Source organism: Streptomyces sp. JW3, from assembly GCF_052216785.1.
GTDB lineage: Bacteria > Actinomycetota > Actinomycetes > Streptomycetales > Streptomycetaceae > Streptomyces.
On the sequence record NZ_JBQOUX010000058.1, the window covers coordinates 1 to 48,842 of the forward strand.

General features: G+C 69.8%; 38 protein-coding genes and 3 pseudogenes. 11 read left to right on the forward strand and 30 right to left on the reverse strand.

The annotated features are described in order from the left end of the window. Positions 1-218: pseudogene (locus ACTT8P_RS22760) on the forward strand (hypothetical protein); the annotation flags it as partial. Positions 219-245: 27 nt separating this feature from the next. On the opposite strand, the gene ACTT8P_RS22765 reads toward ACTT8P_RS22760, so the two are convergent. The 6 genes from ACTT8P_RS22765 to glgA form a co-directional block, all read right to left on the reverse strand. Further along, positions 246-1,748 carry an SDR family NAD(P)-dependent oxidoreductase gene (locus ACTT8P_RS22765; protein ID WP_442833548.1) on the reverse strand — a complete coding sequence of 501 codons (1,503 nt, stop codon included), beginning with the start codon at positions 1,746-1,748 and terminating at the stop codon, positions 246-248. A gap of 214 nt (positions 1,749-1,962) precedes the next feature. Continuing rightward, positions 1,963-3,303: a wax ester/triacylglycerol synthase family O-acyltransferase gene (locus ACTT8P_RS22770; RefSeq protein WP_442833549.1), complete on the reverse strand. Its 1,341-nt coding sequence runs from the start codon at positions 3,301-3,303 to the stop codon at positions 1,963-1,965. Positions 3,304-3,498: 195 nt separating this feature from the next. Beyond that, the gene (locus tag ACTT8P_RS22775) at positions 3,499-5,817 is read right to left on the reverse strand and encodes a GH92 family glycosyl hydrolase (RefSeq protein WP_442833550.1); all 2,319 of its coding nucleotides are present in this window, start codon (positions 5,815-5,817) and stop codon (positions 3,499-3,501) included. Between the two features lie 148 nt (positions 5,818-5,965). After that, a complete protein-coding gene (locus ACTT8P_RS22780) occupies positions 5,966-8,572 on the reverse strand; it encodes a PA14 domain-containing protein (protein WP_442833551.1) in 2,607 nt (868 codons plus the stop codon). A gap of 193 nt (positions 8,573-8,765) precedes the next feature. Then, complete coding sequence (gene glgC / locus ACTT8P_RS22785) at positions 8,766-10,016, reverse strand: glucose-1-phosphate adenylyltransferase (RefSeq protein ID WP_442833552.1); 1,251 nt, start codon at positions 10,014-10,016, stop codon at positions 8,766-8,768. Between the two features lie 33 nt (positions 10,017-10,049). Then, on the reverse strand, positions 10,050-11,210 hold the full coding sequence (gene glgA / locus ACTT8P_RS22790) for a glycogen synthase (RefSeq protein ID WP_442833553.1): 1,161 nt from the start codon (positions 11,208-11,210) through the stop codon (positions 10,050-10,052). Positions 11,211-11,559: 349 nt separating this feature from the next. Between glgA and ACTT8P_RS22795 the strand changes: the two genes are divergently transcribed. Beyond that, on the forward strand, positions 11,560-12,825 hold the full coding sequence (locus ACTT8P_RS22795; protein ID WP_442833554.1) for a DMT family transporter: 1,266 nt from the start codon (positions 11,560-11,562) through the stop codon (positions 12,823-12,825). On the opposite strand, the pseudogene ACTT8P_RS22800 reads toward ACTT8P_RS22795, so the two are convergent. After that, positions 12,815-13,924, reverse strand: a pseudogene (locus tag ACTT8P_RS22800) (transglycosylase family protein); the annotation flags it as partial. The gene ACTT8P_RS22795 and the pseudogene ACTT8P_RS22800 sit on opposite strands and share 11 nt — an antisense overlap. A gap of 416 nt (positions 13,925-14,340) precedes the next feature. On the opposite strand from ACTT8P_RS22800, the gene gndA reads away from it, so the two are divergent. After that, positions 14,341-15,780 (forward strand): NADP-dependent phosphogluconate dehydrogenase, encoded by a 1,440-nt coding sequence (gndA, locus tag ACTT8P_RS22805; protein ID WP_442833555.1) that lies wholly within the window; start codon positions 14,341-14,343, stop codon positions 15,778-15,780. A gap of 479 nt (positions 15,781-16,259) precedes the next feature. On the opposite strand, the gene ACTT8P_RS22810 is transcribed toward gndA, so the two are convergent. Beyond that, entirely contained in the window at positions 16,260-16,604 is a 345-nt protein-coding gene (locus ACTT8P_RS22810) for a GNAT family N-acetyltransferase (protein ID WP_442833556.1), read from the reverse strand. A 43-nt stretch (positions 16,605-16,647) separates the two neighbouring features. Beyond that, on the reverse strand, positions 16,648-17,067 hold the full coding sequence (gene panD / locus ACTT8P_RS22815) for an aspartate 1-decarboxylase (RefSeq protein WP_442833557.1): 420 nt from the start codon (positions 17,065-17,067) through the stop codon (positions 16,648-16,650). A 511-nt stretch (positions 17,068-17,578) separates the two neighbouring features. Here panD and ACTT8P_RS22820 point away from each other — a divergent pair. Together ACTT8P_RS22820 and ACTT8P_RS22825 are read left to right on the forward strand one after the other, a co-directional pair. Continuing rightward, positions 17,579-17,782 carry a hypothetical protein gene (locus ACTT8P_RS22820; protein WP_442833558.1) on the forward strand — a complete coding sequence of 68 codons (204 nt, stop codon included), beginning with the start codon at positions 17,579-17,581 and terminating at the stop codon, positions 17,780-17,782. Next, positions 17,779-19,059, forward strand: a pseudogene (locus ACTT8P_RS22825) (DUF317 domain-containing protein). Before ACTT8P_RS22820 ends, ACTT8P_RS22825 begins: the two are co-directional and overlap by 4 nt. Positions 19,060-19,236: 177 nt before the next feature. Here the strand turns inward: ACTT8P_RS22825 and ACTT8P_RS22830 are convergent. The 8 genes from ACTT8P_RS22830 to mftA all read right to left on the reverse strand — a co-directional run bounded on the left by ACTT8P_RS22830 (position 19,237) and on the right by mftA (position 26,494). Then, positions 19,237-20,133, reverse strand: coding sequence for a DUF5655 domain-containing protein (locus tag ACTT8P_RS22830; RefSeq protein ID WP_442833559.1), 897 nt, complete (start codon positions 20,131-20,133; stop codon positions 19,237-19,239). Between the two features lie 248 nt (positions 20,134-20,381). Then, the gene (gene mftF / locus ACTT8P_RS22835; protein ID WP_442833560.1) at positions 20,382-21,887 is read right to left on the reverse strand and encodes a mycofactocin biosynthesis glycosyltransferase MftF; all 1,506 of its coding nucleotides are present in this window, start codon (positions 21,885-21,887) and stop codon (positions 20,382-20,384) included. Then, on the reverse strand, positions 21,884-22,693 hold the full coding sequence (locus tag ACTT8P_RS22840) for a mycofactocin-coupled SDR family oxidoreductase (protein WP_442833561.1): 810 nt from the start codon (positions 22,691-22,693) through the stop codon (positions 21,884-21,886). Before ACTT8P_RS22840 ends, mftF begins: the two co-directional genes overlap by 4 nt. Next, positions 22,690-23,367, reverse strand: a complete 678-nt coding sequence (gene mftE, locus ACTT8P_RS22845) for a mycofactocin biosynthesis peptidyl-dipeptidase MftE (RefSeq protein ID WP_442833562.1) — start codon at positions 23,365-23,367, stop codon at positions 22,690-22,692. Before mftE ends, ACTT8P_RS22840 begins: the two co-directional genes overlap by 4 nt. Positions 23,368-23,384: 17 nt before the next feature. Beyond that, complete coding sequence (mftD, locus tag ACTT8P_RS22850; RefSeq protein ID WP_442833563.1) at positions 23,385-24,611, reverse strand: pre-mycofactocin synthase MftD; 1,227 nt, start codon at positions 24,609-24,611, stop codon at positions 23,385-23,387. 55 nt (positions 24,612-24,666) lie between these two features. After that, on the reverse strand, positions 24,667-25,947 hold the full coding sequence (mftC, locus tag ACTT8P_RS22855) for a mycofactocin radical SAM maturase (protein WP_442833564.1): 1,281 nt from the start codon (positions 25,945-25,947) through the stop codon (positions 24,667-24,669). Positions 25,948-25,996: 49 nt separating this feature from the next. Next, positions 25,997-26,326 carry a mycofactocin biosynthesis chaperone MftB gene (gene mftB / locus ACTT8P_RS22860; RefSeq protein WP_442833565.1) on the reverse strand — a complete coding sequence of 110 codons (330 nt, stop codon included), beginning with the start codon at positions 26,324-26,326 and terminating at the stop codon, positions 25,997-25,999. A gap of 18 nt (positions 26,327-26,344) precedes the next feature. Then, positions 26,345-26,494 carry a mycofactocin precursor MftA gene (gene mftA / locus ACTT8P_RS22865; protein WP_442833566.1) on the reverse strand — a complete coding sequence of 50 codons (150 nt, stop codon included), beginning with the start codon at positions 26,492-26,494 and terminating at the stop codon, positions 26,345-26,347. A 129-nt stretch (positions 26,495-26,623) separates the two neighbouring features. Here mftA and ACTT8P_RS22870 point away from each other — a divergent pair, with 129 nt between their 5' ends. Continuing rightward, a complete protein-coding gene (locus tag ACTT8P_RS22870; protein ID WP_442833567.1) occupies positions 26,624-27,196 on the forward strand; it encodes an acyl-CoA-like ligand-binding transcription factor in 573 nt (190 codons plus the stop codon). Positions 27,197-27,340: 144 nt separating this feature from the next. Here the strand turns inward: ACTT8P_RS22870 and ACTT8P_RS22875 are convergent, their stop codons facing one another. The 3 genes from ACTT8P_RS22875 to ACTT8P_RS22885 all read right to left on the reverse strand — a co-directional run bounded on the left by ACTT8P_RS22875 (position 27,341) and on the right by ACTT8P_RS22885 (position 31,901). Then, positions 27,341-29,185: a flavin-containing monooxygenase gene (locus ACTT8P_RS22875; RefSeq protein ID WP_442833568.1), complete on the reverse strand. Its 1,845-nt coding sequence runs from the start codon at positions 29,183-29,185 to the stop codon at positions 27,341-27,343. A 96-nt stretch (positions 29,186-29,281) separates the two neighbouring features. Continuing rightward, positions 29,282-30,781, reverse strand: a complete 1,500-nt coding sequence (locus tag ACTT8P_RS22880) for an MFS transporter (RefSeq protein WP_442833569.1) — start codon at positions 30,779-30,781, stop codon at positions 29,282-29,284. 235 nt (positions 30,782-31,016) lie between these two features. Then, positions 31,017-31,901: a mycofactocin-coupled SDR family oxidoreductase gene (locus ACTT8P_RS22885; protein ID WP_442833570.1), complete on the reverse strand. Its 885-nt coding sequence runs from the start codon at positions 31,899-31,901 to the stop codon at positions 31,017-31,019. Between the two features lie 230 nt (positions 31,902-32,131). Between ACTT8P_RS22885 and ACTT8P_RS22890 the strand changes: the two genes are divergently transcribed. Together ACTT8P_RS22890 and ACTT8P_RS22895 are read left to right on the forward strand one after the other, a co-directional pair. After that, a complete protein-coding gene (locus tag ACTT8P_RS22890) occupies positions 32,132-32,977 on the forward strand; it encodes a mycofactocin-coupled SDR family oxidoreductase (protein ID WP_442833571.1) in 846 nt (281 codons plus the stop codon). A gap of 109 nt (positions 32,978-33,086) precedes the next feature. Next, positions 33,087-34,163: a zinc-dependent alcohol dehydrogenase gene (locus tag ACTT8P_RS22895; protein ID WP_442833572.1), complete on the forward strand. Its 1,077-nt coding sequence runs from the start codon at positions 33,087-33,089 to the stop codon at positions 34,161-34,163. A gap of 66 nt (positions 34,164-34,229) precedes the next feature. Here the strand turns inward: ACTT8P_RS22895 and ACTT8P_RS22900 are convergent, their stop codons facing one another. From ACTT8P_RS22900 to ACTT8P_RS22930, 7 genes are read right to left on the reverse strand one after another with little or no spacing between them, the layout of a single operon-like run. After that, positions 34,230-35,030: an SDR family NAD(P)-dependent oxidoreductase gene (locus tag ACTT8P_RS22900; protein ID WP_442833573.1), complete on the reverse strand. Its 801-nt coding sequence runs from the start codon at positions 35,028-35,030 to the stop codon at positions 34,230-34,232. A gap of 17 nt (positions 35,031-35,047) precedes the next feature. Next, entirely contained in the window at positions 35,048-35,851 is an 804-nt protein-coding gene (locus ACTT8P_RS22905) for an SDR family oxidoreductase (protein ID WP_442833574.1), read from the reverse strand. A 34-nt stretch (positions 35,852-35,885) separates the two neighbouring features. Beyond that, complete coding sequence (locus ACTT8P_RS22910) at positions 35,886-36,794, reverse strand: isocitrate lyase/PEP mutase family protein (RefSeq protein ID WP_442833575.1); 909 nt, start codon at positions 36,792-36,794, stop codon at positions 35,886-35,888. Continuing rightward, positions 36,794-37,210, reverse strand: a complete 417-nt coding sequence (locus ACTT8P_RS22915) for a hypothetical protein (RefSeq protein ID WP_442833576.1) — start codon at positions 37,208-37,210, stop codon at positions 36,794-36,796. Before ACTT8P_RS22915 ends, ACTT8P_RS22910 begins: the two co-directional genes overlap by 1 nt. Then, on the reverse strand, positions 37,210-37,992 hold the full coding sequence (locus ACTT8P_RS22920; protein ID WP_442833577.1) for an enoyl-CoA hydratase/isomerase family protein: 783 nt from the start codon (positions 37,990-37,992) through the stop codon (positions 37,210-37,212). The genes ACTT8P_RS22915 and ACTT8P_RS22920 overlap by 1 nt, the downstream gene beginning before the upstream one ends. A 57-nt stretch (positions 37,993-38,049) precedes the next feature. Then, positions 38,050-38,844 (reverse strand): HpcH/HpaI aldolase family protein, encoded by a 795-nt coding sequence (locus tag ACTT8P_RS22925; RefSeq protein ID WP_442833578.1) that lies wholly within the window; start codon positions 38,842-38,844, stop codon positions 38,050-38,052. A gap of 24 nt (positions 38,845-38,868) precedes the next feature. Further along, the gene (locus ACTT8P_RS22930) at positions 38,869-39,846 is read right to left on the reverse strand and encodes a zinc-dependent alcohol dehydrogenase (protein WP_442833579.1); all 978 of its coding nucleotides are present in this window, start codon (positions 39,844-39,846) and stop codon (positions 38,869-38,871) included. A gap of 100 nt (positions 39,847-39,946) precedes the next feature. Between ACTT8P_RS22930 and ACTT8P_RS22935 the strand changes: the two genes are divergently transcribed. Then, complete coding sequence (locus ACTT8P_RS22935; protein WP_442833580.1) at positions 39,947-40,669, forward strand: TetR/AcrR family transcriptional regulator; 723 nt, start codon at positions 39,947-39,949, stop codon at positions 40,667-40,669. A gap of 28 nt (positions 40,670-40,697) precedes the next feature. Here ACTT8P_RS22935 and ACTT8P_RS22940 read toward each other — a convergent pair whose 3' ends face one another. Together ACTT8P_RS22940 and ACTT8P_RS22945 are read right to left on the reverse strand one after the other, a co-directional pair. Next, on the reverse strand, positions 40,698-43,448 hold the full coding sequence (locus ACTT8P_RS22940) for an FAD-binding and (Fe-S)-binding domain-containing protein (protein ID WP_442833581.1): 2,751 nt from the start codon (positions 43,446-43,448) through the stop codon (positions 40,698-40,700). A 77-nt stretch (positions 43,449-43,525) separates the two neighbouring features. Beyond that, positions 43,526-44,356 (reverse strand): SDR family NAD(P)-dependent oxidoreductase, encoded by an 831-nt coding sequence (locus tag ACTT8P_RS22945; protein ID WP_442833582.1) that lies wholly within the window; start codon positions 44,354-44,356, stop codon positions 43,526-43,528. Between the two features lie 385 nt (positions 44,357-44,741). On the opposite strand from ACTT8P_RS22945, the gene ACTT8P_RS22950 reads away from it, so the two are divergent. Together ACTT8P_RS22950 and pntB are read left to right on the forward strand one after the other, a co-directional pair. Beyond that, positions 44,742-46,337 (forward strand): Re/Si-specific NAD(P)(+) transhydrogenase subunit alpha, encoded by a 1,596-nt coding sequence (locus ACTT8P_RS22950; RefSeq protein WP_442833583.1) that lies wholly within the window; start codon positions 44,742-44,744, stop codon positions 46,335-46,337. A gap of 4 nt (positions 46,338-46,341) precedes the next feature. Beyond that, positions 46,342-47,748 (forward strand): Re/Si-specific NAD(P)(+) transhydrogenase subunit beta, encoded by a 1,407-nt coding sequence (gene pntB / locus ACTT8P_RS22955; protein ID WP_442833584.1) that lies wholly within the window; start codon positions 46,342-46,344, stop codon positions 47,746-47,748. 230 nt (positions 47,749-47,978) lie between these two features. On the opposite strand, the gene ACTT8P_RS22960 is transcribed toward pntB, so the two are convergent. Beyond that, on the reverse strand, positions 47,979-48,239 hold the full coding sequence (locus ACTT8P_RS22960) for a sugar-binding domain-containing protein (RefSeq protein ID WP_442833585.1): 261 nt from the start codon (positions 48,237-48,239) through the stop codon (positions 47,979-47,981). Between the last annotated feature and the right edge of the window lie 603 nt (positions 48,240-48,842).

The following is a 48,842-nucleotide window of genomic DNA, read 5'->3' on the forward strand; positions in this document are numbered from 1 at the left end:
CCGCCGGCGCGGTGCGCGCCCTGCTCGGTGAGCGGGTCGCCCGGCTCGTCGCCCGCCGGGCGGGCCCGGACGCCGCCGCCGACGACGATCTGCGCCGGCTGCGCGAGGCGGAGGAGGAGGGCCGTACCGCCGTCTTCGACGCCGGGGTGCTGGAGGACTGGCGTACCGTCCTCGAGCTGGTGGCGGCGCGCAACTCCCGTCTGGGCGCGGGCGGCTGACCGCTCACCAGCGGTCGGGCGGCCGGTTCACCACTTGCCGGGCGCGTAGTCCTTCAGGAAGACGCCGTACAGGTCCTCGCCCGCCTCGCCGCGGACCACCGGGTCGTATACCCGGGCCGCGCCGTCGACCAGGTCGAGCGGGGCGTGGAAGCCCTCCTCGGCGAGGCGCAGCTTGTCGTAGTGCGGGCGTTCGTCGGTGATCCAGCCGGTGTCGACCGAGGTCATCAGGATGCCGTCGGTCTCGAACATCTCCTGCGCGCTGGTCCGCGTCACCATGTTCATCGCGGCCTTGGCGGCGTTGGTGTTCGGGTGGCCCGCGCCCTTGTAGCCGCGGGCGAACACGCCCTCCATCGCCGAGACGTTGACCACGTAGGCGCGCTTGGAGGGCGCCTTGCGGGCGGCGTCGGCCATCGCCGGGCGCAACTTGCTGATCAGGATGAACGGCGCCGTGTAGTTGCACAGCTGGGTCTCCAGCAGCTCCACCGGGGAGATCTGCTCGATGCTCTGCACCCAGGTGTTGCTGTCGACGACGTCGGGGACCAGGCCGCCGGCGTCGATGGCGGTGCCGTCGAGGTGCCGGGCGACGCTGGCGTTGCCCGCGACCAGGGCGAGGTCGGCGACCTGCTGGGCGTCGAGTCCGCCGACCCCGGCGGGCAGCGCGGTCAGCCCGTCGACGGCGCCGGAGCCGAAGGCGCCGATGACGTGCCGGGCGGGCAGCTCGCCGGCGGGCAGCGGGGCGCTCTCGCCCTCGACCAGGGCGGCGTACGCGGAGGGCAGCCGGCGTACGGTCTGGGTGGCGTTGTTGATCAGGATGTCGAGCGGTCCCTGGTCCGCCACCCGGTCGGCCAGCGCGACGGCCTGGGCGGGGTCGCGCAGGTCGATGCCGACGACCTCCAGGCGGTGGATCCAGTCCCCGGAGTCGTCCATCGCCTTGAAGCGGCGCACGGCGTCCTTGGGGAAGCGGGTGGTGATGGTGGTGTGCGCGCCGTCGCGCAGCAGCCTGAGCGCGATGTACATACCGATCTTGGCGCGGCCGCCGGTGAGCAGCGCCCGCTTGCCGGTGAGGTCGGCGCGGGCCTCGCGGCGCATCCGGTTCTCGGCGGCGCACGGCGGGCAGAGCTGGTGGTAGAAGTAGTCGACCTCGACGTACCGCTGCTTGCAGGTGTAGCAGGAGCGGGGCCGCTGGAGTATCCCCGCGATGGTGCCCTGCTCCGTGCGGGAGGAGGGCAGGATGCCCTCGGTCTCGTCGTCGATGCGCTCGGCCGAGCCGGTGGCGGTGGCCTCGGTGACCGCCTTGTCGTGGGCGGTCTTGGCGGCCCGGCGCTCCTGGCGGCGGCGCTGCTTGACCGTGCGGTAGATGTGCGAGGTGGCCCGGCGGACCGCGATCGCGTCGGGGTGGTCGACCTCGATGTCGTCGAGTTCCGCCAGCACGCCGAGGCAGACGGCGAGCCGCTCGGGGTCGATGCCGGGGCCGTACCCGGACGCGTCCACCTCGTCCGTGGCCGTCGAACCGTCCTGTGTCACCGTCATCGCCGCTGCCGTTCCCTGGTCACCCGCGCGGCGCTCCGTTACGCGTCCGCTGTCGAACGCCGGATTTTACGCGAGCGCGGGGCCCGGCGGCCAAACGTCTCGGGCGGGGGTGCTCCGAGGGGCCGGCGGTCCGGCCGGTCGCCCCCGGCCGCCGCGCCGAAGGGGCGGCGCCCCCGGTCCGGACGGCGACCGGACCGGCCACCGCCGCCCCGGGTCAGGGCCCGCAGGCCCGCAGCAGGGCCGCCAGTTCCTCCGTCACCGCGTGGGCGAGCCGGTCGAGGTCCGGGACCGCCTCGGCGTCCGCGACCAGCCCGTAGTGCACCCGTCCCCGGTACGTCGAGACCGCGACGGCCAGCGAGTGGCCCCGGGCCAGCGGTGCGAACGGGCAGATCTCGGTGAGCGGGTGCCCGCCGAGCCGCAGCCCCAGGCTGGGCAGCGGCACGCTGGTGACCAGGATGTCGAACCAGAGCCGGGCCGCCTGGCCGACCAGCGGGCCGCCGAGCCGGTGGCCGAGGGCCGGCACGTGGTCGGCGAGCAGCGCCACCGCACCCGCGCCCCGGGCGGGTCCGGCGTCCTTGTTGCGGTCCATCGCGGCGCGGACCGTGCCCAGCCGGGAGAGCGGGTCGGGGTCGCCGACCGGGAGCCGTATCAGGTAGCCGGAGAGCCGGTTGCCCTGCGGGTGGGCGGTGCGCGGGCGGCGCTGGGAGACCGGGATCAGCGCGCGCGGCGCCACCCCCTCGCTGCCGTCGCCGCGCTCGTCCAGCCAGCGGCGCAGCGCCCCCGCGACGACCGCGATGAGCACGTCGTTGACGGTGCCGCCCTCGGCCTTGCGGACCCGGTGCACGTCGTCCAGGTCCAGGCTGACGCCGGTGGTGCGGCGGGTGCCGGAGGACGCGGCGGTGAGCGCGGCGGACGAGCGCACGTCGAGGGTGGACAGGGCGACGGAGGCACCGATGTCCAGGGCCCGCCCGGCGTCGCAGAGCGCGCCGCGCACCAGGCCCGGCAGCCTGCGCACGTCGGGCAGCAGGCCGCGCTGCGGCGGGGCGGGGCGGGGCCGCGGCGCGGGCAGGTCCAGCGGGTCGAGGACGGCCGCGGCCAGCCCGAGCGCCCGCAGCCCGTCGGCCAGCGCGTGGTGGAACTTGAACAGCACGGCGAAGGAGACCCCGTCCTGCCCCGGCAGCACATGCGCCTCCCACGGCGGCCGGTCCCGCACCAGCGGGCGCTGCATGAGGCGGCCCGCCACCGTGTGGAAGTCGTCGGCCGGGGCGTGCAGCCGGACGTGGTCGAGCGGGTCGAAGTCCGGGGCCGGCTCCCGGGCGGCGCCACCGAACGAGAACGGCTGCCGCAGGGCGAGCGGCGGCTGCCACACGTCCCGGATGCGCATCCGCAGTCCGGGCACGCCCGCCGCGCGCGCGGCCAGCAGGTCCGCCGCGTGGGCTCCCGCGGTGGGTGAGTGGGCCGCGAAGACGCCGAGCGCCCCCAGGTGCATGGGGTGCTCGGCGGACTCGATGTTCCAGAACGCCAGATCGAGGGGAGCGAGCAGGTCGGAAGTCAAGGGCTTGCCTCGCGATGTCGCGGACGGATGGTTCGCGGACGGACGGTTTCGCGGACGGACGGTTCGCGGACGGATGGAGACAAGCAGTCAATCGCCCCTCGCCGATTACGGTCAAGTACGATCAAGCTACGCACAGTTAACAACGGATTACGTCCCGCCCCTCCGAGAGGGGCGGGACTCATGGGGCGTCTGCGGTCAGTTCAGCGCGGGCGGCGCCGCCTGGGCTGACGTTCCCCACCCGGACGGCTGCGGGCCGACCGTGAACCCGAGCGACCGGACCGAGCGCAGCGCGTCGGTGGTCAGATAGGTCCGCTGGTACGCCTTCCCGTCGGTGCGGGCGGTCTGGACGTACCGGTCGGTGTCCGAGGTGCCGGGGGCGGTGATGGTCAGGGCGCCTCGCGGGTAGTAGCGGCGGTCCAGGGTCAGGTCGACGCGGTCGAAAACGGGCGTGGACAGCCCCCAGGTGTCGTAACCGGGCTGGATCGGGAAGATCCCGATCGAGGACAGTACGTTCCAGGCGGACATGGTGCCCAGGTCGTCGTTGCCGGTCATGCCGGTCGGGGTGTCGGTGAACAGGGTCAGCGCGGCGTGCACCACGTCGGTGGTCTTCCAGGGCTGGCCGGTGGACAGGTAGGTGTAGGGGGCGATCAGGTCGGGCTCGTTCTGCGGGTTGTACTTGTCGGCGTTGTAGTAGTCGTACGGCCCGTTGACCCACACGTCCCGGGCGGTGCCCGCCGGGTCGGCGAGCAGCTGGTCGTAGGCGAAGAAGGAGTCGAGGCGCTCGTTCGCCGCGGCCGTGCCGCCGATGAGGTCGATCATGCCGGGCAGGTCCTGCGGCACGAGCCACTGGTACTGCCAGGAGGTGCCCTCGTGGAAGCCCTCGCTCTGCGCCGGGTCGGCCGGGCCGGTGAAGGCGCCGGCCGCGTCCCGGGCACGGAAGAAGCCGGTCGAGGCGTCGAAGACGGTGCGGTAGTTCTGGGCGCGCTCGGCGTACCGGGCGGCGTCCGCGTCATGGCCGAGGTCGCCGGCCATCTCCGCGAGCATCGCGTCGGACAGGGCGTACTCCAGGGTGGCGGAGCCGCCGTGGTCGTAGTCGGAGTCACCGGGCTTGGCGTGCGGGCGGCCCTTGATGTAGGGCGCGTAGCCGTCGGCGAGGTACTCCTGGTTGGCCTCCCGGCCCACCGCCGGGGAGTCGGCGGGCGGCACCCCGTCGGCGTTCTTCTTCAGCGCCCGGTACGCCTGCTCCTCGTAACCCTTGAGCAGGCCCTGCTGGTAGGCGTTGGTGAGGAAGGGGGTGACCGGGTCGCCGGTCATGATGTTGGTCTCGACGGTGCCGTAGCCCCACTTGGGCAGCCAGCCGCTCTGCTCGTCGATCTTGAGGACCGAGATCGCCATGTCCCGGGCCTGCCGCGGTGCGAGCAGGGAGAGCAGCTGGGACTGGGTGCGGTAGGTGTCCCACAGCGACCAGTTCTGGTAGTACGTGAAGCCCTTCGCCCGGTGTTTCTCCTGGTCCCAGCCGGTGTAACGGCCGTCCACGTCGCTGCCGACGTTGGGTGCGAGGAAGGACCGGTACAGGGACGAGTAGAAGGTGCGGCGCAGGGTGTCGTCGCCGCCCTGGACGCGGATGTCGTCGAGCCGGTCCTCCCAGGTGCGGTCGGCCGCCTCGCGCACGGCGTCGAAGGAACGCCCGCCCTCGGCGCGGAGGTTGAGGGCGGCGCCGTGCGCGTCGACGTAGGACAGGGCGGTGGTCGCCTCGACCGTGCGGTCCTTCGTCGTGTCGAAGCGCAGGTAGGCGCCGTCCGCGCCGGTCTTCGCGCCGGCGGTGACGGTGGAGCCGTCCCAGGTGCCGTACGCGGTGAAGGGCCGGTCGAAGCGGGTGACCGTGTAGACGGTGTACGGCTCGGTGTCCTGGCAGAAGCCGCTGCCGGTGATCGCGGTGCGCACGGTACGGCGGTCCAGGATCTCCACCGAGGTGGCGACGTCGCGATGCAGCGACTGGCCCGCGTTGAGCAGCACGTTGGCCTGGTCGGTGGCCGGGAAGGTGTAGCGCTGCACACCGGTGCGCTCGGTCGCGGTCAGCTCGGCCTCGATGCCGGAGTCCAGACCGACCCGGTAGTAGCCGGGGCGCGCCGTCTCGTCGTCGTGGCTGAAGCCGGCGGCGTACTTGGTGTAGTCCGTCTCGGTGACGTCGCCGGTGGTGGGCAGCACGGGCAGGTCGCCGCCGAGTCCGCAGCCGACGCCGGAGAGGTGGACGAGGGAGAAGCCCCGGATGTGGTCGTTCGAGTAGTCGTAGCCGACGTTGTGGCCGGTGTCCGGGGAGAACTGCACCATGCCGAAGGGCATGGCGGCGCCCGGGTAGGTGTTGCCTTCGTTCTCGGTGCCGATGAAGGGGTTGACCAGGCCGGTCAGCGGGCCGTCGGTGACTGCCTGGGCGGCGGGAACGGCGAGCGCGCCGCCGAGCAACGCGGCCACCGCGACGGTCACGACGCCGCGCAGCCGGTGGGTCAGTCTCATGGAAAGGTGCCTCCAATGCTTGGACAACGTTGTCGCACTGGGTCGGTGCCGGGTGAGCGACGCCCTGGGGCGCGGGGCTGTGCCCTGGTGCGGCTCCGCCGCACGGGCCCGCCCGCCCCCACCGGAGGCGAACGGGCCCACGAAAGGATCAGACACAGCCCGCAGGCGTCGCCCGCGACACGTCCGCGATCAGTTGCTCATGCGCCGCCTTCAGGCGCGCCACGTCGGGCTTGACGACCTTGCGGTCGTACGTCAGCAGCCCGTTCAGCTCACCCTCGACATCGGTGATCTGGGTGTACACCGCCCCGTTGCCGCCCTTGCAGGCCAGCGCGTGCACCTCGGCCAGCTTGGTGAGGTAGTCGTCGGTGTACGTCGCCGGGTCCACGTCGACGTAGGACTGCTGCACCGACCAGGCGTGTCCCGGTACCGCCAGCCCCAGACCGCCGTACTCGCCGCTGACCAGGGCCCGTTCGCCGTCCGGTGACGGTGGCAGGGCCGGGGACGGGTAGCCGTGCTCGTCCATGATGTCGCCGGCGCCGCCGTCGGCCCCGAGGTTCAGCCCGGACTGGTTGTTGACCAGCCGGGTCGGGTCCCAGGACTTGGCCTGCTCGGCGATCCGGCCGATGTCGTACTGGCCCCAGCCCTCGTTGAAGGTGACCCACATGATCACCGAAGGGCTGCTGATGTGCTCGTCGATGATCTCCTTCATCTCGCGCTCGTACTCGGCGCGGGCGGCGGTGGACGGGTTGACGCCCGCCGTCATGGCCGGCATGTCCTGCCAGACCATGAGGCCCAGCTTGTCCGCCCAGTAGAACCAGCGGTCCGGCTCCACCTTGATGTGCTTGCGGACCGAGTTGAAGCCCATCTCCTTGTGCGCCTTCAGGTCGTAGGCCAGCGCCTCGTCGGTCGGCGCGGTGTGCAGGCCGTCGGGCCAGAAACCCTGGTCGAGGGTGGCCATCATGAAGACCGGTTCGCCGTTCAGGAGAGTGCGCGGGGTGCCGTTCACCTTCTCCACGGAGACCGAGCGCATACCGAAGTAGCTGCCGACCCGGTCCTTGCCGACGGTGACCTTCAGGTCGTAGAGGAACGGGTCGTCCGGCGACCACAGCCGCGGGTTATTGATCTTGAGGGTGAGCGGCGAACCGGTGCGGCCGGTCGCCGTGGCGACCCTGCGCTTGCCCTGGTAAGCGGTGGCGGTGACCTTCACACCGGCCCGGACGCCCTGCGGCTCGACGGTGAGCGTGGACGCGTCCACGTCGGGGGTGAGCTTGAGCGAGTCCGCGTGGTCGGCGGCGACCGGCTCCATCCACACGGTCTGCCAGATGCCGGAGGACGGCGTGTACCAGATGCCGCTCGGGTCCAGCCGCTGCTTGCCCAGCGGCGGGTTCTCGCCGTCCGCGGCGTCGGTCGGGTCGTAGACGCCGACGATCAGCTCCTGGGTGCGGCCGGGCTTCAGCGCGTCGGTGATGTCGGCGCTGAACTTGTCGTAGCCGCCCTTGTGGTCGGCGACCTCGACGCCGTTGACGTAGACCTCGGCCTGCCAGTCCACCGCGCCGAAGTTGAGGTTCAGGCGCTGCTGGGAGCCGACCTTCCAGTCCTTGGGGACGGTGAAGGTGCGGCGGTACCACATTCGGTCCTCGTGCCGCTCGATGCCGGAGAGCTGGGACTCCACCGGGTACGGGACGAGGATGCGCTCCTTCAGCCGCTTGCCGACCGGCGGCTGCTCGCCGGCCTCGGCGGCGGCGAACTGCCAGCTGCCGTTCAGGTTCTGCCAGTCGTCCCGGGTCAGCTGCGGGCGCGGGTACTCGGGGAGCGCGTTGTCCGGCCCGACCTCGTCGGCCCAGTCGGTGCGCAGCTCGTAGGTGGAGCGGTTGGAGCCGCTGGTCCAGAACGCGCTGACAACGTTGCCTTCGGCTGTCGTCAGGCCGCCCTGGCCGTCGTAGCGGATGTCGGCGGTGCCGGGCGCGGTGCCGGTCTTGTTGCCGACGACGGGCTCGTCGAGGGCGACCAGGAGGGCGTTCGGGTCGTCCGGGTCGGCCTTCGTCTCGCCCAGCGGCCAGGTGGCGCCGCCGATGACCGCCGTGAGGTGGTCGGTGAAACCGGCCGGGGGCGCGGCGACGGGGTGGGCGAAGCCGAGCTTGAGGGTGCGGCCGGTGGCCAGCACGGTGGCCGAGGTGGCGCCGTCGTAGTCGTAGCCCTCGGGCAGCCGGAACGCCGACTGCGGGACCGCTTCCTTGGCGCCGCCGGGCTCGGTCCAGCGCAGGTGCAGGTTGGAGCCGCCGTAGTGCTCGAAGTACTCCAGCTTGATGTCGTAGGACTGGCCGGCCGTCAGGTCGATCGGTTGGGCGGTCTGTTCGCGGTCCCAGTCGTCGACCCAGTGGTCGATGGCGAGCTGTCCGCCGATCCAGAGGCGGAACCCGTTGTCGCCGATGACCGAGAAGGTGTGCGGGCCACTCTCCTCGGGGACCAGCCGGCCGGTCCAGCGGACGCTGACGTCGTCCGCCTGTCCGGTGGCGAACTTCAGGCGCGACTCCAGGTTGTCGAAGTCGACCTGCGGGTCGAAGCCGGTGGCCTTCAGCTCGTTGAAGTCGAAGGCGCCGGGGGCCGACTGGGTGTAGTACTCGCCCTTCAGGCCGTGGATGTCCACGGCGTCGTCGGCGGCCGCGTTCGCGGCGGGCACGGCGGCGAGTGAGCCGATGCCGAGCGCCGCGGCCAGCAGCAGGGCCAGGCGGTCTCTGAGTCGTCTGATGCGCACGGATCCTCTCCTTCGAGGAGGACGGGGGCGACCCGCACACCGACGTGATATTACATCGATGTAACGGCAGATGCATGACAACACGGATTCCGGTTGGCGTCCAGGGACATGACAACGGCGGCTACGGGCACCCGCGCCGGGCCCGGCCGGGCGGTGCACGGGACCGCCCGGCCGGAGTCGGGAACCCGGCGCGTCAGGGCACCCGCTGCCCTTTGCCGAGGGCGATCACCCCGCCCTTGGAGACGCTGTACAGCTCCGCGTCCCGCTCGGGGTTGACGCCGATCGTGGCGCCCGGCGGCACCTGGACGTTCTTGTCCAGCACCGCCCCGCGCACCACCGCGCCCCGCCCGACATGCACGTTGTCGTGCAGCACCGATCCCTGCACCACCGCGCCCGGGTCGACCACGACGCCCGGCGACAGTACGGAGCGGGTGACCTGTCCGCGGATCAGGCAGCCGGCGCTGATGATCGACTCGCTGGCGATCCCGCCGGCGTTGAACCGGGCGGGCGAGAGCTGCCCGGAGGAGGTGTAGATCGGCCACTGGCGGTTGTAGAGGTTGAAGGCGGGCCGCTCGGCGATCAGGTCCATGTGGGCGTCGTAGTAGGCGTCGAGGGTGCCCACGTCCCGCCAGTAGCCCTGGTCCCGGGTGGTCTCGCCGGGCACGTGGTTCTCGCTGAAGTCGTACAGCCCGGCCTCGCCCCGGTCGGTGAGCTGGGGCAGGATCGAACCGCCCATGTCGTGCGCGGAGTTCTCGTCCTCGGCGTCCCGGTGCAGCGCCTCGATCAGCGCCTTGGTGGTGAAGACGTAGTTGCCCATCGAGGCGAAGACGCAGGCCGGGTCGTCGGCCAGGCCTGGGGGCACCTCCCGCGCTTTCGGCAGCGGGGGAGGGTCGGCGGGCTTCTCCAGGAAGCTGTCGACCCGCTGGCCGTCCGAGGCGGGAGTGATCACGCCGAAGGACGCGGACTCGGTGCGCGGCACCCGGATCCCGGCCACGGTGACGCCCGCGCCGGACTCGATGTGCTGGGCGAGCATCTGGCGCGGGTCCATGCGGTAGACGTGGTCGGCGCCGAACACCGCGACGTACTCGGGCTGTTCGTCGTGCACCAGGTTGAGCGACTGGAGGATGGCGTCGGCGCTGCCCAGGAACCAGCGCGGGCCCAGGCGCTGCTGCGCGGGGACCGGGGTGACGTAGTTGCCGAGCAGGCTGGACATCCGCCAGGTGGTGGTGACGTGCCGGTCCAGTGAGTGCGACTTGTACTGGGTGAGTACGCAGATGCGCAGGATGTCGCCGTTGACCAGGTTGGAGAGCACGAAGTCGACGAGGCGGTACGTGCCGCCGAACGTCACCGCCGGTTTGGCCCGGTCCGCGGTCAGGGGCAGCAGCCGCTTGCCCTCCCCGCCCGCCAGGACGATACCGAGCACCGAAGGTCCTCCACGACGCATGGCCGTTCCCTCCCACCCTCTGCGGTTGCTCCCTCAGACCTGCTTCAGGACGTCCTCGTAGAGCCGGACCGTGCGGCGGGCCACCGCGTCCCACCCGAACTCGGCCACCGCCCGCTCGCGCCCGGCCGCGCCCATCCGCCGGGCCCGGTCCGGATCGCCGATGACGGAGTCCAGGGCCCGGGCGAGCCCCGCCTCGAAGTCGTCGTCCACGTCCACGAGTACCCCCGTTTCGCCGTCCGCCACGACCTCGGGGATGCCGCCGGTCCGGGACGCCACCACGGGGGTGCCGCAGGCCATCGCCTCCAGGTTCACGATGCCGAGCGGCTCGTACACCGAGGGGCAGGCGAACACGGCCGCGTGGGTGAGCAGTTGCACCACCTCGGGGCGGGGCAGCATCCGCTGGATCCAGTGCACGCCGTCCCGGGCCCGGCTCAGCTCCCGGTGCAGCTCGCGGAACTCCCGGTCGATCTCGGGGGTGTCGGGGGCGCCCGCGCACAGCACCACCTGCACGGCGGGGTCGATGTCCCGTACCGCGCGCAGCAGATGGGGCACACCCTTCTGACGGGTGATGCGGCCGACGAAGAGCACGTAGGGGCGGGAGCGGTCCAAACCGATCCGGTCCAGGACGTCGGTGGCCGCGTCGGGCCGGTACAGCCGGGTGTCGATGCCGTTGTGCACGACGTGCACCCGGTCGGCGAACAGCGCCGGGTAGCAGCTGAGGATGTCCTCGCGCATCGCCCCGGAGACGGCGATCACCGCGTCGGCCGACTCGATCGCGGTGCGTTCCGCCCAGCTCGACAGCGCGTAGCCGCCGCCGAGCTGTTCTGCCTTCCAGGGGCGCAGCGGCTCCAGCGAGTGGGCGGTCACCACGTGCGGGACGCCGTGCAGCAGCTTGGCCAGGTGGCCGCCGAGGTTGGCGTACCAGGTGTGGGAGTGCACCAGTTCGCGGCCGGCCAGGGCGTCGGTCATCGCCAGGTCCACCGAGAGGGTGCGCAGCGCGTCGTTGGCGCCGTCGAGGGCGGACCAGGGGCGGTGCCGCCGCACCCCGGCGGCGTCGGCGCCGGACGCCTCGCCCCAGCAGTGCACGTCCAGGTCGACCAGCGCGGACAGTTCCCGGGCGAGGAACTCCACGTGGACGCCCGCGCCGCCGTAGACGTCCGGCGGGTACTCCCGGGTCAGCAGTCCCACACGCACCCGGAACCTCCCGTCTCGGCGACTGGTCCCCACATGGTCACCCAGCGGGGGCGCGGGGGGAAGAGCGCGGGGCGTTCGGCGGGGAACAGATGGGGAGCGGTGCGACGGAAAGCGGTGCGACGGGGAGCGGTGCGAGGAGCGGAGGAACAGACGGGGGGCGGTGCGGGGGTCGGCCCTGGGGAGGACCGGGCGACGGTCGTACTCCATCGGCAGTATGACCCAAAGAGTGCTCAGGGCTGACGACGGGAAGGAACGGGCGCGGCAAGGTGTTGGTCATGGAAGCCGACCGTTCGCCGCGCCGGGCCGGGCCGACCGGGCCGGGCCGCCGCCTCACGCAGAGGAGCAGCCGATGAGCGCCCTCGCGTTGTCCGTGGTGCTGTCGCTGGTGTCCGCCGTCGCCTACGCGGGCGGGGCCATCGTCCAGGAGCAGGTCGCGCTGTCCTCGCCCGACCGGCAGTACGCGCCGCTGCGCCGGCCCACCTGGTGGGCGGCGGTCGCGCTGAACGGCCTCGGCGGGCTGCTGCACGTGGTGGCCCTCGCCTACGGCCCGCTCAGCCTGGTCCAGCCGCTGGGCGCGCTGACCATTGTCTTCGCCCTGCCGATGGCGGCGCTGTTCGTGGGGCGCCGGGCGGGTACGACGGCCTGGCGGGGCGCGGTCATGGCGACGGTGGGCCTCGCGGGCCTGCTGGCCCTGGTCGGCTCGTCGGACTCCCGGTCGCTGGACACCGCGCAGCGCACGGTGGTGGCCCTGGTGACCGCCGGGGCGGTCGTGACGCTGATGGTCGCCGCCCGGGCCGCGCACCGGCATCCGGCGGTGCGCAGCATGCTGCTGGCGACCGCGTCCGGCGTCGCCTTCGGCATGTCGTCCGTGTTCACCAAGACGGTCGCGGTGGACTGGACCGGCGGCGTGACCGCGGGCGACCTGCCGTCCCTGGCGGTGATCGGGGTCCTGGCCACCGCGGGCATGCTGCTCTCCCAGGCGTCCTACCGGGGCGCGGGCCTGGCCGCCCCACTGGCCACCCTGACGGTGGTGAACCCGGTGGTGGCCGCGGCGGTCGGCATCACGATGTTCGGCGAGACCTTCCGCTACGGGACGCTCGGCACCGTACTCGCGCTGGGCTGCGGGGTGGTGGCCGCGGGCGGTCTGATCCTGCTGACGACCGAGCGGATCGCCCGAACGGAACGACAGGTTCCGTCGTCGGACGGCGGAGACGGTGGCGGTGGCGGCGACGCGGCGGTGCCGTCTCCCCGCGCGGTGCCGTCCGGTGCGGAACCGGTCGGCCCGTCCTGGTCCGGAGACGGAGACGCGGTGCGCGCGGCGGGAGCCGCTCCGCCCGGCGGACCCGGGAAAGTACCGTCGGCGGGCCGGGCGCGGGATCCGGAGCAGGTCGTGCTGCCCGCGCCGGCGCCGTCCCCGGCCGCGGAGACCGCCGCGCAGGAGGAGGCGTACACGGACGAGGGGATACGCGGGGCGGGCGCGACCGCACCCGCCGCCACCGCGCTGGTCCCCTCCCTGGTCTCCTCCTGCGGCGCCTGCGTCTTCGACGGCGTCTCCTACGTGCCGTACGCCCCGCCGGCCGGGGCGGACCGGCACCGGGTGCGGGTCAGATCCTGACCCCGCCGGCCCGCAGATAGGCCACCGGGTCGACGTCCGTGCCGAAGCCGGGCCCCGTCCGCACCTCGAAGTGGAGGTGCGGGCCGGTGCTGTTGCCGGTGGATCCGGACCGGCCGAGACGCTGGCCGGTGCTCACGCGCTGCCCGTCCTTCACGGAGATGGCGGACAGGTGCGCGTACTGGCTGTACCGGCCGTCGGCGTGCCGGACCACCACCTGGTAGCCGAAGGAGCCCTCCCAGCCGGCGCTGACCACCTGGCCCGCGGCGACTGACTTCACCGGGGTGCCGGTCGGCACGGGGAAGTCGACACCGGTGTGGTAACCCTGCGACCAGGAGGAGCCCGTCTGGTGGTAGGGCGTGCCGGTGGCGGCGTCGACGGGGGCGACCAGGGAGTGACCGGTGGCCGTCTTGCTCTTGCCGCTGTCGGCGGAGGACTTCTTCGTGGCCTTCGGCTTCGCCGCCGCGGCTTTCCGCTCGGCCTTGCTCTCGGACGCTTTGCTGGTTGTCTTGCCTGTCGACTTGCCTGTCGGCTTGTCTGCCGACTTTCCGGTCAGTGACAGCCGCTGGCCCGGCAGGATCATGTCGGGATCGGCGCCGACCTCGTCACGATTGGCGGCGTAGAGCCGCTGCCAGCCGCCCGACACCCGCTCGGTGTCCGCGATGCCGGAGAGGGTGTCACCGGAGACCACGGTGTACATCCGGGACCGCCCGGCGCGGGACTGCGGGGTGCTCTGCGGCCGCACGTCCTCGCCGGCGCTCTTCTGCTTCTGTTTCTTCTCGGTCTTGTTGTCGGTCTTCTTGTCGGTGCCGCCGGCCGGCCGGATGTCGGGGGTGTCGCCGCCCCGGGTCAGTCCGGCCCGCGCCGAGCAGACCGGCCAGGCACCGGGGCCCTGCCCGTCCAGCACCTTCTCCGCGACGGCGATCTGCTGGTCCCTGGTGGCCAGATCCGCGCGCGGCGCGTACCGGGTGCCGCCGAACGCCTCCCAGGTGGACTGGGTGAACTGGAGCCCGCCGTAGAAGCCGTTGCCGGTGTTGATGTCCCAGTTGCCGGTGGACTCGCAGGCGGCCACCTTCTCCCAGGTGCCCACGTCGGCCGCGTGCACGGTACCGGTACCGATGAGCGGCAGCGCCATGCCGGCTCCACCGGCGGTGACGGTCAGTGAGGCGCGGTTGATCCTGTTCGGCTGATACCGGCGGTGCCGGCCGCGTACGGCCATGGAGATCCCCCTCGACACGGAGTCAGGAGCGGCAGAGGAAAGCACGGGAAGCACTGGAACCGGCCATGACGATACGGGCCGCGACCGTCCGGTGTGACGGAATGGCGTGGAACCGGCGCTTGTTGGCCGGATGAGGCACGTGTCCGTTGAGCCGTCGGGCCTCTCCCGTGCGTACCGGTGGGTGCGTCGGCCGTGCACATGCGGCCGGCGAACCGGCACGTCAGGATGGTCGGGCGGCGGCCGTAGGCTGACGGGCACGACCGGCACCACCGACACTGAGGTCACTAGGAGCCAACGTAATGAGCACTACAGCGCAGATCGGCGTCACGGGTCTCGCGGTCATGGGCCGCAACCTCGCCCGCAACTTCGCCCGCAACGGTTACACCGTCGCCCTGCACAACCGGACGGCGTCGAAGACGCACGCGCTGGTGGAGGAGTTCGGCGGCGAGGGCGACTTCGTCGCCACGGAGACGGCGAAGGAGTTCGTGGCGGCGCTGGAGCGCCCGCGGCGCCTGGTGATCATGGTGAAGGCCGGTGACCCGACCGACGCGGTGATCCAGGAGTTCGCCCCGCTGCTGGAGCCGGGCGACATGATCATCGACGGCGGCAACGCGCACTTCGCCGACACCCGGCGCCGCGAGCGGGAGCTGCGCGAGCAGGGCATCCACTTCGTCGGCATGGGCGTCTCCGGCGGCGAGGAGGGCGCGTTGAACGGCCCGAGCATCATGCCCGGCGGCCCCGCCGAGTCCTACGACTCACTCGGCCCGATGCTGGAGAGGATCTCGGCGAAGGCGGCGGACGGCGCGCCCTGTGTGACCCACGTCGGTCCGGACGGCGCCGGGCACTTCGTGAAGATGGTGCACAACGGCATCGAGTACGCCGACATGCAGTTGATCGGTGAAGCGTACCAGTTGCTGCGGGACGTGGCGGGCTACTCCCCCGCGCAGATCGCGGACATCTTCCGCACCTGGAACACCGGCCGGCTGGACTCCTACCTGATCGAGATCACCGCCGAGGTGCTGTCCCACGTGGACGCGGCGACGGGCGAGCCGTTCGTGGACGTGGTGGTCGATCAGGCGGAGCAGAAGGGCACCGGCCGATGGACCGTCCAGATCGCCCTCGACCTCGGGGTGCCGGTCTCCGGCATCGCGGAGGCGGTCTTCGCCCGCTCGCTGTCCGGGCACGCGGCGCTGCGCGAGGCGTCCCGCTCGCTGGCGGGCCCGAAGCCGTCCCCGCTGTCGGAGGCGGAGGCGGCGGCCTTCGCCGACCGGGTGGAGCAGGCGCTGTACGCCTCGAAGATCGTCTCCTACACGCAGGGCTTCCACGAGGTCGCGGCGGGCAGCGAGGAGTACGGCTGGGACATCGACCTCGGCGCGGTCTCGGCGATCTGGCGGGGCGGCTGCATCATCCGGGCGGCCTTCCTGGACCGCATCCGCGCCGCCTACGACACCCGGCCGGACCTGCCGAGCCTGCTGTCGGACGACACGTTCGCCCGGGAGATCGCCGAGGCGCAGGACGACTGGCGCGAGGTGCTGGTCGCCGCGACCCGGCAGGGCGTACCGGCCCCCGGCTTCGCCGCCGCGCTCGCCTACTACGACGCCCTGCGCGCCGAGCGGCTGCCCGCCGCCCTCACCCAGGGCCAGCGGGACTTCTTCGGCGCGCACACCTACCGGCGCACCGACCGGGACGGCTCGTTCCACACGCTGTGGGGCGGGGACCGGTCGGAGGTGGCCGGCTGAGGCACTCCTGCCCGGACTCCGGGCGGCCCGCGCGCGAAGTCAGCGCAACGGCGGCCCGGGCTCCGGATTCGGCACGGGTTCCGGCCCCGGCGGGATCGGCGACGGCGGGGGCTCCGGCGGACCGGGGTGCGGGGGCGGCGGAGTGGGCGGGGGCCCCGGCGGGCCCGGGGGCTGAGGCGTCGGCTGCGGGCCGGGGCCGGGCGGTGGGGCCGGCGGGGCCGGGTCGGGATACGGCTGCGGCGGCTCGGGGTCCGGGCCCGGCGTCGGTCCCGGCGGAACGGGATCGGGATACGGGTTCGTCATGGTGGCTGTCCTCCGGCCAGTGGTCGGTCTGCGTCGGCTCTCCGTTGGCTCTGCATCGGCTCTGGACTACTGCCCCGCCTACCCGAGCGCCGCTCCGCCACTCACTCCCCCGTATGAACCGGGGGACCCAGCCGGCCCCCGGTTCATACGGGGCAGCCCCGCCCCGGCCTGGCGCGTCAGAACCGTCCGGGGTGCGCCCGCAGCCAGTCCTTCGCCGCCCGCAGCAGCTCCGGGCCGGCCGCCGGGACCTCGTCGGGGTGCCGCTCGGCCCACTTGACGACGTACGGGCACAGGGGCGCGACGGCGACACCCTCGCGCGCGGCGAGGACATACAGCTCACGGGCGAGCGAACCGGCGATGCCCTTGCCCTCGTGGGCCGGCTCGACGATGGTGTGCACCGGCACGAGGGCACGGGCGGGGGCGTCGAGCACGAAGTACTCGATCCGGCCGACGACCTCGCCGCCCGCCACCGCCTCCAGCCGGCCCGCCGCCCGGTCGTCGCGGATCTCGATGTCACTCACGGGCACGCTCCCTGTGCGTTCTGGACGTTCTCGGCGTTCCGCGTCAGGCCGACACGGCCTGCGGGCTGCGCTGCTGGTCCGAGCCCGGTACCGGCTCGGAGGGGTCCGCGCCCAGGGCGACGATACGGTTGTCACCGTCCACGTGCACGACCCGCGGCTTCAGCGACCGCGCCTCGGCGTCGGTGACCTGAGCGTAACTGATGACGATCACGAGATCGCCGGGGTGGACGAGGTGAGCGGCGGCCCCGTTGATCCCGATCACACCGGACCCGCGCTCCCCCTCGATGACGTAGGTCTCCAGCCGGGCCCCATTGGTGATGTCCACGATGTGCACCAGCTCACCGGGCAGCAGATCGGCGGCGTCCAGCAACTCGGCATCGATGGTCACGGAGCCGACATAGTGCAGGTCGGCCTGGGTGACGGTGGCTCGGTGGATCTTGGACTTGAACATTGTACGCAACATCGGGGCACTCCCACAAGTAGGCTCCCTGCCTGCGTTTTTGCAGGTCAAGGGCTGTTTCGACACCCTACAACGAGTCGCATGTTCGGGCAGCTGTCCCCAGGTTTTTCAGGACTCATGCTGACCACTTGCTGACTTTTCTGACGTCCCGTCAGGTGACTGGAGGAGGGCTTCGCCCACACTCGCGGACCCCACCGCGGCGACGACCCAAGCCTACGCAGCACCCCCCGAAGGGCGTCCGTGATCACCGTCACGCGGACGGTCTGGACGGCAGTCAGGAGCGAAGGCGCTCGACCGGAAGTCGGACCACGCGCCGCCATGGGTCAGCTGGCCCAGGCCCCTCGTATCCCGTCTTCAAGGAGGAGGCGCCCACAGCTCCATGAACTTGAGTGGCGGAAGCAGCGCGGCAACATAGCGGCGGATCGCCGGTTAGCCAAACCGGCGATTCTCACGACCATGGCTGTGGCTCGTCCGGTGACTCCTGGCGGTGGCACAGGGCGGGCGTCAAGGACGTTTGGAATTCGGCCAGAGCAGAGCGCGAACACGCTGCCGCGATCAGGCTCGGGCCAGCCTCACGGCTGCCGAGCGGGCCGCCCTGCGGATCAGCGCGGACGAGGTCGACGTCCTGGAGAAGGGTGTCGAGGACGGCTGCTCGCCCTGGGCGTGCCGTGGCGACGCCGAGGCGCTGACGCAGGACGGCTTCGGGCTGGCCACGTGATACTCGACCTCTTCGCAGGTCCGGGCGGCTGGAGCAGGGCACTGCACGTCCTGGGCGTGCGCGACGTCGGGCTGGAATGGGATCAGTGGGCGTGTAAGACGCGTGCTGCGGCGGGGCAGTTGACCATCCGGTGCGACGTGGCGATGTATCCGGCCTGACCGTTCGTCGGCCGCACCCGCGGTGTGATCGCTTCGCCGCCGTGTCAGGCGTGGAGCATGGCCGGCAAGCGCCTCGGCCTTCTCGACCAGCCGCTGGTGCACGCGGCGGTCGAGGACCTGGCCGCCGGGCGCGATACCCGCGAGCGCCTCCTCACCGCCTGCCGCGACGAGCGTTCCCTGCTCGCTGCCGAGCCGATGCGCTACCTGTACGCGCTGAACACGGTCGGCGAGCCCGACTGGGTGGCCATGGAGGAAGTACCGGACGTGCTGCCCTTGTGGAAGCAGTACGCGGCCGTCCTGCGGGGGTGGGGGTTTTCCGTCTGGTGCGGGATCCTCAACGCGGCTGACTTCGGCGTCCCGCAGACCAGGAAGCGAGCGATCCTCCTGGCCTCGCGCGTCCGTACGGCGCAGCCGCCCACGCCCACGCACGCCCAGCTCGCCGAGCCGGAATCGCTGTTCGGGCCGGGCCGTGCCCGCTGGGTCAGCATGGCCGAAGCCCTGGGGTGGGGCGCGACCGACCGGCCCGTCCCCACCGTCTGCGCAGGAGGCGGGCCCGGCGGCGGACCTGAAACCCCCACCCACGAGACTGCCTGGACCGTGGCCGCCTACGAGACACCCGTCTCCGACCGCATGTGGCACCTCACCGCGACCAGCGCCACCCCTGCCCCAGTACTGCAGAATCTGCTCATCCAACTCGCCGATGGCGACGGCTGGGGCACGGGCATCAGCGCCTCGGTGGACGAGAAGACGGTCACCGCAGCCACCCAGCCGCTCTCCGACGGCGGATGGAAGCACACCGTGAACGGGCGATGGATCCGCTGGACCTCCCCCGGCGGGGACGCGGGCGTCCAGTTCGACGCCTTCGCCGCACAACACGCGAGTCAGAACCTGGCCACCTGGACCATCTGGGCCGGGCCCGACTCGAACCGCCCTACCTGGGCCATCACCGCGTCCCCGCACACCCCGAGCCCGCTGCTGGCCCACCTCTCCGAAACCCTCGCCCACGAGACCGGCACGCGCCAGCCCCAGCCGGGCCGTGAACACAGGACCTGCCTAGCGACCAGCGTGTCGGCGCCTTTGCCGGTCACGGCCGGCCGACCCGCCAGCCGTTCACGCTGATCATCGGTCCGCACGAGCAGGGCAACATAGCGCGGGATCGCCGGGTGGCCAAACCGGCGATCCCGCGCACCATGGGTAGTCCACCGCCACGCCCTGCCCGCACGACGAGAGGATCCGCCCACGACCGCAGACACGACACGCAGCGCAGCCCGTCACGAGGCCGGCAGCGGCAGGCGATCACGCCGCCGCGTAGCTTGCCCGGAACAGATCCTGCTCCCGCTCCACGTCCCTCGGCGTACGCAGCTGCACCTCCAAATCACCCGTCCCGTGGTGACCGAGACCGGACACGTCCCGAGTGAAGCCCGGAACAAGGTCGACATCCTTCGGGTCGGCCTTCAGGTAGACCAGCAGCTTGCTGCGCTGCGGCGGGCACACGCAGGCGAAGTTCCGCAGCCGCTGATACGCCCGGTAGGTCTTGCGCTCCACCCGGTTCACGCCGTCCCCGAGCCCGAGCAGGACCTCATCGACCGCACCCGCCAACTCGCGCATCGCCACCCCCTGGACATCAACCGCCGCCCGGGCGACCGCCCCGCGCCGCGCCCGGCGGGACACCTGCATGCCCCCGCTCACGGAGGCCACGGTCTCGAGCCCGAGCAGGTCCCTGCCGAAGAGTCGGTAGCGAACCAGGTCGATCGACCTCCGGTGCTCGCGCACGGCATGCACGTCGTAGCGGGTGAAGTCGCCGGCAATGCAGATCAGGCGCGGTCCGCTCCACAGGACCTGGGACGCGGCCGTCACCCCGAGCCGGTCGCGGACCAGGTGCCCGAACTCCGCCCGGTGGTCCATCAGCCACGAGAGATGGAACAGACCCTGGTTGATGACGCCGGCGTCCGTGCCGCGCTTGTACTCCACGATGACCGGCGATCCGTTCTCGTCCAGCCCGAACGAGTCAATCCGGCCCCCGTGGACGGGCCCCGTGCTGTACTCGCTCACCAGGAACCGGACGCCCAGCAGCGTCTCCATGTGCGCCTCGACGAGACTCTGCACATCGGCCTCGATCTCAGCAAGACGCGGCATGACCTCCGTCATGCCGCTATTCGTCGTGTCCGTGCGGAACAGCTTCAGGCCCGACACCTTCCTTCCTCGGCTCGGAACGCCGATGAGGTGCGGGATTGTTTCCGCGAGAGACTTCGGGGGCGTGAAGATAATGTGAGACCCTACGTACGGCCCGATCGGGGAGCGCTAGCGTCCCCCGGTCACCGGGAATCCGCGATTCCCTCATGTGTCCCCCGCGACTTGAAGGACATCGCCCGGAGGCTGCGTTTACGCAGGTGAGACCCAGTAGCTCGGTGGATAGAGCACGTGCCCTCCAAGCGCCCGACTCATGCTGCTCCTTGGTGCGGTACGCGGTCATGGTGACTCGGCGCAGGTAGTCGGCGTTGGCGGATAGGCTCCACCATCAAGCAACGAGCGCTTCTTCCTTTCACTGCCCCCGCCCAGAGGCCGGCTCCGTAGGCCAAGCAGTCGAGTCGTCGGCCGGCGAAGGTGGCCACTGGGCCGAGGCGCGGTTGGCCGAGCGGACGGTCTACGGTGCCGGCGACGATCACATCCACGATCAGCGCGGTCGCCGTTGCGCGCCGGATCGATCGGCTGGCCAGGCAGCCAAGTGCTGTCGCCGGCCACCAATGCCGCAAGAGCAACGCCGACTCCTGCCACACCGCCCAGCCCAAGCCTTTGGCTGCAAGGCCGGCGGCCACGGTGCCGCGGGTGTCCATATCGGGGAGGGACTGGCGCACCGTTCGCGCCGCCCAGCCGGTAGCCGCAGCAGCGAGCGGCAGCGACCACTTTCGCCGGAGGAGTATCCCAGCGGCGGCGGCAGCGAACAGCGGTGAAAGCCGGGCAACGGCGACAGCTTCCCCGTGGCGTTCGGCGAGCGGTGCGCCGCCGCTGCCGTAGAGGACTTTGCGGCCCAGCCAACCAGTCATGGTTGGCCGTACGTCGTGTTGTGCCTGAAACGCAGGGTCGTAGCGCACCCGCCACCCTGCCTCGACCAGTCGCCAGACCACGTCGACGTCCTCGCCGACACGCATGTCGGCTGCGAAACCCCCGATGCCTCCCGGGCCCCGCAGCGCCACGGTTCGGGCGACCAGACATGCGCTGGGAAGCCAACCGACGGCCGCCCCCACTTGTACGGAACAGCCGCGGCTTCCCAGGGTCAGCGAGGAAGCTGCCGCATCGTAGCGCTCGAACCACCGCGGCCGTGCTGTTCGGGTCACGCCCCGAACGAGCGGGCCGGCCAGTGCGAGAGCCGGATCGGCGAAATGACCGGCAAGGCCAAGCAAGGTGGCGGCGTCGACCACGACGTCGGAGTCGACGAAGGCAACATAGGGCGTGGTGACCTCGAGCAGGCCCGCGTTCCGGGCCCCGGCCGGACCGAGGTTGTCGGGCAGAACGAGCAGACGGGCTCCTTGGTGGCGCACGACGCTGTGGACGGCGCTCCGGTCGTGGGATGCGTCGTCGACCACGATCACGTCCAGGTCGGTCAGGGCTTCGAGGCAGCGTCTGAGTTGCTCGGGCCGATCGCGCACCGGCACGATGACGGTGAGATCAGCGCGGTCAATCGCTGCCCCCGGCTCTGGATCTGCGAGGTTTCCGTCCAGGAGCCTGCGCGCAAGCTCGGCGGAGGTGCGGTCGCGCACGGTCAGTGCGTTGCCGTCCAGGTATTTCGCTGCCCGTCGGGTCAGCCGGGTGGCCCGAAGAGGAGATCCTCCGATCAGGAGTCGTTCGTCCGGGCTCGGCAGGTGGTGCCAGTTGACGTCTGAGCGTACCCGGATCCGGAACCCGTCGGGCAATCTCGCCTGGGTGGGCTGAGCGGTTGTGCGGCTCATGCGCTGAATCCCCCATCGGCGTTGAGAATCGAACCGTTCAGTACGGCACCCTCAGGTGAGCAGGCGAATGCGATGGCGGCAGCCAGCTCCTCGGGGGCGAGGGGGCGTTTGAGCAACTGGTGGTCAGCCAGTTCGCCGACGGTGACGCCGTACAGCCCGGCGGTCGCGGTCAGCATCGTGGTGTCGGTTGAACCCGGGGAGACCGCCGCAGCGGTGACGCCGGTACCGACCAGGTCGGCAGCCAGGCCGCGCACCAAGCCGACCACGGCGTGCTTGACAGTGGTGTAGGCCGCGAGGTGGTAGAGCCCGTGCTCGCCCGCGCTGGACGCGAGGGACACGAATCGGCAGCCCGAGGGGTCGGGACCGGCCAGCATCGCGGGCACGGCGGCGGCAGCGGTGTTCCATACCCCGACGACGTCGATCTCCCACAGCAACGGCAGGCAGTCGTCCTCCCACAGTGGTGCGCCGCCCGCCATGACAGCCGCACCGGCAACGGCGACATCGAGCCGCCCCCAGTTCTCAAGGGCGGCTCGGACGGCCCTCGCGAGGGTGGCCGGACTGCGGACGTCCCCGACGACGGGCACGACCCGGCCTGCGGGCAGCGAGTCCACCAACGCCTGGAGGTCCTTCTCGTGGGCCTGGGGATATTCCACGGCCGAGTCGTCGCCGGCGCACCAGTCCAGAGCTATGACATGGAGCCCGTCGGCGACCAGTTGTCGGACTGTGGCGGCGCCGATACCCCGAGCCGCGCCGGTCACGAGCGCCACGCGCTGGGCAGTGGCCGAGGCGGCGGGTGACGCCGTCATCGGTCGGCTCCCGCGGTGACGCGGTCGTAGGCACCCGCGACCATGGCGCGCAGGATGGTCGCTCCCTCTTCGGCGGTAGCGCCGGTGGGATCGCCGAGGACGCCGTTCGGGGAGACCGCCGCGACGCCACCGGCGAGCATCGCGGGCATGAGATCGGCCAGCGGACGAGTGTTGCCCGGGCCCGCCTCGCGCATGCGTACCCTGTCGGGTCGAAGGTGCAGCATGAGCGAGGTCTCGGTGCGCCCGGCGTGCGCGTCGCCATGTGCCTGAGGCGGTAGGACACAGGGCACCCAGTCCGCGTCACGCCCCTCGGCCCGCAGGACGCTCACCGCCTGCCGCAACGCCGCGACGTTTCCGCCGTGCCCGTTGACGAACAGAACACGTGCCGCCCATACGGTCAGTGAACGACCCAGCTCGACCAGCGTCGCGGCGAGAACCTCGGTGCCGATCGACACCGTTCCGGGGAACGACTGGTGCTCGCCGCTCGCGCCGTACGCGACGGCCGGTGCGACGACGCCCCCAGTCAGCGGAGCGAGCTCGGCGGCGACGGCTGCGGCGACGACCGTGTCCGTGTCGAGCGGCAGATGAGGTCCGTGTTGCTCCACCGACCCGACCGGTACCAGCACCAGGCCGCCACATGCCACTGCCGGCGATGTCGCGTCCGCGAAGCTCATGTCTCCCTCGCTTTCCGTCAGTCGCCGAGCGCGAGGACGAAGTCGTCGGGAATGAGCAGGTGCTCGGGGGTGAGTTCGTCGATCGAGGACAGTCCCATGCCGAGCAGCGCCGAGTCGATCCCCGACCGCAGAACGTCCAGGACGTTCTCCACGCCGGCCTGACCGTTGGCGGCCAGGCCCCACAGGTAGGCACGGCCGATCAGCACCGCGCGCGCGCCGAGGGCAAGCGCCTTCACCACGTCCGAGCCCCGACGTATCCCGCCGTCCAGGACCACTTCGACCTGGTCGCCCACCGCATCGGCGATCGGCTTCAGCACCCGGATCGCGGCCGGCGAGCCGTCCAGGTTGTTGCCTCCGTGGTTGGACACCGAGATCGCGTCCACGCCCGCGTCCACTGCCCGCTTGGCGTCATCGATCCGGCTGATCCCCTTGAGCATGAACTGCTTGCCCGTCAGCTCCCGCCACTGCTGGCACATCCAGGCGACGTCGTCCCACGAGGGAGGTGGTGTGGTCATCCACTCGTGGTACGCGCCGAAGAAGGTCGGCGTGGGGCCGCCGTCGGCCGGAGTGAGGTTGGGAGCAGTCAGGTCCGGGATCTTTCCGGACCTGCCGAAGCTGTAGAGCCAGCGCGGCTTGGTGATGACCTCCGGCGCGAGTCGCACCATGGTCTTCAAGTCCACCTTCTCCGGGATCTCCGGGCTTCCCCAGTCGCGGCCCATCGAGAAGGACCAGTCGAGAGTCGCGATGAGTGCCTTGGCGCCCGCCTTGTGGGCACGTTCCATGCGTTGCACCATCACGTCGCGGTCGCCGGTCCAGTACATCTGGAAGAAGGTGCTGTCGCAGGCCTGGCACACCTCTTCGACCGCCTTCGAGGCGAAGTTCGACAGACCCATGATCGTGCCGCGCGCTGCCGCGGCGCGGGCCACCGCGACCTCGCCGTCCGGGTGTACGGCCTGTACCCCGGTGGGGCTGATGACCACGGGCAGGGAGATCTCGGTACCCATCAGCCTGGTGGCCATGGAACGGTCGGCGTGGTGACCGGCGACGTGTGGCGACAGGCCCAACTCGGCGAATGCCGCCTGGTTCGCGGCTACGGTCTGGCCACGCTCGGAGCCGGCCACCAGCGCACCGTAGACCGGCTTCGGGAGCCGCTTGCGGGCGCGTTCCTGAGCGATCGCCACGGACTCGAACCACGGATTCTGTTTCCACGGGTTCTGCAACCAGGCGGGGCGGTTCCTGCTCATCGTGTCTCTCTTTCGTGGTGATGCGGCGTTGCGGGCGCCACGTGGGCCGTGCCGTTCACTGGGCTGCGCGGTCGGGAGTGAAGCCGGCCAGAGGGTTCTCCTCGCAGAACGAGACCGGTGGGGCGCCGGCATCGGCGAGCGCGTCACCGCGTCGGCTCAGCTGCAGCAGTACCGGCTGGTTGCGAACCGGGGTGCGTCGGCTGTGGTTCTGTCCCGGCGCCGGAACCCTGCGCTCGTCACCCAGCCGACTGAGCGCGGACTCACCATGGCCCTGGACGCATTCGGGATCAGGGCCGTCGAGCGGCAGACCTGTGAAGAATTTGGCGGCCATGCAGCCGCCGCGGCAGGAGTCGTAGAACGAGCAGGACGCGCAGGCACCGCCGGTCTGCGGGGCCCGCAGGTCGGCGAAGAGCTCGGAGTTCCGCCACACCCTGGCGAAGCCGCCATCGGCGAGGACGTTGCCGGCCAGGAAGTCCTCGTGGATCGCGAACGGGCAGGCGTAGACATCGCCGACCGGATCGATGAGGCAGACCACACGTCCGGCTCCGCACAGGTTGAGACCGGGCAGTTTCTCCCCGAACGCGGCGAGGTGGAAGAACGAGTCGCCTGTCAGCACGCCTTCGCCATGGGCCAGGAGCCAGTCGTAGAGCACTCGCTGCTGCTCAGCCAGCGGGTGGAGCTGATCCCACACGTCGGCGCCGCGACCGGAGGGGCGCAGCCGGGTCAGGCGCAGAGTGGCACCGTAACGGTCCGCGATCACCTTGAACTCATCGAGCTGGCCGATGTTCTCCCGGGTGCACACCACGCTCAGTTTGGCGTCACGGAAACCGGCCTCGTACAGATTACGCAGTGCGGTGATCGCGGTGTCGTAGGAGCCCTTGCCGCGGACCCGGTCGTTGACCTCGGCCGTCGCGCCGTCCAGGGAGATCTGGACATCCACGTAGCCGTTGACGGCTTCGGAGGAAGCAAGCCACCGGGCCCGGTCGGGGGTGAGGCGTACCCCGTTGGTGGAGAACTTCACGCCCACATGGTGTGCCACCGCGTATTCGACCAGGTGCCAGAAGTCGGGCCGGATCGTGGGTTCGCCACCGCCGATGTTGACATAGAAGACTTGCATTCGTTCCAGCTCGTCGATCACCGCTTCGCACTGCTCGGTCGTCAGCTCGCGGGGATCGCGGCGGCCCGAGGAGGACAGGCAGTGGGCGCAAGCCAGATTGCAGGCATACGTCAGCTCCCAGGTCAGGCAGATGGGGGCTTCGAGGCCGAGTTCAAACTGTTGCAGGAGGCTGCCGCCGTCGGGGCGACGGCGGACCGGCGGGTTGTCGAGGATGCTCACACGTGCTCCTACAGGTCCGGGGGGGCCGGGCTACGGGCCGGCCGTGGTATCACCGTGGTGACGGGGCCGGATCATGGTGACGGGGCCGGATCATGTCGGCCTCGGCCAGCCCGCGCAGCGCCGCGAGGTATGCGTCGTGCTCACCGGGCGCAATGCCGGCGGCGACCAGAGCCGAGCGGACGTCGGGATGCGTGGCGAGGGCCCGCACCGCGGCCACCAGCTCGGGCCGCTTGAGGAAGGTCAGCTTTCGGTTGCCGAAGTGGTAGGCCAACGCACCGAAGGGCTCGGGTCGCAGTGCCACCGACGGCGAGAGCTGCCATGCCTCGTCGAACCGGGGCCAGGACATGGTTCCGGATTCTTCGAGCATCGGGTCGGACATGTCCTGACACCGCCCGTCCTAGTAGACGCCGCACATGCCGTCGATCGAGACTTCCTCGATCAGCGACTCCGTGCTCAGGTCATCGAACTCCGCGCCCGCCTCGGCCGGCTCCGCCGGACTCGACGACACATCGGCGTCGGCAGGCCGTGTCGCGTTTTCGGTGTTCATGGAAACTTCCCTTCGTCGCGGTTGCGCCGCGAGTCGCGGCACTACTGACGTGGCTCCGCCACAATATTGGCAGTGGTGGTCAAAAGGAAGAGGTCGCGCCTGCTAGATTTCTTGTTCATGAGTCGACCAATGCCGACGCGTGGCCGCCCGTCCGCGACCAGTCATGCCGAGATCGAGCGTTGCGCTTTCCAACTCTTCGCCGAGCGAGGGTTCGAGGCGACCACTATCGAGGCGATCGCGGCAAGCATCGGAGTGTCCCCTCGCACGGTGACCCGGTACTACCCCTCCAAGAACGACATTCCGTGGGGCCAGTTCGATCGCACGCTCGTGAACTTCCGCGACTTGCTGGCCTCGATGCCGACCGAGCTCCCACTGTGGGAGCGTGTGCATCGCGGCATCGTCGCGTTCAACGTCTTTCCGACCGACGCCGAGCCGTCGCACCGTGACCGGATGGCCCTCATTTTCCGCACTCCGGCGCTACAGGCTCACTCAGTACTCCGCTACGCACAGTGGCGTCGGGTCATCGCGGACTACGTCGCTTCGGATGTCGGGGCCGACAGCGGTGATCTGATTCCCATGATGGCCGGCCATCTGGGCCTGGCCATTGCGGTGACGGCCTACGAGCAATGGCTGGAGGGCACGGATGAACTCATCCCGCTGCTCAACAGCACGGTCCAGGAGCTGAGAAAACTCCTGTCGTGAGGAGGCCCAACCGGGTTCTTCCGCCGCCCGCTCGAGCCAGACTACGTGGCGGCCGGTGACGCACACGACCTCACCGGCCGCCACGAAACGAGCTGCGACCGTACGCGCGATTCCACTCACCGCCGGCCACAATGTTCTGTCGACTCACACGGCGTTGACGGGTGTGGGCCGGTCGTGCAGCTCCTTCGCGCTGTGGAAGACCTCGGCCATCTGGTTCCGGCGCCAGTCGGCGAGAAGTTCCCGGAACACCACTGGTCCCGGCGCGAACTCGGTCGACATCATGCGGTACTTGCCCTCGCCGTTGTAGAAGCCCGGCGTGCACGCCGTTTTGAAGGCGAGCACCGCTTCATGCTCGGGCTCGACGGTCGCACGGATCTCCGCCGCCCAGGCGTCCTCCATCTCGGAAGTGGGCTCGACGAACTTCCCCGCCTCCCGGGCCGCAGCGATGATCGCGCTGACGTGCTCTCCGTGCAACTGCAGGATGTGCGAGAAGTTGACCGCGTTGGCACTCTGCATGGGACCGAGCTGGAAGAAGTTCGGAAATTCGTGGGTCATGTAGCCGTGCAGGGTCCGCGGCCCCCTCGCCCAGACTTCCAGGATGTTCCGGCCCTTGCGACCGACGACCGGGAGCGCGCCCGAGAGGACCGCGGTGAGACCGACCTCGAACCCCGTCGCGACGACGATGAGGTCGACCGGGAACTCCTCGTCCCCGACGACGACAGAGTTCTCGGTGACGCGCGACGGGCCCCCGAAGTCCGCCGTGTCCACAAGCGTCACGTTGGGCTCATTGAAGGTCGGCAGATACAGGTCGGTGAAGGTTGGACGCTTGCAGGCGAAGCGGTACCACGGCTTGAGAATCTCAGCCGTCTTCGGGTCCTTGACTTCTTCGTCGACGCGGGCGCGGATGGCGTTCATCGTGCGGGCATCGAGATACTCCTCGTAGAGCTCCCGCTCCTCACCGGAGAGTTCGGAGACATAGGTCCCGGTGTTGTGCCGGCGCAGCAGCTTCCAGTTCGCTGTCCAGGTGTCGTCAACGAGGTCCTCGTCGGGGTCGGCGCCGGACACGATGTCCAGGAAGTTGTCCATCCGGCGCTGCTGCCACCCCGGATCGCGCGGCCCGACGAAGTTCTCGTCCGTGGGCTGGTTCCCCCGGTAGCTGACAGTCGAGGGCGTGCGCTGGAAGACGTAGAGGTGTTCAGCGTACTTGGCCACCTCGGGCACGATCTGTACGCCTGTCGCACCGGTACCGATGACTGCGACTCGCTTGCCCTGAAGGCCCGTGAGGTCGCCTTGTTCGCTGCCTCCGGAGTAGGAGTAGTCCCAGCGGCTGGAGTGAAAGAGGCGGCCCTCAAAGGTCTCGATACCGGGAATGGCGGGCAACTTGGGGGTGGCCAGTCCGCCGGTGGCGGCGATGACATAGGTGGCGGTGAACGAGTCACCTCGGTCGGTCGTGACCCGCCACTTGTCGTCCTCCCAGGTGAGCATCGTGGTGCGAGTGTGGAACAGCGCTCCCCGGTACAAGTCGAAGTGGCGGGCCAGCTTCTGGAGGAACTCGCGGACCTCGTAGCCGGGGGCGTACCGCTTGGTCGGCATGCCGCCGATCTTCTCCAGCATGGGCACATAGATGTGCGCCTCTATGTCGCAGTGGAGTCCGGGGTAGCGGTTCCAGTACCACGTTCCGCCGAAGTCGCCCCCCTCCTCCACGATGCGCAGGGAGTCCACGCCTGCCTCGCGCAGGTGCGCCGCGGTCGAGAGCCCGGCGATGCCTCCCCCGATGACCAACGCCTCGACGTGGTCGTTCACCGGCTCGCGCTCGGCCACCGGCATGTGCGGGTCCACCGCGTACTCCGCGAACTCACCCCGCGTACCGTGGTACAGCTTGCTGGCATCGGCCCGCTCCCGGCGGTCCCGCTCGAACGCGTACTTCTCCCTGATCGCTTCGAGATCGATCTCCGGAAACATCGCCTTGATGTCTTCTTTGGTGGTCATGTCTGTACCGAGTCTCCTTACTGCACATGCACGGATCTTCAGCTGATGGCGGCGGCCCGGGCCGAAAGGCCGCGGTCCGGGCCCTCCGCCCGGAAATCAGTTGGCCACGGTGGGTGCCGGCCGCTGACCGTTCCCGGTCTCTGCCTCGACCGCCTCTTCGGCGGCCTCGGCGGCATCCACCGAGTCGTCACCGGTGAGCGGGCTCAGGAAGAGGGCGGGAACAGCGGCGCAAACACCCATGACGGCGGCGGCAAGGACCGCGACGCCGATTCCCTCCTGCGGACCGAGACCGACGATGAGCCCCCCGAACACCGCGGCTCCGATGATCGGTCCGAGGCTGAGCTGCATCGACACGGTGGCCGTCCCCAGCGTCCGCAGCTTGGGCGGGATCATGATCTGCGGGGCGGTCTGGGTGGCGCCCTGCTGACCGGCCGCGTAGGTGCCCGCGACGAGCATGGCCACGTTGACCAGCGTGATCGTGATCGTTTCGGGCCGGGCCAGGATCCAGATGCCGAATACCGCCATGACCACGACCTTGAGCACGGTGGACCAGAGGATCACGGCCTTCGCGGTACCGGTGCGGCCTATGATCCTGCCGATCGTCGGCCCCAGGAGGAGCGAGGGAATCGCGTAGATGGCCGCTGCCACACCGGACTGGAACGCCGTGCCGCCCAGGACCAGGAGCACGTAGAGCGGCATGAAGGTCTGCACCGCCAGCGCGGACGCCGAGCCCAGGAACACCTGCACGATCAGTGCGAGCGTGTTGCGGTTCCGGAAGACGACCGAGGGGAGGAACGCGGTCTCCTTCTTGGCTCGGACGACCGCGACGAGCCCGGCCAGCGAGACCGCGGCGGCCACGAAGAAGAGCGTGTTGAGCCAGGTGCCGTACTCGACCAGGCTCGTGCCCAGCGAGAGCGGCAGGACCAGGAAGGTGATCAGCGCGGTGAGCAGGACCGCGCCCGCCGTGTCAACGCTGCCGTAGCGCACCGCGCTCGGTGCCGCCTCCGCCTTGGACGGGCGGGCGCCGAGGAAGATCAGCGCCGCCGCGACGGCGAGGGCCGGGGCGACCAGCCAGCTGATGGTCCGCCAGCCGACTTCGTCGATGATCCGGCCGAAGACCAGAGGACCGATGACGAGGCCGGCCGAGGATGCCGTGCCGACGAACCCGAGCAGGAGGCCCGCCCGTTTGACCGGGAACATGTCCCGGATCAGGGGCAGTCCGACGACATAGCAGCCGGCCGTGCCGAGCGACATGAACACGCTTGCGACAAGGAAGACAGTGATGTTCGGGCTCGTGCCACGCACGACCACCTCAGCGATGAGAACGACCAGGGTTCCCCCGAGGAGCCACGGCTTCAGGTGTGGATTGCGCGCGGCGAAGTACCCGAGGAAGGGCATCGCCGTGACCCCGAGGATGCCACCGATGGCTGTTCCCAGGGCGTACAGGTCGTTGCCCCCGAGATCCGCCATCGCGGTGGGCAGCAGTGTACTTGCGTACACGATGGCATCGGAGATGACGAAGATGAACGACAGGTAGATGCCCGTCAGTGTCATCACGCGCCGGTAGAGCGGTTGAGTCAGGTACGGACTGGACATGGTGGCACTCCCGTGGGCCAGCAAGTGAATCCATTGACACGCTCTGATGCATGTGGGCCGCTATCGGCCAGTGTGTGATACGCCTTACCGTAAGCGCTACTATAAGGACAACGGTTAAGGTGTCAATGACTCTCGGAGCTGCGGTTTCCCGGCCCTTGACGCTGCGGGAACGCACGAGAGGGGACCCTCCGGGGCGACGCCCCGGAGGGTCCCACACGCGTCGGGAAGCGCCGATTCAGCCCGGGATGCCGGCACTGACCACGGACAGCATCTGCCCGGCGTCCACCCTCAGCTGCTGCCCGGTGACGTACTTCGACTCGTCCGACGCCAGGAACAGCACCGTGTTGGAGATCTCGATCGGCTCCATCCACGGGATGCCCATGGGCGAGGTCGACGCAAAGGCCGGTATGGCGTCCTCGCGGGTCGGATTCTCGAGGTCGGGCCGGAACACCTTGTACATGTGAGGGTTCTGGATCAGCGCCGTGTTCGTGTTGAACGGATGGATCACGTTGACGCGGATGCGACGGCCGGTCAGGAGCCGCGCGATGTCGTGCGCGTACCGCGCCACCGCGCGCTTGGCGCTCGTGTAGGCCATGCCACCGGGGCCGATCTTCTCCGTCGTGTTCTCCATCATCGCGGCCGTCGACGAGGTGATGACGATCGACGCGGACTCGCTGATGTACGGCATGACGGCATCGACCGTGTGCACGACCCCGAGGAAGTCGACGCCGTAGACCTCGGAGAAGGCCGCGAACTTCTCCTGCTCGAACGACAGGATGCCCGCGTTCGCCACCAGAACATCGATGCGTCCGAACTCCGTCGCAGCGGCCTCGGCTGCCTTCCGCATCTGGCCGGGCTCGCGGACATCCGCCTTGATCGGCAGGATGCGGCGGCCGAGAGCTTCGACGAGCCGGACGGTCTCGTCCATGTCCTGCTGGGTACTCATCGGGTACGCGGCGGTGGGGATGTCCTCCAGGATGTCGACGGCCACGATGTCGGCACCCTCCTCCGCCAGGCGGACCGCATGGCTTCTTCCCTGCCCCCGAGCCGCTCCGGTGATGAATACGACCTTGCCGTCAACTCTGCCAGGCATTGTGACCTCCTCGTCGAGGTGCCGCATCGGCGCTTCGTGATGCAACGTACGGGAGGCCTATCGATAATGTCCATGCCCTTGTGAACTGGCATCTACGCGGCGAAGCCTCGCGGTACAGAAAGATTTACCGTAAGGCTTGGCGCCGAGCGTCCGGGATGCGATGGTGACTCGAAGCACGCGCAGCGGCATGCTCCTCCGGTCCGGGGTGAGCCCTTTGCCGCTCGTCGGATGCCACTCACTTCAGGTCAGGAGTCGCCATGAGCACCGCGTCGCTCGAACCGCCAGTTCCCTCGGGACCCACCGCACGGCGGTTCATCGGGAAGGTCGCATTCGTCACCGGCGCCGCCCGCGGCCAGGGACGCGCCGAAGCGCTGCGTCTGGCCGCTGAAGGAGCCGACATCATCGCCCTCGATCTGTGCGAGGACATTCCGACCACCACCTATACCGGATCTACCCCGGAGGACCTCGCCGAGACGGCGACCCTGGTGGAGAAGCTCGATCGCCGCGTCGTCACGATCCAGGCCGACACCCGTGACTTCCGGCGGATGAAGGAGGGGCTGGACTCCGCCGTCGCCGAACTCGGCCGTCTGGACGTCGTGGTCGCCAACGCCGGCATGACCTCCGGGGCCCTGTCCTGGGACATCGACGAAGACCACTGGGAAACCACCATCGGCATGAACCTCACCGGCGCCTTCTACACCGCGAAGGCGGCGGTGCCGATCATGATCGAGCAGGGCACCGGCGGTTCCCTCACGTTCACCAGCTCGGTCGCGGGCCTGATGGGCCTGCCCTTCCTCGCCGACTACGTGGCCGCGAAGCACGGTGTCACCGGCTTGTCCAAGGCACTGGCGAACGAGCTGGCACCGCACTGGATCCGGAGCAACACCGTGCACCCGTTCGGCGTGCTGACCGGACTGCAGATGACTGAGGTGACCGCGCTGCTCGAAGAGCACCCCGTCTATCAGCCTCTTTACCATTCGGGACTGCACTCCATCAGCCAGCCGGAGGACATCGCCGCCGCGGTGGCGTGGATCGCCTCGGACGAGGCCCGCCACGTCACCGGCATCGCGCTGCCCGTCGACCTCGGCAGGACCTCTCGCTGACCGACCGGTCCTGCGCATCCCCCGTGGGTTCCGCCGACCGGCCCTCAGCCGTCCGCGGAACCCGCGGTCGTCTCGTCAGCACAGTCCCGCAGTAAGCGAAGGAGCCCAGATGACCACGCCCTCCGATGGTCCCCAGGTGGTCGCCGCACCGTACGCGACGGAACCCTCCATGCGATCGGTGCACGTGACTGGCGTCGGACGGAACAGCTGGACCGACCTGCCCACGCCCGATGTCGGGGAGAACGATGTCCTGCTGCGCATCCGCGCGTGCGGCATCTGCGGGTCCGACGCGTCGTACACGGATCACGGCGGAATCCCTCCGCGCGAGGGCAGGACTCCGCTCGGCCATGAGGCAGCCGGCGAAGTGGTCGAGATCGGCTCGAACGTCACCGCGGAGATCGCTGTCGGAGACCACGTCGTCATCGACGTGAAGCTCAACGACGGACTCCTCGGGGGAGGCGGCGCCCAAGGCGGCCTGACGCCCTATGTCGTCGTGCGGGACATGGTGCTCGACAAGCACATCCGCGTGATTCCGAAAGAGATTCCGTGGCCGGTCGCGGCACTGAACGAACCGATGGCGGTCGCGCTGCACGGCGTCAACCGGTCCGGGGCGAAGGCGGGCGACAAGGCCGTGGTCTTCGGTGCCGGAGCGATCGGGCTGGGCTCGGTTCTCTCGTTGCGGGAGAAGGGAGTCGAGCACATCGTCGTGGTGACCCGCGGCGGGCCCCGGATGCAGAAGGCGCTCGAGATCGGTGCCGACGCCGTCATCGACGCGACCAAGGAGGACGTGGTCACCCGCCTGACCGAGCTTCATGGCCAGGCGACCGATGCCCTCGGGTTCAGTGTCAGAGCCGGCACGGACGTCTACATCGACGCCGCCGGTACCCCGGAAGTGATCGAGACCGCCATGGCCGCGGCGAAGATGCGCGCCGTCATCACCATCGTCGGGGTGCACCACGCGCCGGTGCCGATCGACTTCGCGCGGATACTCCTTCAGGAACTCGACTTCCGTGTGTCGATGGGCTATCCCGAGGAGATCTTCCAGGTGACCGACTCGATCATCGCGAAACCGGAGAAGTACGCGCTGATCGTCAGCCACACGTTTCCCTTCGACGAGGCTCTTGAGGCACTCGAGCTGGCCAGGACGCCGGGCACCGCCATCAAGGTCGTCGTCACCCTCGACTGAACAGAACCCGGAACGCCCCGTCCGGCCTTGAGGCCGGACGGGGCGTTCGCCGTCGGAGCGCGTGTCTCAGCGGCCGGCGTCCATGCTCGATCCGCCGTCCACCATGAACGTGTGACCGGTCATGAAGCTCGACGCGTCGCTCGCGAGGAACACCGCCGCGGATGCGATCTCGTTGCCGCCGCCGAACTTGTGCAGCGGGATCTGGTTGAGCATCCAGTCCTTCGTCGCGTCGTCGGCCTTGCCCAGGAAGGTCTGCATCGACGGAGTGTCGTACGCCGCCGGACAGATGGTGTTCACCCTGATGCCGTCGGCACCCCACTCGCGCGCCGTGACGCGGGTGGTCGCGCGGATCGCCTCCTTGGTCGCGGCGTAGGCGAAGTGCTGTGCCAGTCCGCTGACACCGGCGCCGGAACCGATGTTGATCACCCGGCCCACCCGTTCCTTGAGCTGCGGGTAACACGCCCGCATGAAGTAGTACGTGCCGTAGAAGCCGCTCTCCATGTGGGCACGGATCAGGTCCTCGTCCGTGTCGTTGAACAGCGTCTGGACCACACGCAGATCCTGCGCGTTGTTGACCAGGACGTCGATGCCACCGAGCCGCTCGATCGTCTCGGCGACCGTCGCGTCGACTTGGTCGCGCTTGCCGACGTCGCAGGTGATCGCGAGGCCGGGCTTGCCGTACCCGCCCAGCTCGGCCGCGACCTTCACGGCGTTCTCCCCGTTGAGGTCGACCACCGCGACGGTCGCCCCGGCCCGCGTCATGGCGATCGCGATGTCGCGTCCCAGTCCCTGTCCCGCTCCCGTGACGAGGGCGACCATGCCCTCCAGCGCTCCGTCGAGGAACGCGAGATTGCGATTGTCCTCCATGGTGGCCCTCCTCGGCCTCAGCTGATGTCCGCGAGGGACAGACCCTCGAACACGTGAGGCCCTCGCAGCGCGGCCTCGGCCCCTCCGTCGAGGAAGATCGTCTGCCCGGCGATGTGGCTGTTCTCCTCACCGGTCAGCCACGCGAGCAGACGACCGACCACCTCGGGCTGGGCCGGGCCGTTGAGCGGCATCGGCACCGTCTTCTGCATCATCTGCCGCCCCTCCGCCGTTGCCAGGTGCGGCGCCGTCATGGGGGTGACGATCGTGCCGGGGGCCACGACGTTCAGGGCGATACCGGCGCCGGCCCACTCCTTCGTGACCGCGGTCCGGCGCACCCACTCGGATATCGCGCGCTTGCTGGAGGTATAGATGTACCCACCCGCGCCCTGCTCGACCAGGTCGGCCGCGATGCTCATCGCCTGGTCCTCGGCACCGTCGAGCAGCGCCTCGGTGAGTCCGGGGTGGTTCGGATGGATCGCCGAGATGGAGGAGACGATGGCCGCCCGGGGCGCGGAGGAGCCGAGCAGCAGCGGTCGCAGACCGACCAGGCAGTCGCGCGCGCCGTAGTAGTTCACCTGGGCCCCCACGGTCGTGGGTGCCGAGGCCCCGGCGACGGCGATCACCGCGTCGAGCGAGCCGCCCGAGAGCTCCGTGACGCGGTCGGCGATCGTGGCGCGCTGCCGCCCGTCGGCGAGGTCCAGCACGATCTCGGCGTCGTGCAGGTCGATGCCTATGACGCGATGTCCGTCGGCCTCAAGGACTTCCTTCGTGGCTCTGCCGATGCCCGAGGCACTTCCGGTCACTACGTAGGTCCTGCTCATGACAGTCCTTTCGATCGATCGGCCCGAGGGCTGATCACGGGGTTTGCTGTGCGGTTCGGCCGCCGAACTCGCGCTCGTTCGCGGCTACTCGGTCGAAACCGAGCAGCCGCATGTGGTCCGCGGGAGGGATCGGGTTCGGGTGGGCGTCGAAGTAGTCGTTCGCGCACCCGTCGACGAGCGCCTCACGCAGGGCCAGTGTCATCGCGGCGGTCGCCGCGTCGTGCGCCACCAAGGGGAGGATCACCCAGGTGAACCCGACATCCCGCAGCTGCGCGGCCGTGAACGTCCGGTCCACACCACCCACCGTCAGGACGGGCCCGTCGATCTCGCTGATGATGCGCCGGTACCACTCCAGCCTCTCCGTTGGCGGGAGCTCGGACAGCGCCCGGCCGTCGATGTCCACGCCCCGGACGAGAGGGAACGCCACGTCGGCGCCGGCTTCGAGGAACCGGTTCGACCGCTCGATGAGATCCTTCACGGACGTGGTCGAGTCGGTCCGGCCGACGATGAGGAAGTCGGGGTCGCTTCTGGCGGCGACCGCCGCCTTGACCCGGCCGACCGCCTCGTCCAGGGGCACGACTCCCACGTTGGGCCAGCCCTGCCGGGTGATCGGGTACCGGACGTCCTCGATGTGAAGACCGCCCGCGCCCCGGCGCTCCAGCTCGCGAGTCGTCCGGAGGATGTCCTCCACCCCGCCGAAGCCGGTGTCGACGTCGGCGAGCAGGGGAATGTCGACCGCGCTGGTGATGCGCCCGACCTGTTCCACGAGCTCGGGCATGGTGTAGACGAGGCCCGCGTACGCGAACTGGCTGGTGTGGTAGGCGCCGCCGCTGAAGTGGAGGGAGGAGAAGCCGACGTGCTCGGCGAGCTTCGCGGACCAGGCATCGAAGCACCCGGCTGAGAGGAGCCAGCCGTCCTCGAGCTGTGCTCTCAGTGTGGTCATCACTCGGGGAGCCCGAACAGCAGGTTCGACGTGGTGCAACCGTCCGGCCCGATCCGCCAGCCGTGATCGACCCCATGGATGAGGACGCAGTCCCCTGCGAGCAGTTCGTGCTCGCCGTCGTCGAGGACGATCCACATCGAACCGTCGATGATCGTGATCGAGTCGATCGTGTTCGTGTGGTGGAGTTCGCGCTTCTGGTTCGCGGGGAACCGCACACGGTTCCAGACGGCGGTGCCGACCGGAATGCCGTAGTTTCGGTACTCGCTCGTACCGGACGGACGGACGGAGGGCGACCCGACCTCGAAGGTGACGACCGGCTTCGCGGTCACGTCGGCCGCTTCCGGCGGATGCTCCCACTCGACCCGCTCGACGATGCCCGAGCGCCCGTCCTTGACACCTGCCACCAGCAGCTTCATCAGTTGCTCCCGGCTTGGCTCTGGCCCATCATGGCGATGGTGGCCATGTGCTCGTAGGCGAGGCCCGCGTGCAGGTCCTCCGCCATGGCACGACGCCAGGGCTGGTTCAGGATGGCGCGCGTGTTCTGCAGCGACCACAGCGGCAACTGCGCCCACTGCCGTGCCAGCTCGAGTGCTCGCGGCATCAGCCGGTCGCTGGGCAGTACCTCGGCAGCCACGCCCAAGGCGAGCGCCTCCTCCGCCTTGATGCTGCGCCCGGTCAGCAGGAAGTGGCGCGCGCGGTTGAGACCGATGAGGTGGCTCCACACGATCTGCATGCCGTCAGCAGGAGGAATCCCCTGCACGAAGTGGCTGGAGTCGGAGAACTCGGTGGTGTCCGTGATGAGCACGACATCAGCCAGCAGAGGCAGCTCCGAGTGAGAGACCGCCGGGCCGTTGACCGCGGCGATCACGGGGATCTCCAGACCCACGAAGTTGCGCAGCATCCGGGAGCCGTCACGGAACAGGCGGTTCACGAAGTTCGGGCCGTCGATCGCGGCCTGCCGGGTGAAGTCGTCACCGTCGACGCCCGAACAGAACGCGTCACCGGTGGCGGTCAGGATGACCACTCGGTTCTCGAGGTCGTTGTTGATGTGCTCGAACAACTCACCCAGGTCGTGGTGGGTCCGCTCGTCCCAGAGGAAGGGACCACCGTCCTTGTGGAGCCGGAGGGTCAGTACACCGCCTTCTCGTTCGATGCGGACGGTGGGGTACAGATCGACGTAGTCCTTGAGAGAAGTCACAAGTTCTCCTTTGAATCCTGTTCTTCGCACATACTGGGCCGGGAACCCAGGGGGATGCTAGGTGTTCTTGGCCTGGCCCAGCCCGCGCTTGTCGAGCTCGGCCTGAAGAGCCTCGCGCTTCCCGCGCAGGTAGCCGAGCAGGCCCGAGTCGGATGCGGCGTTCACCATCCTGGTCCCGGCGGCCACGGCGTCCGCGTCGTACGTGGCGCCTCCGTACCCTCCCGACCAGGCGATCCTGCCGGCGTCGACGATCTTCCGGGTCGCCGTGCTCACCAGGTCCCAGACCTCGGGCGCGCCCATCTCGGCCCCCATCTTGACGGCCAGGTCACCGGGGCCCGGCATGAGGGCGTCGATCCCGGGCACCTTGAGGATCTCGTCCAGATTCTCGTGACCCAGCGGCGTCTCGATGAGTCCCACGACGAAGACCTCGCTGTGGTGGTTCTTGAACGAGTTCTGGTCCTGCGAGTAACCGGTCCAGGGGCCGAAGGGGTTCCACCCCCGATCACCAACCGGGCCGAAGCGGGCCGAGTGGACGAGGAGTTCCGCGTCCTCGACGGTCTCCAGGGTGGGCATCATGACACCCTGCGCACCGATGTCCAGGGCCTGCTCGATGTCCCCTTGCGTCTTGTCCTTCGCGCGGACGATGGCGGGAACGCCGTACCGGTTCGCCGTGGTGACGCAGTGCTGGAGGGACTCGATGCTGCGGTTACCGTGCTCGGCGTCGATGAAGATGAAGTCGAAGCCGGCGGCCGCGATCACACCGGTGTAGTCGTAGTGGGGAAGGTAGTGCCCGGCGCCGAGAAGGACTTCCTTCCGGGCCAGCAGTTCCCGAATGGTCGGAACAGCCGCCATGTTCACTCCCTGAGTTGAGAAGAATCAAAGACTGGTGAGCGTCACCTTCATCTGACCGGTCCGTGGGCGCACCGCCGCCTCGAAGGCGGACTGAGCCTCCCGGAACGGATACGGCGAAGTCACATAGGCATCGGCCAGCTCCGGGAACTTGGCCAGATACGCCTCGGCGTCCGCGAGGACACGGCGACGGGCCCCGAGGGCCGTCACGCCGGTGCACAGCGTCATGTTCTTGCGTAGCAGCGCCGTCATGGAGACCGGGTAGACCTCGTCGTTGGGGATGCCGAAGTAGAAGATCTTGCCCTCGTAGGCGGCCGCGCTGATGGCCGCCGTCAAGGTCTCGACCTGATGTCCGATGGCCTCGACGATCAGATTCGGGCGGTCGGCGTCGGTGATGCCGTTGGCCCAGGCGGACACATCGGCGTGCACGAACTCGTCGAGGCCGAAGCTGTGTCGGACGTCCGCCCGGTCGACCCGGTCGACACCGATGACCCGCGAGGCCCCCTTGGCCTTGAGCACGTGCGCGAACAACGCGCCGATCGGGCCCACCCCCAGCACCGCGACGGACTTTCCCTCCACGTCTCCTATCTGCTCGACGGCGTAGAGCACGCACGCCAGCGGTTGCAGGAGGATCGCCACGCCCGGATCGAGCTCGGGCGAGAAGGCGTGCAGACTGGTGCCCGCCGACAGGACGTACTCGGCCAGGCCGTCCATGCCGGTGGCCCATCCGACGACGAGTGCGCCCACGGCGAGGTCGTCGTCGCGGCTCGCGACGACCTCGCCGGCGATCTCGTGCAGCGGGAAGCCGTGCGCACCGGCGGGCACCATCGGCGAAGGGTGCCCGGCGAAGAACGGGAGATCGCTCCCGCAGATGCCCCCGGCCAGCGTGCGCACGAGCACCTCACCGTGACCGAGCGCCTCCGGCTGGGGTGCCGGAGCCTCTCCCCACGTCAGGCGATAGGGACCGGCCGAGCTCACAGCCCACATCGACGACGGAAACTCCATCAGCACTCCTCATCACAGGAAGCCATACCGTTGCCTTTACGGTATAGAGATGCGGTGAGGTTGTCGAGAGGCTCACCCGGAGTATGGAATGCTGTACGACATGGCTTCCACTGCTCGCACCCGACGCCCGCGCGGCTCGATCGACGCCGACATGATCGTGCGCGGCGCATTCGAGCTGGCGCGGCGCGACGGCCTCGATTCGCTCTCCATGCCGAACCTCGCCGCGCATCTGGGCACCGGCGTGACCAGCATCTACTGGTACTTCAAGAGCAAGGACGAGCTCCTCCAGCGCATGTACGCGATCGTGTCGGCGGAGAACGTGCGCAGCAGCCTCGACCCCACCGACTACGAGCCGGCCCAGTGGCGCGAGTTCCTGCGCGTCCAGTCCGTCCGGTCGCGCGAGCGGTTCCGCACCGACGACCTGATGGCCGACCTGATCTTCACCCGCCGCCAGGCCTACGACCCGGAGACCTACCAGCAGCTCCTCGGGCATCTCGAGGACACGCTGCGGCTCCTGATGGACGCCGGGTTCACACTGCAGGACTCGTGGCACCTGTTCTGGGATCTCGCGCTGTACACCCGTGGCTTCGTGGTCACGGAGCGGATCAATCGTCAGGGGATGCCTTCGCCCGAGGGCCGCACCCTGCTCGCCTCCGTCACCACCGAGTCGATGCCTCTGATCGCGGAGCTCGTCGACCACGAGCGCGTCGTCCTGGACGGCACCAGCGACGCGAGCTACGAGTTCGGGCTGGATCTCATGCTCGACGCGGCAGAGGCCCGGCTGCGCAAGCAGGGCGGGCAGGGGACCCCCACCTCCGACTGACCTGTCGGCGCCGTGGCGCCGACAGGGTTCACCGCCGGCCGGTTCGTCCCAGCAGGAGTTCGGCCAGGTGGACGGACGGACGTCCCCGCAGATCTGCCACCTGGGTGCGGCAGGAGAAACCGTCGGCCAGTACGACGGCCTCGGACGCGGCGTCCAGGGCCGGTAGCAGGTTGGCACCGGCCACCTTCACCGACACCTCGTAGTGGCCCCGCTCCACCCCGAAATTGCCGGCCAGGCCGCAGCAGCCGGCCAGCGTGGTCACCGACGCACCGGTGCGGGCCAACAACGCCCGGTCCGCCGCCCATCCGAGTACGGCATGGTGATGGCAGTGCGGCTGTGCGATCACGACCGTGCCGGTCAGATCCGGCGGCGACCAGTCCTCGGCCCCGGCCAGCAGCTCGGCGAGCGTCTTCGTGTTCGCCGCGACCAACCGCGCGTTCTCGTCGCCGATCAGCTCCACGGCGTCGCCGCGCAACACGGCGGTGCACGACGGCTCGATCCCGACCACCGGGATCCCCGAGCGCACGGCCTCCGCCAGCTCCTTCACCGTGCGGCCCAGGATGGTCCGCGCGGCGTCGAGCTGCCCGGTGGTGATCCAGGTCAGACCGCAGCAGAGGTGGTTGGCGGTCAGCCGGGGCTCGAACCCGGCGCTGCGCAGCACGGCCATGGTCGCCTCGGCCACCTCGGGTGAGAAGGCGTCCGAGAAGGAGTCCACGAACAGCATCACCGGCTGTCCCTGCGTCCGGCCCTCTTGTGCGTGACGGGCGAACCATCGCCGGAACGGCGTCGTGGCGAACTCGGGCACGGATCGCCGGGCGTCCACGCCCGCGGCCCAGCGCGCCAGCCGGCCGATGCCCGGCAAGGACATACCCGAGTTGGCCAGCCGCGCCGCGCGCAGCCGTCCGACCAGACGGGCCCACCGCGGCAGTCGGCCCAGCGCGTAGTGCGAGCGCGGGCGGCGGCGTCCCCGGTACTTCTGGTGCAGCGCCTCGGACTTGTAGGTGGCCATGTCGATGCCGGTCGGGCAGTCCGATCCACAGCCTTTGCAGCTGAGACAGAGGTCGAGCGAGTCGGCCACCTCCGGCGCCCGCCAGTCCAGGGTGCCGCGGACCACGTCCTGGAGCACCCGCGCGCGCCCACGCGTGGAGTCCTTCTCCTCCCTCGTGGCCAGGTAGGACGGGCACATCACGCCGCCTGCGGCGGCATTGTCGGCCCGGCACTTGCCCACCCCGGTGCAGCGGTGGACCGCGGCGCTCAGGTCTCCTTCATCGTGCGGGTAGAGGAAGGCCAGGTGCTTGCGGTACGGCGCGACGCCGGACATCCGGACGTTCGCGTCGAAGGGTTCCGGATCCACCAGCACACCGGGGTTGAGCAGGTTCTCCGGGTCGAAGGCGTGTTTGACCTCTCCGAAGAGTTTCATGGCACCGGCGGAGTACATCCTGGGCAGCAGTTCGCCGCGGGCACGGCCGTCGCCGTGCTCGCCGGACAGCGAGCCGCCGAAGCCGGCCACGAGATCCGCGGCCGAGGTGAGGAACTCGCGCAGGACCTCCAGCCCGTCCGAGCGGTCCAACGGGTAGTCGAGACGGACGTGCATGCAGCCGTCACCGAAGTGGCCGTAGGGAGCCGATGTCATACCGTGGGACGCGACGAGCTCGTCGAACGCGGCCAGGTACTCCCCCAGCCGGGCGGGCGGCACCGCTGCGTCCTCCCAGCCGGGCCAGGCCGGACGCCCCGAAGGCGCTCGGCCGGCGAGGCCCGCGCCATCCTCGCGGATGCGCCAGAGCCTTTGCTGGGCACGGACGTCAACGACCAGCTCGGATTCGGTCCCGAGTCCGGCGTCGGCCAATGCCTTGGCCCGGTCCATCACTTCGGCGTGGTCGTCGCCGGCGATCTCGACCAGCAGCCATGCTCCCCCGCGAGGCATCGGCGGGACGGCCGCGGAACCCCGGCGGGCGCGCAGGACGTCCACCAGGCGGTGGTCCATGCCTTCGCAGGCGGTGGGGCGGTAGGTGACGACGGTGGGTGCGGCGGCACCGGCCGCGACGATGTCCGTGAAGCCGATGGCCACGACGACCCGGTGGTCGGGATCCTTGACCAGCCGGACGGTGGCCTCGGTGAGCACGCCGAGAGTGCCCTCGGAACCGACCAGCGCCCGGGTGAGGTCGAAGCGCTCGGGCAGCAGGTGCTGAACGGCGTAGCCGGACACCTGGCGGCCGAAGGTGCCGAACTCGGTGCGTGCGACGGCGAGGTGACGGCCGACGGCATTGTGCAGGTTCTCGAGCAGCCGGGCCGGGCCGTCGGCAGTGGCGCGTCCGGTGTCGTCATAGCCGGTCCGCAGGGTCTGCCCCGAAGCCAGCACATGCGTCATGGAGACGACGTTGTCCGAGGTCCGGCCGTAGCCGAGAGCCCGGTTGCCACACGCGTTGTTCCCGATCATCCCGCCGACCGTGCAGCGCGAGTGACTGGAGGGGTCCGGTCCGAAGCGCAGGCCGTGCGGAAGCACGGCCTGCTGCAGCACGGCGTGGACGGCCCCGGGTTCGACGCGCGCGGTCCGGGAGGCTGTGTCGACGTCCAGCACCCGGTTCAGATACCGGCTGAAGTCGGCGACGATCCCGCGCCCGATCGCGTTGCCCGCGATGGACGTACCCCCGCCACGTGCGGTCACCGGCGTCCCGGTGGCCCTCGCGACGGCAAGGACCGCGGCGACCTCGTCGACGTGCCGAGGACGCACGACGACCAGGGGCGGAATGCGGTAGAGCGAGGCATCGGTGGCGAACATCGCCCGGGTGCCTTCGTCATCATGTGTTTCGAGGCCCGCCCGGCGGAGCGCCGTGACGACGGGCCCGGCCGCGCGCCTCACCTGGCCGCGTCGCTCGTGGGGAGGTCGTCCAGGACGCCCTGCACCCTGGCCCGGATGTCCCGGTCGTAGGTCCCCCCGCGGTGCACGATGACGTGAGCCAGATCCGCCTCGATGCCGGCGAGTGTGGCGGCGGTGACATCCTCCATCGTGGTGTCCTCCTGCGGGAGCCGGCTCGGATCGACGTCCTCCAACGGAGCGAGCTCGATGCCGGCGGGGCTCAGCTGCCGCGAGCTGACTCCGATGTCGCTGGGCACGTATCCCGGGCACAGTACTGAGGCGCCGACCCCGGTCCGGTGCATGGCCAGTTCCAGACGCAAGGTCTCCGTGTAGCCGACCACCCCGAACTTGGCGGCGCCGTAGGGCGAGATCCCGGGCAGCGGGATGAGGCCGGCCATCGAGGCGGTGTTGACGACGTGTCCTCGGCCTGCCTCGATCATCCTCGGCACGAACGCGCGGACGCCGTGGATGACCCCCATCAACGCAACGTCGAGCAACCAGCGGTAATTCGACGGGTCCAGCTCCCAACTCGGGGCCATCGGACCCATGACGCCCGCGTTGTTGCACACCACGTCGACCCGGCCGAACCGTTCCGAGGTGGCCTGTGCCAGTGCCTCGACCGCGGAGAAGTCCCGCACGTCCGTCGCGACTGCGAGTGTCTGTGTTCCGTACGTGGCCGCCACCGTCTCCGCCGCCGCGGTCACCTTCTCACCGCGCAGGTCCGAGAGGACCACGTTCATTCCCCGGGCGGCGAACGCCTCCGCCAGCCCGAGCCCGATACCGCTGGCGGCGCCGGTGACGACCGCGACCTGTCCCTTTCCCAGATCCATGTCTACTCCCTTGCGTGGATGTCGAGCTACCTTGCGTGGACAGTCGTCCGAAGCCGAACCGGCCGGGGAGGGGGCGCCGACGAGGTGTGAGCCGTCACCGTGCTGTCCGGCACCCACACCCACTGCCGTCCCCGTGCCTGCGATCCGCGAGGTGACGGGGTGCGCCTCTGTATCGCTTCGCGGGTGGCGACCGGAGCACCCTTGCAAACGTCACCTCGCCCATCCCTCCGACTCTCGCGTCATCAGCACGGCCGGGCCTGGAAGAATCACTACGGTATACCTTACCGTAAGCGTCACTGCTCACGCTACCGTTCAGCGTCCGCACGAGGGCCTCCTGCGCGGGACGCCCCTGTTCGATGACCCACCCGAATTCTGAGGAGAGTGCATGACCGAGCCAGTCCTGAGTTCCGGGCCTGCGATGCGGATCGGCGTCGTCGCGGAATCGACGAAGGCGGAGACCCGCGTCGCGCTGACCCCTGAGCTGGTGTCCAAAGTGATCGCCCTCGGCTACACAGTCAGCGTGCAGAGCGGAGCGGGAGTACCCGCCGGGTTCCAGGACGCCGACTACCTCCAGGCCGGGGCGGACATCGTCCACGGCCCCGTCTGGGACGCCGACGTCGTGCTCACGATCAATGCTCCGCAACCGGCCGAGATCGCCGGACTGCGGCCGGATTCCACCCTGATAGCCATGCTGGCGCCGGGTTCGGAGCCCGAGCGGGTCCGGGAGCTGGCCGGACGGGGTGTCACAGCGCTGTCGATGGACGCCGTGCCGCGGATCTCACGCGCGCAGTCGATGGACGTGCTCAGCTCGATGGCCAACATCGCCGGGTACCGGGCAGTGATCGAGGCGGCCCATGCGTTCGGCCGGTTCTTCACCGGCCAGGTCACCGCCGCGGGCAAGGTGCCACCCGCCAAGGTACTGGTCGCGGGCGCCGGTGTGGCCGGACTCGCGGCGATCGCCGCAGCCAACAGCCTGGGAGCAGTCGTGCGGGCCACCGATCCGCGGGCCGAGGTCGCGGATCAGGTGCGTTCCCTCGGTGGGGAGTACCTGGCGGTGGAGGTGGTACAGGAAGCGTCCACGGACGGCTATGCCAAGGCCACGTCCGATGCCTACGACCGGCGGGCCGCGGAGATCTACGACGAGCAAGCCCGCGACGTGGACATCATCATCACCACCGCTCTGATCCCCGGAAGGCCGGCGCCGAGACTGATCACGGCGGAGCAAGTGGCGTCGATGCGGCCAGGCAGTGTCATCGTCGACATGGCGACCTCGCAGGGTGGCAATGTGGCCGGTTCGGTCGCGGGCGAGGTCGTCACGACCGACCACGGTGTCACGATCATCGGGTACACGGACCTTCCCGCTCGGCTGCCGGCGCAGGCGTCGCAGCTCTACGGCACCAATGTGCTCAACCTCCTCAAGCTGTTGACCCCGCGGAAGGACGGATGCCTGACGCTGGACCTTGAGGACGTCGTACAGCGCGGACTGACCGTGGTGCACCACGGCGAGACGCTGTGGCCCCCTCCTCCGGTTTCGGTGAGCGCGACGCCTGCGTCCCGGCCGGCCTCGGCAGAGGTGACGGCCGGGGAGGCGGCGCGGGAACGCTCGCCCCTCGCCCGCGTCGCGGCGGCGACCCTGGCCGGCTCGGCACTGTTTCTCGGTGCGGGGCTCGCGCCCTCCGAACTGGCCGGGCACCTCACAGTATTCGTGCTGGCGATCGTCATCGGCTTCTACGTGATCGGAAACGTGCACCACGCGCTCCATACCCCGCTCATGTCGGTCACCAACGCCATTTCCGGGATCATCGTCGTAGGAGCCATCCTGCAGATCGGCGGCAGCAGTGGCGAAGACGGCGGAGAGGCCACGCTGATGACCGGCCTCGCCTCGCTGGCGCTGCTGCTGGCCGCCGTCAACATCGTCGGCGGCTTTGCCGTGACCCGCCGCATGCTGTCGATGTTCTCCCGCAGCCCTGGACGGAGCTGACGTCATGAATACCTGGACTACGGCGGCCTACCTCGTCGCCGCTCTGCTTTTCGTGGCCAGCCTGGCGGGCCTGTCCAAGCACGAGACCGCCCGCGCGGGAGTCTCCTTCGGGATCACCGGCATGGTGATCGCGCTGCTGGCCACCGCGGTGGCCGCGTTCGACTCGGCATCCGTGGTGGGCGTGACCCTGCTGCTGGTCGCCCTCGCCATCGGAACCGCGATCGGACTGTGGCGGGCCCGTGTCGTGGAGATGACCGGGATGCCCGAACTGATCGCCCTGATGCACAGCTTCGTCGGTCTCGCCGCCGTACTGGTGGGCTGGAACGGCTTCCTGGAAGCCGACTCCGGTCACTCCGACCTGACCGGGTCGCTGCTGGCGATCCACCACAGCGAGGTCGCGATCGGGGTGTTCATCGGGTGCGTGACCTTCACCGGCTCCATTCTCGCCTACCTCAAGCTCTCCGCCCGGATCCCCTCCGTACCCCTGACACTGCCAGGCAAGACCATCCTGAACCTGGGAGCACTGGCGGCCTTCGCTGCGCTCACCGTACGTTTCGTCATCTCTCCGGGAGCGTGGGTCCTGACGGCGGTCACTGTCCTGGCGTTGCTGCTGGGAACCCACCTGGTCGCCTCGATCGGTGGAGGCGACATGCCGGTTGTGGTGTCCATGCTCAACTCCTACTCCGGCTGGGCCGCAGCCGCCTCGGGCTTCCTGCTCTCGAACAACCTTCTGATCATCACGGGCGCACTGGTGGGTTCTTCCGGTGCGTACCTGTCGTACGTGATGTGCAAGGCAATGAACCGTTCGTTCATCTCCGTCATCGCGGGTGGCTTCGGCGCGACGTCCTCCTCCGCCGCGACGGTGGAGGGCGTGCACCGCGAAATCCATGCCCAAGAAGTGGCCGAGATGCTGTCGGACGCCCGGTCAGTGGTGATCGCCCCGGGTTACGGAATGGCTGTGGCGCAGGCCCAGTACCCCGTGGCCGATCTGACCAGACGGCTGAGGGAGCAAGGTGTCGAGGTGCGTTTCGGTGTGCACCCGGTCGCCGGCCGTCTGCCAGGGCACATGAACGTGCTCCTCGCCGAGGCGCAGGTGCCTTACGACATCGTGCTGGAGATGGACGAGATCAACGATGACTTCGCGGGGACGGATGTCGTCCTGGTCATCGGAGCCAACGACACGGTCAACCCGGCCGCGTCCGAGGACCCCGGCAGTCCGCTGGCGGGCATGCCCGTCCTTCGGGTCTGGGAGGCGCGGAACGTGGTGGTGTTCAAGCGCTCCATGGCTACCGGTTACGCCGGGGTGCAGAACCCGCTGTTCTTCCGGGAGAACAGTCAGATGTTGTTCGGAGACGCGAAAGACGGCGTCCAGTCCATCCTGGCCGCGATGCCCGCCCGTGTGGGTACCTGACGGGTCACCATTCGCCTGGCAGCACCAGTAGTCTTCCCGGCGTCGACTCCAAGTCGAGTATCAGGGCCTGTCGGACGACGGCGCAACAGTCGCCCGCCAGGCCTCGGTACCGCCCGCCCGCACACCAGCCTGCCCGGCTTGTCTCTCAGACGCCGAGCAGGTCCCGCGCCTTCTCGACATCGGTGATCAGAATGTTGATCCATCCGCCCCGCACGCCCCGCGGACGGCACTCACCTTCTCCTTGCCCCCCGCCACACCGATCCGACGCTCACCACACGCAGATCGTCCGGATCGATGCTGGTGAGACGGTCGTTGAAGGGTGCGTCCAGGGCACCGCCCTCGGCGTCGAAGCAGCGGGCGCAGACGTCACCCACCGCGCCCAACGCCCTGAGTCGCCGTTGCTCCTCGCCCCTTCCCGGGTGTCTCGGTGTCGACCCCACCTCCTCCGTTCCCCGTGATACCGTCCGCTGCCGCCGTGAGGTCGCCGCCATGCTCCCCCGGACCGACACCAGGCGCCTTCCTGGACGACCAGGACCGGCCCGAGGAGTTGGGCGCCGCTCATGAGGTGGAGGTTGACAACACAGCACCTTCCTGGCAGCGCAGACCACCGCCGTCGGGTTCCCTCGCCCGATTGCCCGCCCGGGACCAGTTCCGCGGCGTCGACGGGACGCCGCTCCACCATCAACGGCCGTTCCGGACAGCGCTGTTGTACGCGCACGCCACCGCCGGGCACGTACGGGCAACTACGCCAGCGAGATGCTCGTCGTGGCGTGTCCTGTCCGCTGAACCGCGAGGCGTTCCCCTGACAGGCGGCCGGTACCGGTCCCATGGCCAGGAATACCTCGGGGGAAACGGTGCAGTTCCTGACGCCCTCACCGCCCTTCGCGGCCGGTTGACCGGAGCCCGACCGCCCACGGCCGGCAGGTCGGCTCTCACCCGGCAATGACCGACACGGCGGAGGACCTCGGCGCGCCCTGGACACCGCCTCCCGCACCACACCGCCGCACGCCGCCCGCAGGGTCGCGTCCCGCGAAGTGGTGTAAGCGATCACGCGCCTTGCTGCCCGCTGTCCGGCTCGCGACGATCTTTCCGCC

Excerpts from the sequence above, each read along its gene's own strand:
- ACTT8P_RS22765 (WP_442833548.1), bottom strand. The coding sequence starts at position 1,748 with ATGACGGTGACACAGGACGGTTCGACGGCCACGGACGAGGTGGACGCG.
- ACTT8P_RS22775 (WP_442833550.1), bottom strand. The coding sequence starts at position 5,817 with ATGAGACTGACCCACCGGCTGCGCGGCGTCGTGACCGTCGCGGTGGCC.
- glgC (WP_442833552.1), bottom strand. The coding sequence starts at position 10,016 with ATGCGTCGTGGAGGACCTTCGGTGCTCGGTATCGTCCTGGCGGGCGGG.
- ACTT8P_RS22795 (WP_442833554.1), top strand. The coding sequence starts at position 11,560 with ATGAGCGCCCTCGCGTTGTCCGTGGTGCTGTCGCTGGTGTCCGCCGTC.
- gndA (WP_442833555.1), top strand. The coding sequence starts at position 14,341 with ATGAGCACTACAGCGCAGATCGGCGTCACGGGTCTCGCGGTCATGGGC.
- panD (WP_442833557.1), bottom strand. The coding sequence starts at position 17,067 with ATGTTGCGTACAATGTTCAAGTCCAAGATCCACCGAGCCACCGTCACC.
- mftF (WP_442833560.1), bottom strand. The coding sequence starts at position 21,887 with ATGAGCCGCACAACCGCTCAGCCCACCCAGGCGAGATTGCCCGACGGG.
- ACTT8P_RS22840 (WP_442833561.1), bottom strand. The coding sequence starts at position 22,693 with ATGACGGCGTCACCCGCCGCCTCGGCCACTGCCCAGCGCGTGGCGCTC.
- mftE (WP_442833562.1), bottom strand. The coding sequence starts at position 23,367 with ATGAGCTTCGCGGACGCGACATCGCCGGCAGTGGCATGTGGCGGCCTG.
- mftD (WP_442833563.1), bottom strand. The coding sequence starts at position 24,611 with ATGAGCAGGAACCGCCCCGCCTGGTTGCAGAACCCGTGGAAACAGAAT.
- mftB (WP_442833565.1), bottom strand. The coding sequence starts at position 26,326 with ATGTCCGACCCGATGCTCGAAGAATCCGGAACCATGTCCTGGCCCCGG.
- mftA (WP_442833566.1), bottom strand. The coding sequence starts at position 26,494 with ATGAACACCGAAAACGCGACACGGCCTGCCGACGCCGATGTGTCGTCG.
- ACTT8P_RS22870 (WP_442833567.1), top strand. The coding sequence starts at position 26,624 with ATGCCGACGCGTGGCCGCCCGTCCGCGACCAGTCATGCCGAGATCGAG.
- ACTT8P_RS22875 (WP_442833568.1), bottom strand. The coding sequence starts at position 29,185 with ATGACCACCAAAGAAGACATCAAGGCGATGTTTCCGGAGATCGATCTC.
- ACTT8P_RS22880 (WP_442833569.1), bottom strand. The coding sequence starts at position 30,781 with ATGTCCAGTCCGTACCTGACTCAACCGCTCTACCGGCGCGTGATGACA.
- ACTT8P_RS22885 (WP_442833570.1), bottom strand. The coding sequence starts at position 31,901 with ATGCGGCACCTCGACGAGGAGGTCACAATGCCTGGCAGAGTTGACGGC.
- ACTT8P_RS22890 (WP_442833571.1), top strand. The coding sequence starts at position 32,132 with ATGAGCACCGCGTCGCTCGAACCGCCAGTTCCCTCGGGACCCACCGCA.
- ACTT8P_RS22895 (WP_442833572.1), top strand. The coding sequence starts at position 33,087 with ATGACCACGCCCTCCGATGGTCCCCAGGTGGTCGCCGCACCGTACGCG.
- ACTT8P_RS22900 (WP_442833573.1), bottom strand. The coding sequence starts at position 35,030 with ATGGAGGACAATCGCAATCTCGCGTTCCTCGACGGAGCGCTGGAGGGC.
- ACTT8P_RS22905 (WP_442833574.1), bottom strand. The coding sequence starts at position 35,851 with ATGAGCAGGACCTACGTAGTGACCGGAAGTGCCTCGGGCATCGGCAGA.
- ACTT8P_RS22910 (WP_442833575.1), bottom strand. The coding sequence starts at position 36,794 with ATGACCACACTGAGAGCACAGCTCGAGGACGGCTGGCTCCTCTCAGCC.
- ACTT8P_RS22915 (WP_442833576.1), bottom strand. The coding sequence starts at position 37,210 with ATGAAGCTGCTGGTGGCAGGTGTCAAGGACGGGCGCTCGGGCATCGTC.
- ACTT8P_RS22925 (WP_442833578.1), bottom strand. The coding sequence starts at position 38,844 with ATGGCGGCTGTTCCGACCATTCGGGAACTGCTGGCCCGGAAGGAAGTC.
- ACTT8P_RS22930 (WP_442833579.1), bottom strand. The coding sequence starts at position 39,846 with ATGGAGTTTCCGTCGTCGATGTGGGCTGTGAGCTCGGCCGGTCCCTAT.
- ACTT8P_RS22935 (WP_442833580.1), top strand. The coding sequence starts at position 39,947 with ATGGCTTCCACTGCTCGCACCCGACGCCCGCGCGGCTCGATCGACGCC.
- ACTT8P_RS22940 (WP_442833581.1), bottom strand. The coding sequence starts at position 43,448 with ATGTTCGCCACCGATGCCTCGCTCTACCGCATTCCGCCCCTGGTCGTC.
- ACTT8P_RS22945 (WP_442833582.1), bottom strand. The coding sequence starts at position 44,356 with ATGGATCTGGGAAAGGGACAGGTCGCGGTCGTCACCGGCGCCGCCAGC.
- ACTT8P_RS22950 (WP_442833583.1), top strand. The coding sequence starts at position 44,742 with ATGACCGAGCCAGTCCTGAGTTCCGGGCCTGCGATGCGGATCGGCGTC.
- pntB (WP_442833584.1), top strand. The coding sequence starts at position 46,342 with ATGAATACCTGGACTACGGCGGCCTACCTCGTCGCCGCTCTGCTTTTC.
- ACTT8P_RS22960 (WP_442833585.1), bottom strand. The coding sequence starts at position 48,239 with ATGGCGGCGACCTCACGGCGGCAGCGGACGGTATCACGGGGAACGGAG.